This window comes from Paucibacter sp. KCTC 42545, from assembly GCF_001477625.1.
In the GTDB taxonomy this organism is placed as follows: Bacteria; Pseudomonadota; Gammaproteobacteria; order Burkholderiales; family Burkholderiaceae_C; genus Paucibacter_A.
In genome coordinates this window covers 2,569,232-2,625,169 of the sequence record NZ_CP013692.1, presented here as the reverse complement: position 1 = coordinate 2,625,169, position 55,938 = coordinate 2,569,232, and the positions used below count along the sequence as shown (strand labels likewise).

The 55,938-nt window shown below is 62.4% G+C and carries 49 protein-coding genes and 1 tRNA gene (2 of these 50 only partly in view); 38 read left to right on the top strand and 12 right to left on the bottom strand.

Annotated features, from left to right (window positions below):
* The 9 genes in view from AT984_RS11400 to AT984_RS11360 are tightly spaced (at most 51 nt apart) and all read left to right on the top strand, a layout consistent with a single transcriptional unit that may run on beyond the window.
* Positions 1–2,067, top strand: partial view of a heavy metal translocating P-type ATPase gene (locus AT984_RS11400; protein ID WP_082679969.1) — the 3' portion only. Its footprint begins 261 nt before the window's first position; only the last 2,067 of its 2,328 coding nucleotides appear in the window; the start codon falls outside the window, past its left edge; the stop codon is at positions 2,065–2,067.
* A gap of 2 nt (positions 2,068–2,069) precedes the next feature.
* Positions 2,070–2,270 carry a cbb3-type cytochrome oxidase assembly protein CcoS gene (gene ccoS, locus AT984_RS11395; protein WP_058720196.1) on the top strand — a complete coding sequence of 67 codons (201 nt, stop codon included), beginning with the start codon at positions 2,070–2,072 and terminating at the stop codon, positions 2,268–2,270.
* A 38-nt stretch (positions 2,271–2,308) separates the two neighbouring features.
* Entirely contained in the window at positions 2,309–3,757 is a 1,449-nt protein-coding gene (ccoN, locus tag AT984_RS11390; protein WP_058720195.1) for a cytochrome-c oxidase, cbb3-type subunit I, read from the top strand.
* Positions 3,758–3,777: 20 nt separating this feature from the next.
* The gene (gene ccoO, locus AT984_RS11385; protein WP_058720194.1) at positions 3,778–4,401 is read left to right on the top strand and encodes a cytochrome-c oxidase, cbb3-type subunit II; all 624 of its coding nucleotides are present in this window, start codon (positions 3,778–3,780) and stop codon (positions 4,399–4,401) included.
* A 17-nt stretch (positions 4,402–4,418) separates the two neighbouring features.
* Positions 4,419–4,574 (top strand): cbb3-type cytochrome oxidase subunit 3, encoded by a 156-nt coding sequence (locus AT984_RS11380; protein WP_058722263.1) that lies wholly within the window; start codon positions 4,419–4,421, stop codon positions 4,572–4,574.
* The gene (ccoP, locus tag AT984_RS11375; protein WP_058720193.1) at positions 4,571–5,485 is read left to right on the top strand and encodes a cytochrome-c oxidase, cbb3-type subunit III; all 915 of its coding nucleotides are present in this window, start codon (positions 4,571–4,573) and stop codon (positions 5,483–5,485) included. The genes AT984_RS11380 and ccoP overlap by 4 nt, the downstream gene beginning before the upstream one ends.
* 26 nt (positions 5,486–5,511) lie before the next feature.
* A complete protein-coding gene (ccoG, locus tag AT984_RS11370; RefSeq protein ID WP_058720192.1) occupies positions 5,512–6,984 on the top strand; it encodes a cytochrome c oxidase accessory protein CcoG in 1,473 nt (490 codons plus the stop codon).
* A gap of 51 nt (positions 6,985–7,035) precedes the next feature.
* A complete protein-coding gene (locus tag AT984_RS11365) occupies positions 7,036–7,299 on the top strand; it encodes a hypothetical protein (protein WP_058720191.1) in 264 nt (87 codons plus the stop codon).
* A 1-nt stretch (position 7,300) separates the two neighbouring features.
* Positions 7,301–7,648: a hypothetical protein gene (locus AT984_RS11360; protein ID WP_231741403.1), complete on the top strand. Its 348-nt coding sequence runs from the start codon at positions 7,301–7,303 to the stop codon at positions 7,646–7,648.
* 131 nt (positions 7,649–7,779) lie between these two features.
* On the opposite strand, the gene fnr is transcribed toward AT984_RS11360, so the two are convergent.
* Complete coding sequence (gene fnr, locus AT984_RS11355; RefSeq protein ID WP_058720190.1) at positions 7,780–8,514, bottom strand: fumarate/nitrate reduction transcriptional regulator Fnr; 735 nt, start codon at positions 8,512–8,514, stop codon at positions 7,780–7,782.
* Between the two features lie 223 nt (positions 8,515–8,737).
* Here fnr and hemN point away from each other — a divergent pair, with 223 nt between their 5' ends.
* The 5 genes from hemN (at position 8,738) to AT984_RS11330 (ending at position 15,218) form a co-directional block, all read left to right on the top strand.
* Positions 8,738–10,171 (top strand): oxygen-independent coproporphyrinogen III oxidase, encoded by a 1,434-nt coding sequence (gene hemN / locus AT984_RS11350; protein WP_231741402.1) that lies wholly within the window; start codon positions 8,738–8,740, stop codon positions 10,169–10,171.
* Entirely contained in the window at positions 10,171–10,890 is a 720-nt protein-coding gene (locus tag AT984_RS11345; RefSeq protein ID WP_058720189.1) for an urease accessory protein UreH domain-containing protein, read from the top strand. Before hemN ends, AT984_RS11345 begins: the two co-directional genes overlap by 1 nt.
* A 127-nt stretch (positions 10,891–11,017) precedes the next feature.
* A complete protein-coding gene (locus tag AT984_RS11340; RefSeq protein WP_058720188.1) occupies positions 11,018–13,255 on the top strand; it encodes an NADP-dependent isocitrate dehydrogenase in 2,238 nt (745 codons plus the stop codon).
* A gap of 163 nt (positions 13,256–13,418) precedes the next feature.
* Positions 13,419–14,672, top strand: coding sequence for an NADP-dependent isocitrate dehydrogenase (icd, locus tag AT984_RS11335; RefSeq protein WP_058720187.1), 1,254 nt, complete (start codon positions 13,419–13,421; stop codon positions 14,670–14,672).
* A 186-nt stretch (positions 14,673–14,858) separates the two neighbouring features.
* The gene (locus AT984_RS11330; protein WP_058720186.1) at positions 14,859–15,218 is read left to right on the top strand and encodes an HPF/RaiA family ribosome-associated protein; all 360 of its coding nucleotides are present in this window, start codon (positions 14,859–14,861) and stop codon (positions 15,216–15,218) included.
* 103 nt (positions 15,219–15,321) lie between these two features.
* Here AT984_RS11330 and AT984_RS11325 read toward each other — a convergent pair whose 3' ends face one another.
* Positions 15,322–15,570, bottom strand: coding sequence for a cold-shock protein (locus tag AT984_RS11325; RefSeq protein ID WP_058720185.1), 249 nt, complete (start codon positions 15,568–15,570; stop codon positions 15,322–15,324).
* 233 nt (positions 15,571–15,803) lie between these two features.
* Here AT984_RS11325 and clpS point away from each other — a divergent pair, with 233 nt between their 5' ends.
* Entirely contained in the window at positions 15,804–16,172 is a 369-nt protein-coding gene (gene clpS, locus AT984_RS11320) for an ATP-dependent Clp protease adapter ClpS (protein ID WP_082679968.1), read from the top strand.
* On the top strand, positions 16,169–18,490 hold the full coding sequence (clpA, locus tag AT984_RS11315; protein WP_058720183.1) for an ATP-dependent Clp protease ATP-binding subunit ClpA: 2,322 nt from the start codon (positions 16,169–16,171) through the stop codon (positions 18,488–18,490). The genes clpS and clpA overlap by 4 nt, the downstream gene beginning before the upstream one ends.
* Before the next feature lie 78 nt (positions 18,491–18,568).
* Here clpA and AT984_RS11310 read toward each other — a convergent pair whose 3' ends face one another.
* The 5 genes from AT984_RS11310 to AT984_RS11290 form a co-directional block, all read right to left on the bottom strand.
* Positions 18,569–19,363: a zinc-dependent peptidase gene (locus tag AT984_RS11310; RefSeq protein ID WP_058720182.1), complete on the bottom strand. Its 795-nt coding sequence runs from the start codon at positions 19,361–19,363 to the stop codon at positions 18,569–18,571.
* A complete protein-coding gene (locus AT984_RS11305; protein WP_082679967.1) occupies positions 19,363–20,184 on the bottom strand; it encodes a UDP-2,3-diacylglucosamine diphosphatase in 822 nt (273 codons plus the stop codon). Before AT984_RS11305 ends, AT984_RS11310 begins: the two co-directional genes overlap by 1 nt.
* Positions 20,135–20,650 (bottom strand): peptidylprolyl isomerase, encoded by a 516-nt coding sequence (locus tag AT984_RS11300; protein ID WP_058720181.1) that lies wholly within the window; start codon positions 20,648–20,650, stop codon positions 20,135–20,137. The genes AT984_RS11305 and AT984_RS11300 overlap by 50 nt, the downstream gene beginning before the upstream one ends.
* Positions 20,647–21,237, bottom strand: a complete 591-nt coding sequence (locus AT984_RS11295) for a peptidylprolyl isomerase (protein WP_058720180.1) — start codon at positions 21,235–21,237, stop codon at positions 20,647–20,649. Before AT984_RS11295 ends, AT984_RS11300 begins: the two co-directional genes overlap by 4 nt.
* A gap of 78 nt (positions 21,238–21,315) precedes the next feature.
* Positions 21,316–21,876 (bottom strand): tetratricopeptide repeat protein, encoded by a 561-nt coding sequence (locus AT984_RS11290; protein WP_082679966.1) that lies wholly within the window; start codon positions 21,874–21,876, stop codon positions 21,316–21,318.
* Positions 21,877–22,150: 274 nt separating this feature from the next.
* On the opposite strand from AT984_RS11290, the gene cysS reads away from it, so the two are divergent.
* The 6 genes from cysS (at position 22,151) to AT984_RS11260 (ending at position 28,265) form a co-directional block, all read left to right on the top strand.
* Complete coding sequence (cysS, locus tag AT984_RS11285) at positions 22,151–23,536, top strand: cysteine--tRNA ligase (protein WP_058720179.1); 1,386 nt, start codon at positions 22,151–22,153, stop codon at positions 23,534–23,536.
* A gap of 2 nt (positions 23,537–23,538) precedes the next feature.
* On the top strand, positions 23,539–24,189 hold the full coding sequence (locus AT984_RS11280) for a DNA-3-methyladenine glycosylase family protein (protein WP_058720178.1): 651 nt from the start codon (positions 23,539–23,541) through the stop codon (positions 24,187–24,189).
* Positions 24,190–24,277: 88 nt separating this feature from the next.
* Positions 24,278–25,249, top strand: a complete 972-nt coding sequence (locus AT984_RS11275; protein WP_058720177.1) for an acetyl-CoA carboxylase carboxyltransferase subunit alpha — start codon at positions 24,278–24,280, stop codon at positions 25,247–25,249.
* Positions 25,218–26,606, top strand: a complete 1,389-nt coding sequence (gene tilS / locus AT984_RS11270) for a tRNA lysidine(34) synthetase TilS (RefSeq protein ID WP_058720176.1) — start codon at positions 25,218–25,220, stop codon at positions 26,604–26,606. The genes AT984_RS11275 and tilS overlap by 32 nt, the downstream gene beginning before the upstream one ends.
* A 204-nt stretch (positions 26,607–26,810) precedes the next feature.
* Entirely contained in the window at positions 26,811–28,079 is a 1,269-nt protein-coding gene (locus tag AT984_RS11265) for an aspartate kinase (protein WP_058720175.1), read from the top strand.
* A gap of 94 nt (positions 28,080–28,173) precedes the next feature.
* A tRNA-Ser gene (locus AT984_RS11260) sits at positions 28,174–28,265 on the top strand.
* Between the two features lie 198 nt (positions 28,266–28,463).
* On the opposite strand, the gene AT984_RS11255 is transcribed toward AT984_RS11260, so the two are convergent.
* Positions 28,464–30,713, bottom strand: coding sequence for a putative bifunctional diguanylate cyclase/phosphodiesterase (locus tag AT984_RS11255; protein WP_058720174.1), 2,250 nt, complete (start codon positions 30,711–30,713; stop codon positions 28,464–28,466).
* A gap of 537 nt (positions 30,714–31,250) precedes the next feature.
* Between AT984_RS11255 and AT984_RS11250 the strand changes: the two genes are divergently transcribed.
* On the top strand, positions 31,251–31,904 hold the full coding sequence (locus AT984_RS11250) for a GNAT family N-acetyltransferase (protein WP_231741400.1): 654 nt from the start codon (positions 31,251–31,253) through the stop codon (positions 31,902–31,904).
* 166 nt (positions 31,905–32,070) lie between these two features.
* On the opposite strand, the gene AT984_RS11245 is transcribed toward AT984_RS11250, so the two are convergent.
* Positions 32,071–33,756: an electron transfer flavoprotein-ubiquinone oxidoreductase gene (locus tag AT984_RS11245; RefSeq protein ID WP_058720173.1), complete on the bottom strand. Its 1,686-nt coding sequence runs from the start codon at positions 33,754–33,756 to the stop codon at positions 32,071–32,073.
* A 272-nt stretch (positions 33,757–34,028) separates the two neighbouring features.
* On the opposite strand from AT984_RS11245, the gene AT984_RS11240 reads away from it, so the two are divergent.
* The 4 genes from AT984_RS11240 to AT984_RS11225 all read left to right on the top strand — a co-directional run bounded on the left by AT984_RS11240 (position 34,029) and on the right by AT984_RS11225 (position 36,712).
* Positions 34,029–34,691: a hypothetical protein gene (locus AT984_RS11240; protein WP_058720172.1), complete on the top strand. Its 663-nt coding sequence runs from the start codon at positions 34,029–34,031 to the stop codon at positions 34,689–34,691.
* 180 nt (positions 34,692–34,871) lie between these two features.
* Positions 34,872–35,654: an SDR family oxidoreductase gene (locus AT984_RS11235; RefSeq protein WP_058720171.1), complete on the top strand. Its 783-nt coding sequence runs from the start codon at positions 34,872–34,874 to the stop codon at positions 35,652–35,654.
* Between the two features lie 13 nt (positions 35,655–35,667).
* A complete protein-coding gene (locus tag AT984_RS11230) occupies positions 35,668–36,321 on the top strand; it encodes a YceH family protein (RefSeq protein ID WP_058722257.1) in 654 nt (217 codons plus the stop codon).
* A gap of 130 nt (positions 36,322–36,451) precedes the next feature.
* Positions 36,452–36,712 (top strand): hypothetical protein, encoded by a 261-nt coding sequence (locus AT984_RS11225; RefSeq protein WP_156421993.1) that lies wholly within the window; start codon positions 36,452–36,454, stop codon positions 36,710–36,712.
* 96 nt (positions 36,713–36,808) lie between these two features.
* Here AT984_RS11225 and AT984_RS11220 read toward each other — a convergent pair whose 3' ends face one another.
* Positions 36,809–39,598: a TonB-dependent receptor gene (locus tag AT984_RS11220; protein WP_058720169.1), complete on the bottom strand. Its 2,790-nt coding sequence runs from the start codon at positions 39,596–39,598 to the stop codon at positions 36,809–36,811.
* A 272-nt stretch (positions 39,599–39,870) separates the two neighbouring features.
* Here AT984_RS11220 and AT984_RS11215 point away from each other — a divergent pair, with 272 nt between their 5' ends.
* Complete coding sequence (locus AT984_RS11215; protein WP_058720168.1) at positions 39,871–41,409, top strand: cyanophycinase; 1,539 nt, start codon at positions 39,871–39,873, stop codon at positions 41,407–41,409.
* A 72-nt stretch (positions 41,410–41,481) separates the two neighbouring features.
* On the opposite strand, the gene AT984_RS11210 is transcribed toward AT984_RS11215, so the two are convergent.
* The gene (locus tag AT984_RS11210; protein ID WP_197418306.1) at positions 41,482–44,244 is read right to left on the bottom strand and encodes a TonB-dependent receptor; all 2,763 of its coding nucleotides are present in this window, start codon (positions 44,242–44,244) and stop codon (positions 41,482–41,484) included.
* A 467-nt stretch (positions 44,245–44,711) separates the two neighbouring features.
* On the opposite strand from AT984_RS11210, the gene AT984_RS11205 reads away from it, so the two are divergent.
* The 6 genes from AT984_RS11205 to AT984_RS11180 all read left to right on the top strand — a co-directional run bounded on the left by AT984_RS11205 (position 44,712) and on the right by AT984_RS11180 (position 51,667).
* A complete protein-coding gene (locus tag AT984_RS11205; protein ID WP_197418305.1) occupies positions 44,712–45,971 on the top strand; it encodes a cyanophycinase in 1,260 nt (419 codons plus the stop codon).
* A gap of 134 nt (positions 45,972–46,105) precedes the next feature.
* Positions 46,106–47,242, top strand: a complete 1,137-nt coding sequence (locus AT984_RS11200; protein ID WP_058720165.1) for a succinylglutamate desuccinylase/aspartoacylase family protein — start codon at positions 46,106–46,108, stop codon at positions 47,240–47,242.
* A gap of 46 nt (positions 47,243–47,288) precedes the next feature.
* A complete protein-coding gene (locus AT984_RS11195; RefSeq protein ID WP_058720164.1) occupies positions 47,289–48,677 on the top strand; it encodes a YfcC family protein in 1,389 nt (462 codons plus the stop codon).
* 154 nt (positions 48,678–48,831) lie between these two features.
* On the top strand, positions 48,832–49,800 hold the full coding sequence (locus AT984_RS11190; RefSeq protein WP_058720163.1) for a GlxA family transcriptional regulator: 969 nt from the start codon (positions 48,832–48,834) through the stop codon (positions 49,798–49,800).
* Positions 49,797–50,879 carry an arginine N-succinyltransferase gene (locus AT984_RS11185; RefSeq protein WP_082679964.1) on the top strand — a complete coding sequence of 361 codons (1,083 nt, stop codon included), beginning with the start codon at positions 49,797–49,799 and terminating at the stop codon, positions 50,877–50,879. The genes AT984_RS11190 and AT984_RS11185 overlap by 4 nt, the downstream gene beginning before the upstream one ends.
* Positions 50,876–51,667 carry an arginine N-succinyltransferase gene (locus AT984_RS11180; RefSeq protein ID WP_058720161.1) on the top strand — a complete coding sequence of 264 codons (792 nt, stop codon included), beginning with the start codon at positions 50,876–50,878 and terminating at the stop codon, positions 51,665–51,667. The genes AT984_RS11185 and AT984_RS11180 overlap by 4 nt, the downstream gene beginning before the upstream one ends.
* 81 nt (positions 51,668–51,748) lie before the next feature.
* Here AT984_RS11180 and AT984_RS11175 read toward each other — a convergent pair whose 3' ends face one another.
* A complete protein-coding gene (locus AT984_RS11175; RefSeq protein WP_058720160.1) occupies positions 51,749–52,636 on the bottom strand; it encodes a hypothetical protein in 888 nt (295 codons plus the stop codon).
* 64 nt (positions 52,637–52,700) lie between these two features.
* Here AT984_RS11175 and AT984_RS11170 point away from each other — a divergent pair, with 64 nt between their 5' ends.
* From AT984_RS11170 to AT984_RS11155, 4 genes are all read left to right on the top strand, one after another.
* Entirely contained in the window at positions 52,701–53,216 is a 516-nt protein-coding gene (locus AT984_RS11170) for a YbaK/EbsC family protein (RefSeq protein ID WP_058720159.1), read from the top strand.
* Complete coding sequence (locus AT984_RS11165; protein WP_058720158.1) at positions 53,213–53,446, top strand: DUF1289 domain-containing protein; 234 nt, start codon at positions 53,213–53,215, stop codon at positions 53,444–53,446. The genes AT984_RS11170 and AT984_RS11165 overlap by 4 nt, the downstream gene beginning before the upstream one ends.
* Before the next feature lie 29 nt (positions 53,447–53,475).
* Entirely contained in the window at positions 53,476–54,126 is a 651-nt protein-coding gene (locus AT984_RS11160; protein WP_058720157.1) for a 2-hydroxychromene-2-carboxylate isomerase, read from the top strand.
* Between the two features lie 251 nt (positions 54,127–54,377).
* A protein-coding gene (locus AT984_RS11155; protein WP_058720156.1) for an MFS transporter crosses the window boundary here: on the top strand, positions 54,378–55,938 show its 5' portion. The gene runs 122 nt beyond the window's last position; the window shows 1,561 of its 1,683 coding nt (coding positions 1–1,561); it begins with the start codon at positions 54,378–54,380; its stop codon lies off the right edge, out of view.

Here is a 55,938-nt window from a genome sequence, read left to right as displayed (position 1 = left end):
CTGCGCTGGTCACCCCAGCGCAATAGCTTGGCCGAGGTGCTGGCTTGCATTGAGCGCGCCGGTTATGGCGCAGCGCCTGATGCCGCAGCGCCGGCGCGCGCCTTGCGCGAGAAAGAGCAGCGCCAGGCGCTGTGGCGGCTTTTCGTCGCGGCTTTCTTGATGATGCAGGTGATGATGATGGCCGCGCCGGCCTACTTTGCCGAGCCGGGCGACCTGAGCCCTGACCTGGCCCGCTTGCTGCAATGGGCCAGCTGGGTGATGAGCTTGCCGGTATTGCTGTTTTCGGCCGGCCCCTTCTTCACTGGCGCCTGGCAGCAATTGCGCCAACGCCGCCTGGGCATGGATGTGCCTGTGGCTTTGGGCATGGCGGTGACTTTTGTGGCCAGCAGCGGCGCTCTGTTTGATCCGCAAGGGCATTTCGGCGCCGAGGTCTATTTCGACTCGCTGACCATGTTCGTGACCTTCCTCTTGGCCGGGCGCTTTCTGGAATTGCGCGCCCGTCACCGCGCGGCCGACACGCTGGAAAAGGCCAGCGTGGCCTTGCCCGAGATGGTGGAACGCCTGGAGCCCGATGGCCGCAGCAGCCAAGTAGCACCTGCGCGATTGCGCGTGGGAGACCGGGTGCGTGTCTTCGCTGGTCAGGCCTTTCCGGCTGATGGCGTGGTGGAAAGCGGCAGCAGCGCGGCCAATGAGGCTTTGCTGAGTGGCGAGTCCGAGCCCGTGCTCAAGGCGGCCGGCGACGAGGTGGTGGCCGCCAGCATGAATTTGCAGGCGCCGCTGGTGATGCGGGTGCTGCGAGTGGGGGTGGATACCCGGCATGAGGCCATCGTGCGCCTGATGCGCGACGCGGCAACGCAGCGCCCGGCCTCGACGCTATTGGCCGATCGCTTTGCCGGTTTTTTCTTGTGGGCCGTGCTCTTGCTGGCGGCGTCTGGCGCTGCTGTTTGGAGCTTCATCGACCCCTCGCGCGCCGTCTGGGTGGCCGTGTCGGTGCTGATCGTGACCTGCCCCTGTGCTTTGTCCTTGGCCACGCCATCCTCTTGGCTGGCGGCCACCTCGGCCCTGGCGCGTCGCGGCTTGTTGCTGGTGCGCTTGGATGTGCTCGATACCTTGTGCCGGGTGGATACCGTGGTGCTGGACAAAACCGGCACCTTGACCGAAGACCGCATGGAACTGTTGCAGCACTGGGTGCCGGGTGAACTGGGCGGCAGTGCTGTCTCGGGCCAAGCTACAGCGGATGAATTGCTGGCGATGGCGCGTAGCTTGGCGGCGCACTCCCAGCATCCCTTTTCGCGCGCCTTGGCGCCGGCCGCAGGAGAGGCGACTGAGCTGCCTGGCGTAAATGCTGCCTGGACCGAGGTGCAGGAGTTTGCTGGCCTGGGTTTGCAGGCCCGTGATGCGCAGGGTCAGGTCTTGCGCCTCGGGCGGCCAGACTGGGTGGCTCAAGACGGCTTGCTTGAGCCATCGCTCGGCGCCCAGCTCAGTTTTGGCGCTCCTGGGCGCTTGCTTCATCTACGCTTTGGCGAGGTCTTGCGTAGCGATGCGCGCATGGCCTTGCAGCGCTTGCATGCCTTGGGCTTGCGTACCTTGCTGCTGTCGGGGGATGCCAGCGACCGGGTGGAGCGCCTGGCGCAGGAGGCGGGCGTGCAGTCCAGCCAAGGCAATGCCAATCCGGATGCCAAGCTCGCCACCGTGGCGGCCCTGCAGGCCCAGGGGCATTGCGTGTTGATGGTGGGTGACGGCATCAACGATGCGCCGGTCTTGGCGCGGGCCGACGCCAGCTTTGTGATGGGGCAGGGCGCCATGCTGGCGCGGGCATCGGCCGATGCCTTGCTGCTGTCGGGCCGGCTGACTGATTTGGCGGATGCCTGCGAGATGGCGCAGCGCACCCGCCGCGTGATCCGCCAGAACCTCGCCTGGTCGGCGCTCTACAACCTGGCCTGCATCCCTATGGCCTTGGTGGGCTGGTTGCCGCCCTGGGCCGCGGGCTTAGGCATGGCGGCCAGTTCCGTTTTCGTGGTGTTGAATGCGCAAAGGTTAGCCCTGCCGTCTAAGGCGGGGGCTTGAGTATGGATATCTTGTATTTGCTGATCCCTATCTCGGTACTGCTCGTGCTCTTGATCGTTGGTGTCTTTGGTTGGGCAATAAACAACGGTCAGCTGGACGATTTGGAGCGTGAAGGGGGGCGAATTTTTGAAGAAGTGCAGGGGGTTGATGAAGGTCAATCTCCTACGCCGGGCGTCGTCCAAGAATCGCCCACGTCTAGATAGTCGTTTAGAACTTTTATAAGCCGCAAGGAGCCAAACAAATGGCAAAGTCTGCTGCACCGGGTCTACCAACCGGAAGCGTGTACGAGGATGGAGTGGTGCGGGCCTTTGCGCTCGCCGCCGTTCTTTGGGGAGTTGTGGGCATGTTGGTGGGGGTGATCATCGCCGCCCAGCTGACATGGCCAGAACTTAATCTGGGTATCCCATGGTTGAGCTACGGTCGCTTGCGACCCCTGCATACCAATGCGGTGATCTTCGCCTTTGGCGGCTGCTCGCTGTTTGCGACGGCTTACCACGTGGTGCAGCGCACCGGCCAGACGCGTTTGTTCGCGCCCGGCCTGGCTTGGTTCACCTTCTGGGGCTGGCAGCTGGTCATCCTGTCCGCAGCGATCACCCTGCCACTGGGCATCACCAGCGGCAAGGAATACGCTGAGCTGGAATGGCCCATCGACATCCTGATCACGCTGGTGTGGGTTTCCTACGCTGTGGTGTTCTTCGGTACCGTCGGCACCCGCAAGGTCAAGCACATCTATGTGGCCAACTGGTTCTTCGGCGCCTTCATCATCGCCGTGGCACTGCTGCACTTGGTCAATAGCGCGGCGATCCCCGTCTCGCTGTTCAAGAGCTACTCGGCCTACGCCGGCGTGCAAGACGCGATGGTGCAATGGTGGTACGGCCACAATGCCGTGGGCTTCTTCCTGACTGCCGGCTTCCTGGGCATGATGTACTACTACATCCCCAAGCAAGCGGGTCGCCCGGTCTACAGCTACCGCCTGTCCATCGTTCACTTCTGGGCGCTGATCTTCACTTATATGTGGGCGGGCCCACACCATCTGCACTACACCGCGCTGCCTGACTGGGCGCAATCGGTGGGCATGGTGTTCTCGCTGGTGCTGCTGGCACCGAGCTGGGGCGGCATGATCAACGGCATCATGACCCTGTCGGGTGCATGGCACAAACTGCGTGACGACCCGATCCTGAAGTTCCTGATCGTGTCCCTGTCTTTCTACGGCATGTCGACCTTCGAAGGTCCGATGATGTCCATCAAGACCGTCAATGCGCTGAGCCACTACACCGACTGGACCATTGGCCACGTGCACTCGGGTGCCTTGGGCTGGGTGGGTCTGATCTCGATGGGTTCGCTCTATCACCTGATCCCGCGCATGTTTGGTCGCACCGAGATGTACTCGAAGAAGGCGATTGAGCTGCACTTCTGGGTCGCTACGCTGGGCATCGTGCTCTACATCGCCGCGATGTGGATTGCCGGTGTGATGCAGGGCCTGATGTGGCGCGCGGTCAACCCTGACGGCAGCCTGGTCTACACCTTCGTGGAAAGCGTCAAGGCAACCTTCCCCTTCTACGTTGTGCGTCTGTTGGGTGGCCTGTTGTATCTGGGCGGCATGTTGATCATGGCCTGGAACGTGGTGAAGACGGTGCAAGTTGGCCGTGCTGAGCCGGTGCGCATCCCTGCCGTGCTGGCACACGCTTGAACGTTTAGGAGAACAAGAAAATGGCAAGCACAGAACATAAGGTCAGTGGCCACGAGAAGATCGAGACCAGCAATTTCCTGATGATTGCGCTGGTGTTGGCAACCGTCATCGTTGGCGGTGCCATCGAGATCGTGCCCCTGTTCTTCCAACGCTCCACCACCGAAGCGACGCCGGGCCTCAAGCCCTACACGCCGCTGCAGCTGGCTGGGCGCGATGTCTACATCCGCGAGGGTTGCTACAACTGCCACTCGCAGATGGTTCGCCCCTTCCGCTCGGAGACCCTGCGTTACGGCCACTACTCGATGGCTGGTGAGTTCGTTTATGACCACCCCTTCCAGTGGGGTAGCAAGCGCACCGGTCCCGACTTGCACCGCGTTGGCGGCAAGTACAGCGATGAGTGGCATCGCATCCACATGACCAATCCGCGCGATTTGGTGCCCGAGTCGAATATGCCCGCCTACCCCTGGTTGGCCAAGGCCATGCTTGACCCGGCTGAGCTGGCACCCAAGATGCGCGCCCTGCGTGTCGTCGGTGTGCCTTACCAGGACGCCGAGATCGCTGGCGCAGCGGAAGCTGTCAAGGGTTCCAGCGAGCTGGACGCCGTGATTGCTTATCTGCAAGTGCTGGGCACCACGGTGAAGTGATGGAAGGGCATCAAGTCATGGACATCAATATCTTGCGCAGCATCGTGACCTTGGTCTCGATGGTTGTGTTTCTCTTGATCGTCGGCTGGGCCTATTCCAGCCGCAACAAGGATCGTTTCGACGAGTTGGCCCAGCTGCCGCTCGACGATGAAGTTAGCGGGAGGTCTCAATGAGTGACTTTTTCTCGAATGGTTGGTCGCTTTTCGTTGCCATCGGCACCATTGCCGGTCTGGTTTTCTGCCTGGTCTTGTTGGGTGTTGCGGCTCGTCACCGAGTCATGGCGAACGACAACAGCACGGGTCATGTGTGGGACGAAGATCTGCGTGAAATGAACAATCCCCTGCCGCGCTGGTGGGCGATTCTGTTCGTGCTGACGGTGATCTTCGCCGGCATCTACCTGGCCATGTACCCCGGCCTGGGCACCCACAAGGGCAGCCTGGGTTGGAGCAGCGCCGGTGCCTATGACAAAGAGCAGGCCGAGGCACGCGAAGCCATGGGTGCCGTCTACGCCAAGTTCAACGGCAAGCCGGCAGATCAATTGGCGCAGAACCCGGAGGCCATGGCCATCGGTGAGCGTTTGTTTGCCAATAACTGCGCAGGCTGTCACGGCTCCGACGGCAAGGGCAGCAAGGGCTTCCCGAACCTGACCGACAACGACTGGCTCTACGGCGGTAACCACGACACCATCGTGCAAACCATCACCAACGGTCGTAACGGCATCATGCCGCCGATGGCCGCTGCTGTGGGTTCCGCTGCCGATGTGCGCAATGTGGCTAACTATGTGCTGAGCCTGTCGGGCAGCGCGCACAATGCCATTGCTGCACAGCTGGGCAAGGAGAAGTTCGGTGCCTGCGCGGCCTGTCACGGTGCAGACGGCAAGGGTAACCAGGCTCTGGGCGCGCCCAACCTGACCGACAAGATCTGGCTGCATGGCTGGGGTGAAGATGCTGTGATCGCCATGATCAACAACGGCAAAAACAACCTGATGCCGGCACAAGCCAGCCGCTTGAGCCCCGAGCAGATCAATGTGCTGGGTGCTTATGTCTGGAGTCTGTCGAACAGCTCGGCCGTTGCGGCCAAGTGATGTAGGGCTGAAAAAAGTAGGTTGAGATGAGTGCAGAGGTGGGCCAGACGGCCACGGGTAAATCTTCGGCAGGCAAGGAGACGGTCATTGAGATCGTCAACCTCTACGAAGCACAAAAGAAGATCTACCCGCGTTCGGTGACGGGCGTGTTCGCTCGTTGGCGCTGGGGTTTGGTCTGGTTCACCCAGTTGCTCTTCTACGGCCTGCCCTGGCTGCAGTGGAATGACCGGCAGGCGGTTCTGTTTGAGCTTGCCAGCCGGCGTTTCTATATCTTTGGCCTGGTGCTTTACCCGCAGGACTTTATCTACCTGACGGGTCTGCTTCTGATCTCGGCCTATGCCCTGTTCCTGTTCACTGCGGTGGCCGGGCGTTTGTGGTGCGGTTATGCCTGCCCGCAAACGGTGTACACCGAGATCTTCATGTGGATCGAGAAGCAGTTCGAGGGTGATCGCCAAGCGCGCATGAAACTCGACGCTTCGCCCTGGAACTTCAACAAGCTGTGGCGCAAGAGTGGCAAGCAACTGACCTGGATCGTGGTCGGCTTGTGGACCGGCTTCAGCTTTGTTGGCTACTTCACCCCCATCAAAGAACTGTGGGCTTCGGCCTTCACCTTGGGCTTTGGCCCATGGGAATGGTTCTGGGTGCTGTTTTACGGTTTTGCCACCTACGGCAACGCAGGCTATATGCGCGAGCAGGTCTGCAAATACATGTGTCCTTATGCGCGCTTTCAAAGCGCCATGTTCGACAAAGACACCCTGATCATCAGCTACGACCAAGAGCGTGGCGAGCCGCGCGGTTCGCGTGGCAAGAAGGTCGATGCCAAGGCCGCCGGCCTGGGTTCGTGCATCGACTGCACCTTGTGTGTACAGGTCTGCCCCACCGGCATTGATATCCGCAAGGGCCTGCAATACGAGTGCATTGGCTGCGCCGCCTGCGTGGACGTCTGCGATCAGGTGATGGACAAGATGAACTACCCGCGCGGGCTGGTTCGTTACGACACCCAGAACGGCCTGGCCCAGCATCTCAGCCCGGCGCAGAAGCTGCGCCGCATGTTCCGCCCTCGCGTCATCATTTACAGCGTGGTGCTGGTGACCTTGAGTACGGCTTTGTTGGCCAGCCTCTTGTTCTTGCGCAGCCCCGTCAAACTGGATGTGGTGCGTGACCGCGGCGTGCTGTCCCGCCTGGTGGAAGACGGCTATATCGAGAACCTCTATCGCCTGCAGATCATGAATGCGACCGAGGGCGCGCAGCAGTTCAGCGTCAGCGTCAAGGGCATGGAAGGCATCGCCTTGGGTAAGCCAGTGAGCTTGGTCTTGGCGCCGGCCGAAGCGCGTTGGGTGTCGGTGGCGGTGCGTATTCCGCCGGAGTCGGCGGCGCAGGCCGGTGTCGGCGCGCATGCCATCTCGTTTGCCTTGATGGGACAGGCGGTTGACAAAGCAGGTGTGGCCAGCGGCAAGATCGAGATCAAGGAAAAATCGACCTTTGTCGTGCCGCGCTAAGCGCGAACGAATTTTTGAATAAGAAGTCCTTGCAAAGCAGGAGTTGACGCAATGAGTCAAGAAAACAAGAGCAAGACCGAGTCTTCTAGCCCCTGGTGGCGTGAGAAGTTCATGTGGCTGGTGTGGGGTGGACCGGGTCTGGTGGTGCTTGCCAGCTTTGTGACCCTGTACCTGGCCCTGCATTTCCCCGAGACGGTGCTGGACGAGTCCAAGGTGCAGACCACGTATGTGGGCAAGGCTTCCAAGGAAGCCGCTCCGGCCTCCTTGGCACCGGCCATGAAGGGCCGCAATCACGCTGCCACTGGTACGCAATAAGATGAATACCGAGCCCCGCAATCGTGTTGAGTCGGATGACGCCACCTTTGCGGTGGATCTGCCGCCACCTACGTCCAGGTTGGCACGCTGGGCGATGGCCATTGCCTGGCCGGCCTTTGTGATGGCAGGGGTGACCGAGGGTTTGGTGTTTTCGGTGGTTGACCCCAGCGATCTGACCTGGTTCGGCGGCGAGCGTATGGAACTCTCCCGCCAGGCCGTTTACACGCTCAGCTTTCTGATTTTTTGGAGCGTCATCAGCTTGGCATCCAGCATCAGCCTGATGCTGGCCACCTTGCCGGAGACGCCTGATGCACCTCAAGCCATTCACCCGCGGCGATGGCCGCAGTAGGTCGAAGTAGGCCGCTCGCTCGGGCGGCGCTCAATGCTGAATGCCTGAATGAAAGAAAGAAGGGCTGAGTACCACTCAGCCCTTCTTTTATTGTGCCGCTGGCGCGGCTCAGCAGCCGCTAAGCCTAGGGCTTAGCAGGCGCCGTTGTTCACCAGCTTTTGCAGGCCCGCTTGGTCAAGGATGCGCAAGTGGCGTTGCTTCACTTCCAGCAGGCCCTCTTCCTGGAATTTTGAGAAGGTGCGGCTGACCGTCTCCAACTTCAGGCCCAAATAGCTGCCGATTTCTTCGCGCGTCATGCGCAGCACCAAGGCAGCGGCGGAGAAGCCGCGCGCCTGCAGGCGCTGGGTCAGGTTTAGCAAGAAGGCTGCCAGGCGTTCCTCCGCCCGCATGCTGCCCAGCAAGAGCATCACGCCGTGGTCGCGCACGATTTCCCGGCTCATGATCTTGTGGAACTGGCGCTGCAAATCGGTGAACTCGCGCGACAGCTCTTCCAGTTGCTCAAAGGGAATTACGCAGACCTGGGAATCTTCGAGCGCCACGGCGTCGCAGCTGTGGCGGTCGGTGCTGATGCCGTCCAGGCCCAGCAATTCGCCCGCCATTTGAAAGCCAGTGACTTGGTCGCGGCCATCTTCCGACGAGACACAGGTTTTGAAAAAGCCGGTGCGCACCGCGTAAAGCGACTGGAACGGATCGCCGCTACGGAACAAGGTGTCGCCGCGCGACACTTGGCGGCGGGTGGCAACCAGCTCGTCCAGCTGCTCGAGGTCACCCGACGACAAGCCCACGGGTAGGCAAAGCTCGCGCAAATTGCAGCTGGAGCAGGCGACCTTGAGCGGTTCAATCTTGATAGGTACGGTGACGTTCATAGAGTGCATTATGGATGACGCATATCGCAGTGGGCAGGCGCCGTTGTCGGCATCTGTTCGGGGCAAGGCGGCGATTCGAACGTCTGATCGCCGCTTATCGGCTTCGCCAAACATGATTTAGCTCAAGCCCAATGCGCAATACATGCGATTGTTAGGGCAAAGAATGAGGCCAAACTTGATCTCGGTCAATCGCTTGTGTGGCGGGCTTGGCAATATGCGAGCCATGGTTTCTATCACCCAGCCCCAAGCCCTGTCAGGCAAAGACTCCGCCGTGAGCATCATCAACGAAGACCTGTTGCGTCGTTTCGATGTGTCCGGGCCACGCTACACCTCGTACCCGACCGCGGATCGCTTTGTTGAGGCCTTCACCGCCGAGAACTACGCGCAGGCTTTGGTGCAAAGGGCCACCGGCTCGCAGATTGGCGGCGCTGCGCCCTTGTCGATCTATGTGCACATCCCCTTCTGTGAATCGGTGTGCTACTACTGCGCCTGCAACAAGGTCATTACCAAGCATCACGACAAAGCCGCGGAGTACTTGCAAGCTTTGATCACCGAGATGGACTTGACGCTGGTCCATCTGGGTCGCGGCGCCGGGGTGTCTCAGCTGCATCTGGGTGGCGGTTCGCCGACCTTCTTCAGCGATGAAGAGTTGACGGGCTTGGTGCAGGCCTTGCGTGAGCGCTTCCGCATCGTTGCCGGAGCCGAGATGGCCATCGAGGTGGATCCGCGCACGGTCAATGTGGACCGCCTCAAGCATCTGCGCAGCCTGGGCTTCAACCGCCTGAGTTTCGGCGTGCAGGATTTTGATCCGCATGTTCAAAAGGCGGTGCATCGCCAGCAGAGCTTTGCTAGCGTCGAGGCCTTGATGACGGCGGCGCGCGAGCTGGGTTTTGAGTCCACCAATGTGGATCTGATCTACGGTCTGCCGCTGCAAACCCCCGAGTCCTTTGCTCGCACCATCGAGCAAGTGGGTGCCTTGAAGCCGGATCGCATCGCGCTTTACGGCTACGCTCATTTGCCGCAGCGCTTCAAACCGCAACGCCGTATCGACGAAGCCCAACTGCCGCCGGGTGCCGCCAAGGTGGCGATGTTGCACGGCGCGATTGAAGGCTTCATGACGCATGGCTATAGCTATATCGGCATGGACCATTTCGCCTTGGCCAATGACTCCTTGGCCGTAGCCAAGCGCCAGGGCCGCCTGCATCGCAATTTCCAGGGCTACAGCACCCAGCCGGACTGTGACCTGATTGCTTTGGGTGTGTCGGCGATCGGCCGCGTTGGCGCCAACTACAGCCAGAACGTCAAGACGCTGGAGGCCTATTACGACACCTTGCGTCAAGGCCAGCTGCCCATCGAGCGTGGCTTGGCCCTGACCCGCGACGACATCGTTCGCCGCGCCGTCATCATGGCTTTGATGTGCCAGGGGCGGCTGGAGTTTGAGTCCATCGCCTTGGCGCACCTCGTGGATGTGGCCGAGTATTTCAAGCCCGAGCTGGAGCGCATGCGTGAGCTGGCGGAGCAGGGCTTGGTGACGGTGGACGCCGACGCCATTCAAGTGACGCCGCTGGGTTGGTTCTTTGTGCGCGCTGTGGCCATGGTGTTTGATCGTTACCTGCAAGCCGATCGCAGCCGCGCGAAGTTCTCTAAAATCATCTGATGCTTGATGTCGCCCTTGCCGGCTCGGCCCTGTTGATGGGCTTGGCCGGCGTTCCCCATTGTCTGGCCATGTGTGGCGCGACCTGCGCTGCGGCCGGGGGGCGTGCACCCGTGAGCTTTCAGCTCGGGCGCTTGGTGGGGTACGCGGCCGCGGGAGCGGTGGCGGCGGCCAGCGTGCAATTGCTGGCCCAGATGGGCCAGGCTTCGGCGCTGCTGCGCCCGCTGTGGGTGATGCTGCATGTGGCGGCCTTGATGCTGGGCTTGGCCTTGCTCTGGCGCGGTCAGCCGCCGGCATGGCTGGCGCGTCTGGGGCAGGATGTTGGGCATCAGCTTGAAGTGCCGCTTGATGGCTTGCGCCAAGGGCGTGTGGCCTTCGCCGGCCCGGCGCAAATGAAAGTTCGGGCCCGCGCAGGTCTGGCTGGTTTGGCTTGGGTGGCCTGGCCTTGCGGCTTGCTGCAATCGGCTTTGCTGCTGGCGGCGCTGGCTTCTGGGCCGGTGCAGGGCGGGGCGATCATGGCCTGCTTTGCCATCAGCTCCGGGGCCGGATTGGCGCTGGGGCCTTGGTTGCTGAGCCGTTTGCGTACGGCTCAAGATGGTGGCGCGGGTGCGCTGCGCCTGTCGGTGCGCTTGGGCGGGCTGGGGCTGGTGGCTGCTTCGGGCTGGGCCTTGGGGCATGGCCTGTGGGCGCAGGTGGCGGCTTTTTGTAGCTCGGTGGTTTGACGCCATGCTGACGCCCGCATAACTCTTATAGAAGACTGGGCAGCACAGCGTGGCGCGACTGACTTAGAATTCACCCTCTAATCGATCTACCCCCTTGGGCCTGCACATGGGCCGATCTGGATACCAAATGACCGCTTCGAAATCGACCATCATCTACACCTTGACCGACGAAGCGCCACTGCTGGCGACGGCGTCGTTCTTGCCCATCGTCCGCGCGTTCACCGCGCCTGCGGGCGTTCATATTGAAACCAGCGACATCTCGGTCGCTGGCCGCATCCTGGCGCAATTCCCGGAACTGTTGAGCGAAGACCAACGCGAGCCCGATCAGTTGGCCGCACTGGGCAAGCTGACCCTGAAGGCTGAAGCCAACATCATCAAGCTGCCCAATATCAGCGCCTCGGTGTCGCAGCTGAAGTCGGCGATCAAGGAGTTGCAAGGCAAGGGCTACCCAATTCCCGACTATCCGGAAAGCCCCAAGACCGACGAAGAAAAAGACATCCGCGCGCGCTACGGCAAGTGCATCGGCAGCGCGGTGAACCCGGTGCTGCGTGAAGGTAACTCGGACCGCCGCGCGCCCAAGGCCGTCAAGGAATACGCACGCAAGAACCCACACAGCATGGCCGACTGGAGCCAAGCCTCGCGTTCGCATGTCTCGCACATGCACAGCGGTGACTTCTATCACGGCGAAAAGTCCATGACGCTGGACCGCGCTCGTAACGTCAAGATGGAACTGATCACCAAGAGCGGCAAGGCCATCGTGCTCAAGCCCAAGGTGGCGCTGCTGGACCGCGAAGTGGTCGACAGCATGTTCATGAGCAAGAAGGCGCTGCTGGACTTCTACACCCGTGAGATCGAAGACGCGCACAAGACTGGCGTGATGTTCTCCCTGCACGTCAAGGCGACGATGATGAAGGTGTCGCACCCCATCGTCTTCGGCCATTGCGTCAAGATTTTCTACGCCGAGGCTTTCGAGAAGCACAGCAAGCTGTTCGAAGAGTTGGGCATCAACGTCAACAACGGCATGGTCGATCTGTACAACAAGATCGCCACCCTGCCGCAGAGCAAGCAAGACGAGATCAAGCGCGATCTGCACGCCTGCCACGAGCATCGCCCCGAGTTGGCCATGGTGGACTCGGCCAAGGGCATCACCAATTTCCACTCGCCCAACGACATCATCGTTGACGCCTCCATGCCGGCCATGATCCGCAACGGCGGCAAGATGTGGGGCGCCGACGGCCGCCTGAAGGACGTGAAGGCCGTGATGCCGGAGTCGACCTTTGCCCGCATCTATCAGGAGATGATTAACTTCTGCAAATGGCACGGTGCCTTCGATCCCAAGACCATGGGCACGGTGCCCAACGTCGGCCTGATGGCCCAACAAGCCGAAGAGTACGGCTCGCACGACAAGACCTTCGAGATCCCTGAAGACGGCGTGGCCAACATCACCGACCTAGACACCGGCGAAGTGCTGATGAGCCAAGATGTGGAGCAGGGCGACATCTGGCGCATGTGCCAGTGCAAGGATGCCGCCATCCGCGACTGGGTCAAGCTGGCCGTCAACCGCGCGCGCAACTCGGGCATGCCCGTGGTGTTCTGGCTGGACCAGTACCGTCCGCACGAGGCGCAGCTGATCACCAAGGTCAAGATGTACCTGCATGAGCACAACACGGCCGGTCTGGATATTCAGATCATGAGCCAGGTGCGCGCCATGCGTTACACCCTGGAGCGTGTGGTTCGTGGCCTGGACACCATCAGCGCCACCGGCAACATCCTGCGCGACTACCTGACCGACCTGTTCCCCATCATGGAACTGGGTACCTCGGCCAAGATGCTGTCCATCGTGCCTTTGATGGCCGGCGGCGGCATGTACGAAACCGGTGCTGGCGGCTCGGCGCCCAAGCACGTGCAGCAGTTGGTGGAAGAAAACCATCTGCGTTGGGACTCCTTGGGCGAATTCCTGGCGCTGGCCGTGAGCCTGGAGGACATGGGCCTCAAGACCGGCAATGCACGCGCCAACTTGTTGGCCAAGACCTTGGATGCGGCGACCGGCACCTTGTTGGACAAGAACAAGAACCCCAGCCCCAAGACCGGTCAGCTCGACAACCGCGGCAGCCAGTTCTATCTGTCGCTGTTCTGGGCGCAGGCCTTGGCGGCGCAGACCGAGGACGCAGAATTGGCGGCCAAGTTTGCCCCGCTGGCCAAGGTGCTGGCCGAGCAGGAGAGCACCATCGTGGCTGAGTTGGCGGCGGTGCAGGGCAAGCCGGTTGATGTCGGTGGCTACTACAAGCCCGATATGGCCAAGCTGGCCGAAGTGATGCGCCCGAGCGCCACCTTCAACGCTGCCCTGGCTTCCCTGGCCGGCTGAGCGGCCAGCGCTTGCGCACAGGCGCCGCTAGGTTTTCGGGTCTAGCGGCGCGACAGATACAGCCGGTGCCCGCACTGGCTTTTTTACATTCAGGCGCCGTCATTTTCCGCCCTTAGAATTTTTCACCTGATTGCCCCCGAGTTCCATCTGGAGACCTGCCTACATGTACCAGCACATCAAGATCCCTGATCAGGGTGCCAAGATCACCGTCAATGCCGACATGTCACTCAATGTGCCGGACGAGCCCATCATTCCCTATATCGAGGGTGACGGCACGGGCCTGGACATCACGCCCGTGATGATCAAAGTGGTCGATGCCGCCGTGGCCAAAGCCTATGGTGGTAAGAAGAAGATCCACTGGATGGAGATCTACGCTGGCGAGAAGGCGACCCAGGTTTACGGTCCGGATGTTTGGCTGCCGGCCGAGACCCTGGACGTCCTGAAGGAGTATGTGGTGTCCATCAAGGGCCCGCTCACCACGCCGGTGGGTGGCGGCATTCGTTCCTTGAATGTGGCCTTGCGCCAGGAGCTGGACCTGTATGTGTGCCTGCGTCCGGTGCGCTACTTCGCGGGCGTGCCTTCGCCGGTGAAAGAGCCGCATAAGACCGATATGGTGATCTTCCGTGAGAACTCGGAAGACATTTATGCCGGTATTGAGTACGAGGCCGAGAGCGAGAAGGCCAAGAAGCTGATCAAGTTCTTGCAAGAGGAGATGGGTGCGACCAAGATCCGCTTCCCCAATACCTCGGGCATTGGCATCAAGCCGGTGTCGCGCGAAGGCACCGAGCGCCTGGTGCGCAAGGCCATTCAATACGCGATCGACAATGAAAAGCCCAGTGTCACCATCGTGCACAAGGGCAACATCATGAAGTACACGGAAGGCGGCTTCCGTGATTGGGCCTATGCCTTGGCGCAGAAGGAGTTCGGCGCCGAGTTGATCGACGGCGGCCCCTGGTGCAAGCTGGTGAGCCCCAAGACCGGCAAGAGCATCACCATCAAGGATTCGATCGCTGACGCCTTCTTGCAGCAGATCCTGCTGCGTCCCGCCGAATACTCGGTGGTGGCCACGCTGAACCTGAACGGCGACTACATCTCCGACGCCCTGGCCGCGCAGGTTGGCGGCATCGGCATTGCTCCCGGCGCCAATTTGTCGGACTCGGTGGCTTGCTTTGAAGCCACCCACGGTACGGCACCCAAGTACGCTGGCAAGGACTACGTCAACCCCGGCAGCGAGATTCTCTCGGCCGAGATGATGTTGCGCCACATGGGCTGGCTGGAAGCGGCGGACATCATCATCAGCTCGCTGGAAAAGTCCATCGTTAGCAAGAAGGTCACTTATGACTTCGCGCGCCTGATGGACGGCGCCACGCAAGTGTCTTGCTCTGGCTTCGGGCAAGTGATGATCGACAATATGTGACCTGCCTCTGCCATGCCCCTGGCTTGGCGCTGAATTTCAAGCCCCGACGCTGCTCTGGCCTCGGGGCTTTTTTCCGTTTGAGCACCAGTCTTGATGCTGGTCAAACGCGTGTGCCCTGTGCGCCCAGGGGCTGAGGAGAGCGTCCTATACTGGTTCGGCACCTTTGCAGTACACAGGAGGAATGGCATGCAATTTCAAATCAACACCGACGAGAACATCGAAGGCAATGAGTCCCTGTCGGCCTGGATCGAGACCGAGTTGAAGGCCAAGCTGGCTCGCTTCCGGGATCAGATCACCCGTATCGAAGTGCACCTCAGCGACGCCAGTGCTACCCGCGTCGGTGATCACGACAAGCGCTGCAAGCTGGAAGCCCGCTTGGCTGGCCGTCAGCCCGTGCTGGTGAGCCATGACGCCGCCAATGTGGCCGACTCCCTGCATGGCGCAGCCGAGAAGCTCTTGCGTGCGGTGGACTCGACCCTGGGCAAGCTGCGTGATGCCCATGGCCGCGAAACCATTCGCGGTGCCGACAGCGGCGGCGAGGCCTAAGCTGTTGTGACTGCGCGCTGAATTGCGCATGAAAAAGGGCCCGCTGTAGCGGGCCCTTATTTTTTCTTTTTCTTCGCGTTGCCTGACGCGCTTGGTTCAGGCTTCAGGCCGCTTGGACGAGCTCAGGCTGGTTTTGCGGGGCCACCTTGTTGAGTTGCATGATGTTCTGAGCCAATTGACCCTTGGGGCCTTGGACCAGCTCATAGCTGACCGCACTGCCTTGCTGCAAGGTTCTGAACCCATCCATTTGAATTGCTGAAAAGTGCGCGAAAACATCTTCGCCACCGGCCTCGGGTTCAATAAAGCCAAAACCCTTGGCGTCGTTGAACCATTTCACAGTTCCTAGTGCCATTTACAAACTCCTCCGTCCCAAAAATCATTGATGTCTGATGCATCACTTTCGATTTTTGTAGCCATGGCTTCGCCTGTCAATTTAGGGGCTCCCCGGGGGCGAACCCAAGGGTGTGCAGTTTTGCGCGGGAATACTGGCTTCGAAACCCTCAATTCGAGGCTTGCAATTGCCGGCTTAGACACAAGATGGCTTGGGTGTCGGCGGGGCTTTCCCGCTGTCGATAGAATCAGGACATGCCAGATTTCCCCAGTCAACCACCAGTGCCACCGGGCCAGACGCCGGGCCATCTACCAGGCCGCGAGGATGGTGACGGTACGACCACGGTCGAGCGTGTTCCGCAGAAAACCGAGCCACCACGGCTCTACCAAGTCCTGCTCTTGAATGACGATTTCACGCCGATGGAATTCGTCGTGATGGTTTTGCAGGAATATTTCCGTCATGACCTGGATACTGCTACCCAGATCATGCTGAAAATCCACCATGATGGGCGCGGGGTTTGCGGTGTCTTCACCAAAGACGTTGCGGCTACCAAGGTGGAGTTGGTGCTGGCCGCCGCAAGGCGCGCTGGCCATCCTTTGCAGTGCATTATGGAGGCCGCATGATTGCGCAAGAGCTTGAAGTCAGCCTGCACATGGCGTTTGTCGAAGCGCGCCAGCAGCGCCACGAGTTCATCACCGTCGAGCACTTGCTGATGGCCCTGTTGGACAACCCCTCCGCGGCCGAAGTGCTGCGCGCCTGTTCCGCTAATCTGGATGATTTGCGCAAGAGTCTGGCGCAGTTCATCAAGGAAAACACGCCCACCGTGGGCGGTGTGGAAGAGGTGGATACGCAGCCCACGCTGGGTTTCCAGCGTGTGATTCAGCGTGCCATCATGCATGTGCAAAGCACCGGCAGCGGCAAGAAGGAAGTCACCGGCGCCAATGTGCTGGTGGCGATCTTCGGCGAGAAGGATTCCCACGCGGTGTACTACCTGCACCAGCAGGGCGTGACGCGACTGGATGTGGTCAATTTCATCGCCCATGGCATCAAGAAGAGCGATCCGCCTGAGCCCGCCAAGGGCCAGGAGGGCGCAGGCAATGGCCAGGAATCCGAGCGTGAAGAGGCCGAAGGGCAGGGCAAGGGCTCGCCGCTGGAGCAGTTCACTCAGAACCTCAATCAACTCGCCAAAGACGGCAAGATCGATCCGCTGATCGGCCGTGAGTTGGAGGTCGAGCGTGTGGTGCAGGTGCTGTGCCGCCGCCGTAAGAACAACCCGCTTTTGGTGGGCGAGGCCGGTGTTGGCAAGACTGCCATCGCCGAGGGCCTGGCCTGGCGCATCACCGAAGGCGATGTGCCCGATGTGCTGAGCGAAGCCGTGGTCTATTCGCTCGATATGGGCTCGCTGTTGGCGGGCACCAAATATCGCGGTGACTTTGAGCAGCGCTTGAAAGCCGTGCTCAAGCAGCTGAAGGATCAGCCCAACGCGATTTTGTTCATCGACGAAATCCATACCCTGATCGGTGCCGGTGCGGCCTCCGGCGGCACGCTGGACGCCAGCAATTTGCTCAAGCCGGCGCTGAGCTCCGGGGCGATGAAGTGCATTGGTGCCACCACCTTCAACGAGTACCGCGGCATCTTCGAAAAAGACGCAGCGCTGAGCCGCCGCTTCCAGAAGGTGGATGTGGCCGAGCCTTCGGTGGAGCAGACAGTTGAGATCTTGAAGGGCTTGAAGTCGCGCTTTGAAGAGCATCACAGCGTCAAGTACGCCCTGGGTGCTTTGCAGGCTGCGGCGGAGTTGTCGGCCAAGTACATCAATGATCGTCACCTGCCGGACAAGGCCATTGATGTCATCGATGAGGCCGGTGCTGCGCAGCGCATCCTGCCCAAGAGCAAGCAGAAAAAGACGATCACCCGCGCCGAAGTCGAAGACATCGTCGCCAAGATCGCCCGCATTCCGCCGGCTTCCGTGTCCAGCGACGACCGCAGCAAGCTCAAGAGCCTGGACCGCGACCTCAATAGCGTGGTGTTTGGTCAAGAGCCGGCGATCGACGCCTTGGCCGCCGCCATCAAGATGGCGCGCTCAGGCCTGGGCAAGCCGGACAAGCCGATTGGTTCCTTCTTGTTCAGCGGACCCACCGGCGTCGGCAAGACCGAGGTGGCCAAGCAATTGGCCTACATCTTGGGCATTGAGCTGATTCGCTTTGATATGTCGGAGTACATGGAGCGTCACGCGGTCAGCCGCTTGATTGGCGCGCCTCCGGGTTATGTTGGCTTTGACCAAGGTGGCCTGCTGACCGAGGCGGTCACCAAGAAGCCGCATGCGGTGCTGCTGCTCGACGAGATCGAGAAGGCGCATCCGGATGTCTTCAACGTGCTGCTGCAGGTGATGGACCATGGCTCGCTGACCGACAACAACGGCCGCAAGGCGGACTTCCGCAACATCATCATCATCATGACGACCAATGCGGGCGCCGAGACGATGAACAAGTCCACCATCGGCTTCACCAACTCGCGCCAGCAGGGCGATGAGATGGCCGACATCAAGCGCCTGTTCACGCCCGAGTTCCGCAACCGCCTGGACGCCACCGTGTCCTTCCGGGCGCTGGATGAAGAAATCATTATGCGCGTGGTCGACAAGTTCCTGCTGCAACTGGAAAGCCAGTTGCAGGAGAAGAAGGTCGAGGTCACCTTCAGCGACGGCTTGCGCAAGCATTTGGCCAAGAAGGGCTTTGACCCCTTGATGGGTGCGCGCCCGATGCAGCGCCTGATTCAGGACACCATTCGCCGCGCTTTGGCCGACGAGTTGCTGTTCGGCCGCTTGGTCGACGGTGGCCGCCTGGGTGTGGATGTGGACGCCGAGGGTCAGGTCTTGCTGGACATCCAGCCCCTGGGCAAGGTGCGTGACAACAAGCCCAAGGCCGAGCCTGCGACCGCAGGTTGATGGCTGCAGCTTGATTGGAAACACAAAAGGCCCTGCGGGGCCTTTTTCTTTTTCCCGGTGTCTGGCCTTGCGCCGGACTTAGGCGGCGGGGTCTTGCAGAAAGAAGCCGCTCAGCAAAGCGTACAGCGCGGGCTCTTCTTGGCGCATCTCTCGCGGGGCGACGAAGAAGGCCTCGACGGCAACCGCAAAGAACTCTTCCGGGCTTTCGGCGCCGTAAGGGTCGATCAGCGTGTCTTCGCCCGCATCCACTCGCTGGCAAAAGTTTTGCCATTGGCCGTCCATCACGTCCAGCCAGCGTTCGCGGTCTGCGGCCTCGGCCATGGGCGGTGAGCCATCGGCAAAGCCGTCGCGCATATCGATCACATGGGCGAACTCATGGATCACCACATTGAAGATGCCTTCATCCAAGCTGGCGGCCAGGTCGGCTGGATCGTTGTGGTTCACGGCGGTCCAGGTCAGCATCAAGGGGCCGCCTTCCATGGCCTCGCCGGCCAGGGCTTCTTCGAATTGGTGGACGATGCCGTCCTCATCCATGTATTCACGCTGCGCCAGCACTTCGTCGGCATGCATGACGATGCCCACAAAGCTGTCGTACCAACTCAGGCCCAGCTTGAGCACCGGCAGGCAGGCTTGCGCAGCCACAGCCAGGGCAACCTCATCGCTGACGATGAAATCACCGACGCCGTGAAACTCCTTGCTGGCCAAGAACAGTGAGCTGAGCCGACGCAACTCGGCCAGATCGGCCGGGCTGCGCTGGGCTAAGAATGGGTAGCGCAGCAGGGTCAGCTGCCACAGCTCATCAGGGATAGCGTGGCGACGCAAGGCCTGCGCCTCGCGCCGCCGCGCCCAAGCGCTTTGCAGCCGCGACCACATCAGGCGAGTGAGATGCGCCGCAAACCGGCTTGGCGCAGGCGCAGCACATCGGCGCGCGGTGCCGGGTCTTCCAGATCCCAGTCGGACAGCACATGGCGGCGCAGGCCGCCGCCCAGGGCATGTTCGCCCGGCCGGTGGGTGTGGCCGTGGATCATGGTTTTGCTGTCCGCTGCCTGCAACCACGCGGCGCAGGCGGGCTCATCCAGGTCGGTGTAGCTGGCGTGCTCGCTTTTCTGCTGGGCCTTGCTGCCGTCGCGCATCTGGCGGGCCAGGGCGCGGCGCACGGCCAGTGGCTGGGCCAGGAACTGCGCCTGCCATGCGGGCTGACGCACCTGGGCGCGAAAGCCTTGATAGGCCTGGTCCGACAAGCACAGGGCGTCGCCATGGGTCAGCAAATAGCGGGTGCCGAAGGCCGTCAAAACGGTGGGGTCGGCGAGAGGCTGCATGCCGCTATCGGCCAACATCGCTTCACCGAGCAGGAAGTCGCGATTGCCCACCATGAAGTAGATGGGCAGCCTTTGGCTGGCCGCCCGCAGCAGTTGCAGGCAATGGGCCTCGAAGCCATCTTCCAGCCGTGCGTCGTCGCCAACCCAGACCTCGAAGATATCGCCCAGCAGCATCACCGCGTCGGCCGCCGTTTCCTGCAGATGCTGCTCCAGCGCGGCCAGGGTGGCCGGCGTTTCTGCGGACAGGTGCAGGTCGGACAGGAAATCAATGCGCCGCCACGCGGGCGGCGCTGTCAGTTCGGCAAAAGCCGGAACTGCTGTGGCATCAGGCAAGCTCAACGGCTCGCTCAATGATGACGTCTTCCACCGGCACATCGGCGTGGCCGCTGTTGTTGCCGGTGCGAACCTTCTCGATCGCGTCGACCACTTCCTTGCCGGCGACGACCTTGCCGAACACGGCATAGCCCCAGCCCGAAGGAGTCTCGGACTTGAAGTTCAGGAAGCCGTTATTGGTGGTGTTGATGAAGAACTGGCTGGAGGCCGAGTGCGGCGCATTGGTGCGCGCCATGGCGACCGTGTAATGCTCGTTGGTCAGGCCGTTATTGGCTTCGTTCTGGATCTCGCCATTGGTTGGCTTTTGCTTCATGCCGACAGCGAAGCCACCGCCTTGGATCATGAACTTCTTGATGACGCGGTGAAAGACGGTGCCGTCATAGTGGCCGCTCTTCACATAGGCCAGGAAGTTGGCGGCCGAGATCGGGGCCTTTTCAAAATCCAGCTCGATCACGATCAGGCCGTGATTGGTGTGCAGTTCGATTTGCTTATTGGTCGTTGCGCTCATTTTTTGGACTCCACAATGGCTTTGGTGATGAGGATGGGGGTGAGGGGGACGTTCTGTTGACTGCCCAAATTGCCGGTCGGTGTGGCGCGAATCTTGTCGACCACATCCATGCCTTCAATGACTTGGCCAAAGACGGCGTAGCCGCGGCCGTCGCGTGCGTTCGCGGCGTCGAGGAAAGCGTTGTCAACGGTGTTGATGAAAAACTGCGCGGTGGCCGAATTGGGGTCACCGGTGCGTGCCATGGCAACGCTGCCGCGCACATTGAGCAAGCCGTTGCCGGCTTCCAACGGGATTGGTGGCTTGGTTGGCTTTTGCGCCATCTTGTCGGTGAAGCCGCCACCTTGGATCATGAAGTTCTCGATCACGCGGTGGAAGATGGTGCCGTCGTAATGGCCGGCTTTCACATACTGCACAAAGTTGGCCACGCTTTTGGGGGCCTTCTCAGCGTTCAGTTCGATGCGGATCACGCCCTCGGTGGTCGTGAGTTTGACGGTTTGCGCCTGCGCGGCAACCGCCAGGCCGAAGCCAAGGGTCGCGGTGGCCAGGGCTTGGCGCACAAACGTGAAAGGAGTAGGGCTTGCTTGCATGGTTTCTTGTGGGTGAAGAAGTGGCTTGCGGGCGCTGATTGTCACTCAGCCCGGCTGGGCTTGAGTGTGTGTGGCTGTTCAGGGGGCTTTGGCGGCGTCCAGCTGGCGCAGCAGGGCTTGCGCCTGTTTGAGCTTGGCCTGGGTGCTGGCCTGAGGGGCAACCTGCGCCTTCAGGGCGCGTTGATAGGCCCGCTCGGCCTGGCGCAGCAGCACATCGCCTAAGTTTTCAAGGGCTTGCGCGTGCGCAGGCTGCAAGGCCAGCGCTTGTGTCAGCTCGGCCTGGGCCAGATCCAACTGGCCTTGGGCCGCGTGGATCACGGCCAGATTGTTCAAAGGGTCGGCCAAGTCGGGGAAATCCTGGCTGAGCTGGGTGAAGAGGGTGGCGGCAGCGCTCAACTCGCCCAGCTCCATGCGCATCACACCCAGCGCGAAGCGCAGTTCCAAATCATTGGGCGTTTTGCGCAGCGATTCTTCCAGCATGGCCACCGCCTCGGCGCGCTTGCCACCCATCCACAGCTTCTGGGCGGCGTCGGATTCGGCCGCCTGCGCGGGAGTCACGATCAGCAGCAGAGCGGCGAGGACACCGGTGCTGAACACTTGCAACAGGGCTTGGGGGCGTAGAAGGATGCGTAGTGGCATGAGGCTGGGTGGCACGGTTTTGGCTCAGCCCGGGAGGGGCTGTTGGCGCTTGGCGGGACGGTGGCGGGCTGGGGGCAGGGTCAGTGCCAAGCCGGCCAAGATGGGCCAGCCGGTATACTGAGGTTCATTCTACGGTGCCTGCCCGACCTCGGATCGCGACAAAGATCCTCCGCTAACCGCGGGTTCGAGCCGGCCGCCGCAGTCGCTCAGTGAACCGCAAGCCCCTGCGTTTGGCCTTCTTGGTCGGCGCTTTGGCCTTGGCCCAACAAGCTCCATGTCTCTTCGCATCTACAACACGCTGACCCGTGCGGTCCAGCCGCTCGTCCCCATTGAACCTGGCCATGTACGCATGTATGTGTGCGGCATCACGATCTACGATCTGTGTCATGTGGGGCATGCCCGGATGATGGTGGCGTTCGACCTGATCTACCGCTGGTTGCAGGCCTCCGGCTACCGAGTCACCTATGTGCGCAACATCACCGACATCGATGACAAGATCATCCGTCGCGCCCTGGAGCGCCAAATCCCGATCCGCCAGCTGACCGATGAGATGGTCGGCGCCATGCACGCCGATCTGGGTGCTTTGGGCGTGCTCTTGCCCACGCATGAGCCGCGCGCCACCGAATTTGTGCCGCAGATGACGGCCATGATCGGCAAGCTCGAAGCCAAGGGCCTGGCCTACCGCGCCAGCAATGGCGATGTGAACTACGCGGTGCGTGCCTTCCCCGGTTACGGCAAGCTGTCCGGCAAGTCGCTGGATGATTTGCGCGCCGGTGAGCGCGTGGCGGTGGACGACGGCAAGCAAGATCCGCTCGACTTTGTGCTCTGGAAGGCCGCCAAGCCGGAAGAGCCCGAAGACGCCAAATTTGCGTCTAGCTACGGCGCTGGCCGCCCGGGCTGGCATATCGAATGCTCGGCCATGGCTTGCGCCTTGCTGGGTGAGCAGTTTGATCTGCACGGCGGCGGCGCCGACCTGCAGTTCCCGCATCACGAGAACGAAATCGCCCAGAGCGAAGGTGCCAACGGCAAGCCGCCGGCCACCATCTGGGCGCATAACGGCCTCTTGAATGTGGACCATGTGAAGATGTCCAAGTCCTTGGGCAATTTCTTCACCATTCAGGACGTGCTCAAGCGTTACGACGCGGAGACGCTGCGCTATTTCATGCTGCGCACCCATTACCGCAGCCCCTTCAACTTCAGCGACGTCAATCTGGACGATGCCCGTACCGCGCTCAAGCGTCTGTACACGGCACTCGACGGCTTGGCCGTGCCCGCGCTGGAGATCGATTGGGCGCAGCCCCAGGCGGCCGCTTTCCGCGCCGCCATGGATGACGACTTCAACACGCCCGGCGCGATTGCCGTGCTTTTCGAGTTGGCCAGCGAGGTCAACCGCAGTGGATCACTCGCCGATGCCGCTTTGCTGAAGGCCTTGGCCGGCGTGCTGGGCTTCTTGCAGCAGACGCCGCGCGGCTATCTGCAAGCCGGTGGTGCCAGCGCTGGCGGTTTGGATGAAGCCGCCATCTTGGCCAAGATTGAGGCCCGCGCGGCCGCCAAAGCGGCGCGTGATTTCGCTGCGGCAGACCAAATCCGCAAGGATTTGCTGGCCGCCGGCATCGTTTTGCAAGACGCGCCCTCCGGCACGACCTGGACGCGGGCCTGACTGTGGTGCGAGTGAATGCGGCCGGGGTCACCCCGGAGTACTGGGACGAGGCTTGCCGCCACTTGGCCAAGCGCGACCGAGTGATGAAGAAGTTGATTCCCTTGTTTGGCGAGGCGCGCCTGCAAAGCCGTGCCGACGCCTTCACCACCTTGGCCCGCTCCATCATCGGGCAGCAGATTTCGGTCAAGTCGGCGCAGGGCGCCTGGGAAAAATTTGTCGCCTTGATTGGCGGCTCGGCCAGCAAGATTCAGCCGGCGGCCGTCTTGGCCTTGTCGGTGGAAGCTTTGCGCGGCGCCGGGCTGCCGGTGCGCAAGATCGACTATTTGCTCGACCTGGCTCGGCACTTCGAAGCCGGCCAAGTCCATGTGCGTCAATGGACGCAGATGGATGACGAGGCCATCATTGACGAGTTGGTCGCCATCCGCGGCATTGGCCGCTGGACCGCCGAGATGTTCTTGATTTTTCACCTGATGCGCCCCAATGTGCTGCCGCTGGATGACCCGCGTTTGCTCAAGGGCATCAGTGAAAACTACTTCTCCGGCGAGCCGGTTTCGCGCGCTGAGGCCCGCGAAGTTGGCGACGCCTGGGCACCTTACCGCTCGGTAGCCACATGGTACATTTGGCGCAGCCTCGACCCCTTGCCGGCGGCTTGACAGCCTCCCGTGCTCGGCTTTGGCGCATCGTCACAAATGGTGCCCGGAGCCGGTTCACCGACCTCAACACTGAAGAAAAGTCAGCAGGATGAGCAAAAAACATTTCCTCGAATTCGAACAGCCTATCGCTGAACTCGAAACCAAGATTGAAGAGCTGCGCTATGTGCAAAGCGAGTCGGCCGTTGACATCTCCGAAGAGATCGACCGCCTCTCCAAAAAGAGCCAGCAGCTGACCAAGGATGTCTACGCCAATGTGGCGCCTTGGCAGGTCTATCAGATCGCCCGCCATCCGCAGCGCCCGCAGACCCTGGACTATTGCGCCGAGGTCTTCACCGAGTTCCAAGAACTGCACGGTGATCGTCATTTCGCCGATGACGCAGCCATTGTCGGCGGCTTGGCCCGTTTCAACGGCCAAGCCTGCATGGTGATTGGTCACCAGCGCGGTGCTGATTCGAAAGAGCGTCAGCTGCGCAATTTCGGCATGCCGCGTCCGGAAGGCTATCGCAAGGCCCTGCGCCTGATGAAGCTGGCCGAGAAGTTCGGCCTGCCGGTGTTCACCATGATCGACACCATGGGTGCCTACCCCGGTATCGGCGCCGAGGAGCGTGGTCAGTCGGAAGCCATCGGCCGCAATATCTTCGAGATGGCGCAGCTGGAAGTGCCCATCATCGCCACCGTCATCGGTGAAGGTGGTTCGGGCGGCGCCCTGGCCATCGGCGTGGCCGATCAGGTCTTGATGTTGCAGTTCTCGGCCTATTCGGTGATCTCGCCGGAAGGTTGTGCGTCGATTCTGTGGAAGTCTTCCGAGCGTGCGCCCGAGGCCGCCACGGCGCTGGGCATCACCGCACACCGCCTCAAGGCCATGGGCTTGATCGACAAGATCGTCAATGAGCCGGTGGGTGGCGCGCATCGCGATAACAAGCAGATGGCGTCGAACCTGAAGCGCGCGCTGAGCGATGCGCTGCGCCAGGTCAGCGACCTGAAGCCCAAGGAGTTGCTGGACCGCCGCTACGAGCGCCTGCAAGCCTATGGCCGCTTCGGCGACACCAAGGCCAGCTGAAGTTCAGCCCGGCCGCCTGATTGCCGTCGCCTACAGCGGCGGCCGTGACTCCACCGCCTTGCTGCACGCCACCGCGCTTGCCGCGGCCGCGCTCAATGCGCAAGCTGATGCCGGCCTGCAGGTGCTGGCCTTGCATATTCATCATGGCCTGAGCCGCCAAGCTGACGCTTGGTTGCAGCATTGCGAGGCGCAATGTGCCGGCTGGGCCGCCGCCGGCCTGCCGGTGCAGCTGTACGTTCACCGTGTGACGACGCAAGCGCAGGCCGGCCAAAGCATCGAGGCCTGGGCGCGCGGCGAGCGCTACACCGCGCTCAATCAACTCTGCCGCGCCAGCGGCGCCCAGTTGCTGCTGCTGGCCCACCACCAGCGCGATCAGGCCGAAACCTTGCTGCTGCAGGCCCTGCGTGGCGCCGGTGTGGCGGGCATGGCGGCCATGCCCGCCCAGCAATGGCGCGATGACCTGTGCTGGGCCAGACCTTGGCTCGCTCAATCGCGCCAGCAGATTGAAGCCTATGTGCAGGCACACAGCCTGAGCTTTGTCGACGACGACAGCAATGCCGATCCGCGCTATGCCCGCAACCGCTTGCGCTTGCAGGTATGGCCGGGCTTGACGCAGGCCTTCCCGCAAGCCGAGGCTAGCTTGGCTGCCGCCAGTGTCTGGGCTCAGGAAGCCTTGGCCTTGCAAGATGAGGTGGCGCAAGCCGATCTGGCGGGTTTGCTCAGTCAAGATGGATTGAATCTTCCCGCTCTGCTCGAACGCTCACCGGCCCGAGCCAGCAATGCCTTGCGGGCCTGGCTAAGCGCGGTGTCGGGTCAGCCTGCCCGCGCCAGCCTAGTGCGACGCTTGTTGCGGGAGGCTGCCGGGCAGGAGTCTGGGCAGTGGCCTTGTGCTGATGGGGTGTTGAGGCTGTACCGGGGCCGCTTGGCCTGGAGGGCGGTGCTTGCGCGCGCCGATTCAGTTGGCTCTGCCGCGCCTCGCCATGAGGTGGATCTCAGCCTGCCGGGCGACTATCCCGAAGCGGCATGGGGCGGTGTTTGGCGCGTCCAACCGGTCTTGCAGGGCGGCGTGGCGCCGCATCGCTTGGCTAGGCTGCTGATGTGTGCCCGCGCCGGCGGCGAGCAGTTTCAGAAGGCGCCGGGATGCCCGCCGCGCAGTTTGAAGAAGTCCTACCAAGAGGCGGGCATTCCTGCGTGGCGGCGCCAGGGTCCTTTTTTGCTGAGCCAAGGCGCAGGTGAAACGGTGTTCGCGCCCGGGCTAGGCCTGGATGCGCGCCACTGGGCCGCGGCGGGCGAGGCTCAATTGAGTGTCTGCTGGGAACCTTTCGCGAGCGGCGAGGCGGACATCCGCCCCGACTAGCGTCAGCTGTAGAGGCCGTGACGTGCTGGAACACTGATTGAGCGCCTTCATATTGCTGCAACGCAGCAGCTAGAATCAGGGGCTGCAGCCCTGGCGTCACCCGCCAACGGTGCCGGCGCCTTGACCACCCCCGCAAGGCCCGTGAACGGACGAACGAACGTTTCCTTTTTTCACGCCTCAACTCTCGCTTCTCAGCGACTTACTATGGCCCTGATTGTTCATAAATACGGCGGCACGTCGATGGGCTCGACCGACCGCATCCGCAATGTCGCCAAGCGCGTTGCCAAATGGGCCCGCGCCGGCCATCAAATGGTGGTCGTGCCATCGGCGATGAGTGGCGAAACCAACCGTTTGCTGGGCCTGGCCAAGGAATTGGCGCCCAGCAGCGGCAGCGCTGAACTCAATCGCGAATTCGACATGATTGCCTCCACCGGCGAGCAGGTCTCGGTGGGCTTGCTGGCCATTGCCTTGCAGGCCGAAGGCATTGAGGCCGTCAGCTACACCGGCTGGCAAGTGCCGCTCAACACCGATTCGTCCTACACCAAGGCGCGCATCGAGAGCATCGAAGACAGCCGCGTGCGTGCCGACCTTGCCGCCGGCAAGGTGGTGGTGATCGCCGGCTTCCAGGGCGTGGATGATGAGATGAACATCACCACCCTGGGTCGTGGTGGTTCGGACACTTCAGCCGTGGCCATTGCCGCCGCGATGAAGGCGGCCGAATGCCTGATTTACACCGATGTGGACGGCGTTTACACGACCGACCCGCGCATCGTGCCCGAGGCACGCCGCCTGCACACCATCAGCTTCGAAGAGATGCTGGAAATGGCCTCGCTGGGCTCCAAGATCTTGCAGATCCGTTCGGTGGAGTTCGCCGGTAAATACCGCGTGCCGCTGCGCGTGCTTTCCAGCTTCACACCCTGGGACATCGACATCGAAGAAGAAGCCAAGTCTGGCACCCTGATCAGTTTTGAAGAGGACGAAAAAATGGAACAAGCCGTCGTTTCCGGCATTGCCTTCAACCGCGACGAAGCCAAGGTGACCCTGCTGGGTGTGCCGGACAAGCCCGGTATCGCCTATCAAATCCTGGGCCCGGTGGCCGAGGCGAATATCGACATCGACGTCATCATTCAAAACGTCTCGCAAGAAGGCAAGACCGACTTCAGCTTCACCGTGCACCGTAACGACTACGCGCGCACCATGGCCTTGCTGGAGGGCACCGTTGGCCCGGCCACGCAAGCCGCCAAGGTCCAAGGCGACCCGAAGATCTGCAAGGTGTCCATCGTCGGCATCGGCATGCGCTCGCATGTGGGCGTGGCGTCGAAGATGTTCCGCGCGCTGAGCGAAGAGGGCATCAACATCCAGATGATCTCCACCAGCGAAATCAAGACCAGCGTCGTGATCGACGAGAAGTACATGGAGTTGGCCGTGCGCGCCCTGCACAAAGCTTTCGAGCTGGAAAAGGATCCGGTCTAACTAAGGCTTCAGCTTGAAAATCTAGAAATATTAGAAATCTTCTGGGTTTTTCCAAAACGCCCCAAATTCTTCGTATAGAATGCAAGGCTAGGCCGGAGACGTGACCGAGTGGCCGAAGGTGCTCCCCTGCTAAGGGAGTATGCGCTTTAAACCGCATCGAGGGTTCGAATCCCTCCGTCTCCTCCAAGTAATACGCTCAACCCCTGATTTGCAAGTTCTGCTTGCGATTCAGGGGTTTTTGCGTTGTGGGCGCCCAATCTTGCGGCGCGCAATTTGATCGGCTGACTGGCGATGCCTGAGCTTGTGGATCCGCGCGATTGTTTCGTTATTCCGGATCGCTCTTTCGGTTGCAGCGTGGGGCTTAGGCTCAGACCGCGGTAGCGCTTAAGCCTTGGTGGCCCACCAGCGCTCAGCCAGCGCCGAGGCACTCACGGGTCGCGCGAAAAAGTAGCCTTGGGCATATTCGCAGCCATAGTCGCGCAGCAGGGCGGCGGCGGCGGCGTCTTCAACGCCTTCGGCCACCACATCGAGATTGAACTCGTGGGCGAGCTGGATAGAGCTCTTGACGATGCGCCGGTTGGCGTCGTCGCCGTCCAGGTTGTCTATGAAGGCGCGGTCGATCTTCAAGCAGTGAACAGGTAGCTGCTTCAGATAGGCCAGCGAGGCATAGCCGGTGCCGAAGTCGTCAATGGAGAGGCGCAGGCCCATGTGCCGAATAGCGTGCAGGGTTTTGAGCGTGAGCTCAGGGTGGCGCATCACGGCGCTCTCGGTGACCTCAATCTCTAGCAAGCTGGGTGATAAGTCGATGCGCTTGAGCAGCGCATCCAGGCGCTCAACAAAACGATGGTCGAGCAAGTTGTTGACACTCAAATTGACCGCCACCGGCAGCGGATGGCCGGCCTGTTCCCAGGCCTTGGCCTGGAGCAGGGCGGCTTCCAAAACGAAATGAGTGAAGTCGTGAATCAGCTCTGAGTTTTCGGCCAGCGGGATGAAGGTCAGCGGCGGTATGTTGCCCTTGCTTGGGTGGACCCAGCGTGCCAGTGCCTCGACGCCAATCAAAGCGCCATCGCTGAGCCTGACTTTGGCCTGGTAGTCCAGACTCAGTCCCTCACTGCGCAAGGCCTTGATGAAGTCGGCCCGCAGCTCCAGCATATCGGGCGAGAAGCTGTCGAAGGCGGCCAGGTAGGGGCTCATGGGCTTGAGGTTGAGCTTGGCGTGATTCATCGCCACATCGGCGCAGCGCAGCAGCTCATCGGTGCTGGCCGCATCTTGGGGCCAATTCGCATAGCCAATGCTGGCTGAGAACTCCAACTCGCTGCGATGTACTTGCAAGCGTCTGGACACCTGGGCGTAGCCCGAGTGAGGGGCTTGCGATAGCCAATTGCTGGCTGTTGACTCCGCCATATAGACCGCGAACTCGTCGCCTCCCAAGCGCGCGATCAAGGCCTGGTGGCCGGCCAAGGAGTCGGTCAAGCGGCGGCCCACTTCAACCAAGAGGCTGTCACCTGCCTCGTGGCCCAAGGTGTCATTGATGTCCTTGAAGCGATTCAGGTTCAGCAGCATCACCGTGGCGGGCTCGGCGGGCGCCTCGTCCTGCGCAGCGGCCGCGGCCATCTGTTGGTTGACGTCGTGGATGAAGGCCTCGCGGCTGAGCAGGCCGGTTAGCTTGTCGTGCCTGGCGGCATATGCCTGCTCTGTGGTGGTGGCTTGCAGTTGCCGGAAGGCTGCTTTCAGGCGCGAGCCCAGCCAGGCAATCAAGCTGACAGAAACCAATAGCACGATCAAGGGCGCCAGCGACTGCGTGGCCCAGCGCGCATACAGCAGCTTCACGGGCACGCCGATGGCGACTTGGAAGGGGAGGCTGTCAGAGACTGAGTAGCCAAAGATCGAGCGCACACCGTCAAGGGCACTGACGCGTTCAAAATTGCCTTGCTTGTGCTTTTTGATCAAGTCGACGATGTCTTGAGCCACCGGTGGGCCATTGATGTCCTGGGGCTCATCCAGTTTCTTGAGTCTTAGCAGGCGCCGGCCATTGGTGTTGATGATCACCAGAAAGCTGCCGGGCATGGTTTTCAGGTGTGAGGTGCCGGCCACCAGGCGGTTGACCGAAACCAGCGCAAAGGTCAGGTCTGACTCGACCTCTCGCCCCTGAATCTTCAGTAACAAAGGCATGTACCAGGTCGAGTCACCCGGCATTTGCACCAGCGGCAGGATCTCGACCTGGTCGGAGTTCGGGCTGGTCCATTGCGTGGCCAGATAGCGGCCCGCGGCCGTGTTGACCAGATGCCCATCTCGGTCCATCACGAAGTAGCGGCCGCTGATCCGGTCCCTGAATCCCAGGTAGGTGGAGAGCGGGTCAAACCGCATCGCACTGCGGGTGATGCGAATGGCCTCGTTGCCGGACGTGTTTTCTTCGTCTTGCAGATGGTGTTGAATGCCTTCGATGCTGGCAACCGATTGGGCCAGCAGGCTGCTCATGGATGTCTGCAGGCTGATTGCGGCATCACGACTGTTCTGCGTGGCGCTGCTCCAAATCTGCGCCTGCTCACGCAGCAGGAAGAAGGCGGTGGTGCATACCATCAAGACGATGCAAACCACCAAATAGGCGCCCCAGCTGGGTTTGTTGAACCTCATGGTGCAGCGCGGTTGAGCGCTGATGGTGCGGCGGCCGACGCAGGGCTGCCGGGCCTGCGAAAGGCCCCATCCTGGCGGTCAACGCCTGGCTGCCTGATGAGCCTGTTCATGCGGTAGTGATCGACCATGAAACCGCTGCCTCTGCTTGTGCCGTCCATTCGGGACGGAGGCGGTTCGCCCGCAAGCAAGCCTGTTGCTGGGGGACCGGTTGAGCATTGAGCATAGCGTGGACTATGGGCGTTAGATCACCGCATTTGCCCGGGTGTTCATGAAATTTGGGGGCGCTTCAAGGAATCCGTATGTTCGGCGCCTTATGCTTGGCGGCTCCAATACCCTCAAGATGTTCCGGCCATGTATACCCCCGCGCATTTCGATTGGAGCGATGCCTCGCAGATTCGGCAGCTGATTGCCGAGCAACCATTGGGCCTGGGTGCAGAAGCAGGCTTCGGCGGTGGCCGACTGGATGCAGCGTCTGTCCCTGTGATCAGGCCCTTTGACCTGTTGCTTTGATCAACCTAACGAGATGATGAGTATTTGATGATGAGCGCCACCGAGCAAACCCAAGCCGCCACCGCCGTTGCGGCCCTGACCATGACCCATGTGCGGCACTTGCAGTTGCAGGCCTGCATCCTGGAGGGGTGCCATGTGCGCTTGCTGCCGATGAGCCTGGAGCATGTGGATGCCCTGGCCGAAGTCGGCCTGGTGCCGGCGCTATGGACCTGGGTGCCGACCTTGATGCGTGACCGCGCTGATATGCAGCAGTATGTGGAGCTGGCCTTGCAAGAGCAGGCCAAAGGCACGGCCTTGCCTTTTGTGATTCAGGATGTGCAGAGCCAGGCCATCATCGGCAGCACCCGCTTTGGCAGCATTTCGGCCAAGGACCGGCGCTTGGAAATCGGCTGGACCTGGGTGGCCCCCTCACATCAGCGCAGCGGCGCCAACACCGAGGCCAAGACCTTGCTGCTGACCCATGCCTTCGAGGTCTTGGATGCCTTGCGGGTGGAGCTGAAGACGGACTTCCTCAACGCCAAGTCACGCGCCGCGATCGCGCGCATTGGTGCCACGCAAGAGGGCGTGTTCCGCAGCCATGTGATCTGCCCGGACGGGCGCGTGCGCGACACGGTCTACTTTTCCATCATCCGCAGCGAATGGCCGCAGGTGAAGGCGCGGCTGGCTGGGATGCTGCGTTAAGCGCGGGGCTGTACAGCCGGCCGCAGTGCGGCGGCCCCTTCCACCGGCCAGCCTTGGCGAACAAGGCTTGGCTTGGAGGTGGCCGCGCAGACTACGAATCAAGTGGTGGCGCCGTGGCGCCACGAAGCGCAGCGCGCTTTGAATCGGCGCGCCACGCGCAGGCTTTTTACATGCCCGCGTAGTTCGGCCCGCCGCCGCCTTCGGGTGTGACCCAAACGATGTTCTGCGTCGGGTCCTTGATGTCGCAAGTCTTGCAATGCACGCAGTTCTGCGCATTGATTTGCAGGCGGTCTTCACCGGCTTCAGATTTCACGAACTCGTACACACCGGCGGGGCAGTAGCGGCTCTCGGGGCCGGCGTACTTGGCCAGATTGATCGCCACCGGAACCGAGGCGTCTTTCAGCGTCAGGTGGGCAGGCTGGTTCTCTTCGTGGTTGGTGTTCGAGACGAAGACCGAAGAGAGGCGATCGAACGTCAGCTTGCCATCCGGCTTGGGATAGTCGATTTTGGGCATCTCGGCTGCGGGGCGCAGGTAGAGATGATCGGCTTGCGGGCGGTGGATGGTCCACGGTGGGCTCTTGATGCCCAGCTTGGGCAGCAGCCACTGCTCGATGCCGGTCATCAAAGTGCCGACCCGGTTGCCCTTCTTGAACCATTGCTTGAAGTTGCGCGCCTGATCCAGCTCGGTGTGCAACCAGCTCTGCTCAAACGCGGCCGGGTAGGCGCTGAGTTCGTCGTATTGACGGCCCGCCGTCACCGCCTCGAACGCGGCTTCAGCGGCCAGCATGCCGCTCTTGATCGCGGCGTGGCTGCCCTTGATGCGCGAGGCGTTCAGATAGCCGGCGTCGCAGCCCACGAGTGCACCACCCGGGAACACGGTCTTGGGCAGGCTCAGCAAGCCGCCGGCCGTGATGGCGCGTGCGCCGTAGCTGATGCGCTTGCCGCCTTCGATGTGCTTGCGGATGCTGGGGTGAGTCTTCCAGCGCTGCATTTCCTCGAAAGGCGAGAGCCAGGGGTTTTTGTAGTCGAGGCCGACCACATAGCCCAGCGTGACCTTATTGCCTTCCAGGTGGTAGAGGAAGCCGCCGCCGTAGGTGTCGGCATTCATTGGCCAGCCGGCGGTGTGCACGACTAGGCCAGGCTGGGCTTGGTCGGCGGGCACTTCCCACAGCTCCTTGATACCCAGGGCATAACTCTGCGGATCCTTGCCGGCGTCGAGCGCGTACTTGGCGATCAGCTGCTTGCCCAGATGGCCGCGCGCGCCTTCGGCGAAGATGGTGTATTTGCCCAGCAGCTCCATGCCCAGTTGGAAGTTCTCGGTCGGCTCGCCGTCCTTGCCCACGCCCAGATTGCCGGTGGCCACGCCGCGCACGGCGCCGTCTTCACCGTAAACCACTTCGGCGGCGGTGAAACCAGGGAAGATTTCCACGCCCAGGCTCTCGGCTTGCTCGCCCAGCCACTTGGTCACGGCGCCCAGCGAAATGACGAAATTGCCGTGATTGTGGAAGCAGCCGGGAATCAGCCACTGCGGGGTTTGCTGGGCGCCGGTTTCGCTGAGGAACAGCACTTCGTCTTCAGTGACGGGCTGGTTCAGTGGCGCGCCCAGCTCTTGCCAATTGGGCAGCAGCTCGGTCAGCGCGCGCGGATCCATCACCGCGCCAGAGAGGATGTGGGCGCCAGGCTCGGAGCCTTTTTCCAGCACCACGACGGACAGCTCGCTGCCCTTGGCAGCCGCCAGTTGTTTGAGCCGGATGGCGGTGGCCAGGCCGCCGGGGCCGCCGCCCACCACGACCACGTCATAGTCCATAGATTCACGCGGGCCGTATTGGGCGAGGATGTCCTGTGGGGTCATTGCTGAAGGTCCTGAAAAAGTAAGCGTCGAATTGGCAGCGATTCTAGCCAGCCTCTGGCATAAAAAGCACGGTCGTTCGATTTTGTAGGCAGTCTGACCTAAGCCAGCGTTGTGGCGGGGCAATGGGGTGCGAGATTGAGCCGCTGGACGGGCGGTTTGATCGAGCGTCGGTTTTTGGAAGCGCAACTCTAGAATCGCCGCCAAGGTGGTCCGCTAGGCGCACATGCTGCTAGCCTGCGCGCACCCCACCGCTCAGGACTTATGCGCTTGCCATGACCCAACTCTTGCTGCCTCGCCGTCAATTCCTTCGCCTGGCCGGCGCCACTCCCTTGGCTTTGAGCGGTTTGGCCACACTGGGCGGCTGTGCCGAGAGCTCCAGCTTGAAAGCACCCATCAAGCCCTATACCGAGACGGTCAAGGCCTTGCTGATCTCGCGTGATGGCAAGCACATCGTTTTCATTGGCCGCAGCTACCACTATGTGTTGGATGCGCCGGCGCAATTGGTGGCGAGCCTGGCTTCGCCTTTGCATCAAAGCATGGACGGGGAGATTTCCCAGCTTCATGTGGATGCGGAAAACGGCATCAGCGGCCGCTACCAACTCAGCCTGGTCAAGCCCCTGGACGAGCAGCAAGCGCAGGCGGCGCGGGGGCTTGGTTTCACCGCCTCGGCGGACGGCGGGCCATGGCGGTTGGACGGCGAGTTGAAGGGCCAACGCTTTTTGCAAGGCGCTTTCCGCGAAGGGCGCCAGCTGGAGCCGCTCAACAAGAGCTACACGGTGGAGATCAGCGTCGACCAAAGCCGTGGCAGCGCCATGGCCGACAGCTTGGCCACGCCGCTGACCGTCGGCAGCGACGGCATCTTGCTGGTCTACTTTGCGGTGCTGGCGCCCATCCTGATCCCGCTGGCCATCATCACGCGCGAACCGCGCCCCTGATTCGGCTGCGCTGCGGCGGCTGCCCGGATGCGGCCGGCAAAGGTACTAAATTTCCGTTCGGGCGCTCGCATTTGGGGCGCTTGAGGCATGGGCGTGTGAGCCTGGTTTTTGACCAGAATGTGGGGGCTGACGAAGGCGGGCATGCTATCGTCAAGGCAGAACTTTTCTGAGGTTTCCCCCATGAGCTACAGCATTGACTTGTCAGGCCGGGTGGCTTTGATCACCGGCGCCTCCAGCGGCTTGGGCGCGCAGTTCGCCAAGACCTTGGCGCAGGCCGGTGCCTGTGTGGTGTTGGCTGGCCGCCGCACCGAGCGGCTTAAAACCCTGCGCAGTGAGATCGAAGGCGCGGGCGGGGATGCCCATGTGGTGCATCTGGATGTGACCGATCTGGACAGCATCAAGTCGGCGGTGGCGCATGCCGAGACCGAGGTGGGTACGCTCGACATCCTGATCAATAACTCCGGCGTCAGCCGCACCCAGCCGCTGCTGGATGTGGGGCCGGACGATTACGATTTTGTGATGGACACCAATGTGCGCGGCGCCTTCTTCGTTGCGCAAGAGGTGGGCAAGCGCATGTTGGGCCGGGCGCGTGGCTCGGCGCCGGGCACCTTTATTGGTGGGCGCATCGTCAATATCGCCTCGATGGCGGGGCTGCGGGTGTTGAGCCAGATTGGCGTGTATTCGATGAGCAAGGCCGCCGTCATTCACATGACCCGCGCCATGGCCTTGGAGTGGGGTAAGTACGGCATCAACGTCAATGCCATCTGCCCAGGCTATATCGATACCGAGATCAATCACCACCATTGGGGCACCGAGCAAGGCAAGAAGCTGATGGAGCTGCTGCCCCGCAAGCGAGTGGGGCAGCCGCGTGATCTGGACACCAGCTTGTTGATGTTGTGCGCCAATGAGAGCCACTTCATCAACGGCGCTGTGATTCAGGCCGATGACGGATTTGGTGTTTGAGAAGAAAGAAAGCATGACGCTTCGTACTTTGAGCGCGCTGGAGGCGCGCGTCCTGGCCGTGTTGGTGGAAAAGGAATCCACCGTACCTGACAGCTACCCGCTGTCCCTCAATGCCCTGACCTTGGGTTGCAACCAGAAAACCGCGCGCGATCCGGTGATGGCCGCCAGCGAGGCCGATGTGCTGGAGGCGCTGGAAGAACTCAAGTCCATGCACTTGGTCAGTTCCGTAAGCGGCAACCGCGTGGTGCGCTTCGAGCACAACGGCGCGCGCGGCCTGGCGGTGCCCGGCGCGGCCCTGGCCTTGCTGACCTTGCTGATGTTGCGCGGCCCGCAAACCGCGGCCGAGTTGCGCCAGAACACCGAACGCCTGCATCGCTTTGCCGATGTGTCTTCGGTGGAAGGTTTTCTGGACGAGTTGGCCGAGCGCACGCCGCCTCTGGCCATCAAGCTGGCGCGCGCGCCGGGTGCCCGAGAGCCCCGCTGGGCGCATTTGCTCTGCGGCGAGGTCAGCCAGCCTGAGCCTAGCCAAGCCGGGTCAGCGCATGTCGCGCGTGACGAAGAAATGGCGTTCTTGCGCGCCGAGCAGCAGCGCATGAATGCGGAGTTAGTTCAACTCAAGGCGCTGGTGCACCGCATGGCTGGGGAGTTAGGGCTGAGCCCGGATTGAGTGGCCCGCGCCGATTCATCGGCGCCACGGCGGAGCCGGGGTTTGGGGACACGCGCCGGGTAATTCAGCCTTGCAAGCCGCAGGGGCGGCGCCTAGCATGGCCGGCTTCCACTACCCCGGAGAACCTTTCATGACCTTGCGCGTTTCCACGGCCGCTGGCCCTCGTGTTTTGCAACGCTCCGCCCTTGGCCTGTTGGTGCTGGCACTGGCGGCGTGCGCCGAGCTGCCGCCGGCCGACACGGCCGAGCCCAGCTATGCTGCAGGCCCGCAAACCGGCTCCAATCTGCCCAAGCGTGATGGCAAGGCCATGAACGTCAAGGTGCTGGACAAGGATGCCGCGCAAGACCTGCTCAACAAGAGCGCCGGCCCGGGCACACCGAGCAGCAAATAAACCCTTCGTCCTGAAGGTATCAAACCTGGCGCAGCGGCGTCGCTGCCGCGCCAGGCTTGCAAAGCGGCTTCGCCGCTCAGCTCAGACGCCGAATACTCAGAAGCTGTACTTCGCGCTCAAGTAACCAAAGCGCCCACGCGGGTCGGTGTAGCTGGGGTCGTAGCCGGAGATGAAGAAGTAGGCCTGGTTGGAATAGGGCGGGGCCGTGTCGAACAGGTTTTTCACACCGGCGCGCAGGGTGATGGCCTTGCTGACATCCCAGGCCGCCGACAGATCCCACAAAGAGTAAGCCTTGACCTTGTTGGCGCCGACCACCGTGCCCGAGTTGGTGTCGATGGCGGAGTTCTGGTCGGTGTAGCCGCTGGAGTAGTTATTGCTCAGCGTCATGCTCCACGGGCCATGGGCCCAGTCCACGCTCAGGCGGTGCTTCCAGCGCTGCACCACACCGTCGGTGACGAACTGGCCCAGATTGCTGATGAAGCCATCGCCAACGCCGGTTTGCCGCTCAGACTTGAGCGTCAAAGAGCCCACCAGCTTGGCGCCGAACTTGCCCAAAGACGTGGCGTGCGAGCGCACATCCACCGTGAAGTCCAGGCCGGAGGCGCGCTGTTTGCCGCGGTTTTCTTTGCGCAATTCGATGAAGCAAATGGTCGAATCGCTGGCGTCATAGTCGCAGCCCTTGAGGCCTTCGTCCATATTGAGGCGGTGCACCAGGCTGCCGTATTTATCGAGATTGGCCAGGATGACATCGTCACCGATGGTGCTGATCAAATCGCTTTTCTCGATGTTCCAGTAATCCAGACCCAGGCCGATCAGCGGATGCGGCTCGACCACCACGCCGAAGGAGAACTGCTTGGACTTCTCGGGCTTCAGCTTCGGGTTGGAATAGGTACGGGTCGTCCAGTTGTCAGCGCAAAAAGCCAGGTCATTGGCGTTCTCGGCCATGCAGACCGGGTCGGGCAGTACCGAGGTTTCGCTCACCTTGGTGGGGCGGTACATATCGTTCAACGAGGGGGCGCGGAAGCCCGTGCCGGCCGAGGCGCGCAGCACCACTTCCTTCATCGGCGTGTAGCGCAGGCTCAGCTTGGGGTTGGTGGTGCCGCCCACCACGTCGTAGTGGTCGTGGCGCACGGCGGCTTGCAACTCAAGCTGCTTGCTCAGGGGCACGATCAGCTCGGCATACACCGCCCAGACCTTGCGCGAGTGATCGGTGAATTGCGAATCCCCTGGCGAAGGGTCGCCGACGATGTTGTCGGAAATCAGCAGATCGGACGCGGCCGACTTGCTGGCCTCGCGCCGGAACTCCGCGCCCACGGCCATGGCGATGTCGCCTCCGGCCGTCTTGCCCACCACGCCGCTGCCCTTGATATCAAAGGCATCCATGGTGCCGCTGGCATTGCGAACTTCCTGGTTCAGCTGATTGTTCTGCAGAAATTTGAGGCCAGCGGCGGATTGGGCGCCGAAGGGGTTGATGGTGCCGTCGGCAAAAGCGGCCATGGTCTTGTCGTACAGCAGGTAGCCGGCCACATCGCGCTCCGCCACCTTGTTGACGCTGTGGTTGTAGGCCATGTCGTAGTCCCAACCGGCCACATTGCCGGTCAGGCCCAGCACAAAGCGCTTGCCGGTGCTGGTGACCTCGCTGGTGCGGCGGCCGGCATCGAGCAAACGGGTTCGCACGGTGATGCTGCGGTCATCCGGCAGGGCGTCGCCGAGGCCGGTGGCGGCCAGGGCGGGAATCATTGCGACATCCAATTCAGCGGCAATGCGGTTGGAGGTGCCGGTGTAGAAGCTCTTGGCTTGGGTCAGCGAGACTTCGGCAAATAGCTGGTGCTTGTCGCCTAGCTGCAGCACGGCGCGGCCAAGGAAATCGGCCTTGTCGGTCTTGGGGTAAAGCTCCACATCGCGCATGTAGTCGAAAGTGCAGCCATCGGTGCCACCGACGCCGTCGGGCAGGTAAAGCGTGTGCGGTGGCTGGCACTTGGGCGCGCTCAGGTTGATGGTGCGGCTGCTGATCGGCGTGCCGTTGATCTGGAAGTTCTGACTTTCCAGGTAGTCTCGCTGGTCTCTGCTGATACGGATATTGCCGGGGAAGCCGTACGAGGACAGCAAATGGGGTAGCCGCTCCGGGATCTTCAAATCGTTGATGAATTTGCGCTGCGAGGTGGAGAGCGCGTCGGTGTGCTGCACATCCAGCACGCCAAAGACATTGAAACGGTCACGCGCAATGTCGCCAAAGCCACCGGACAGCGAAACGGTGCGCTTGCCCGCGCCGCCTTCTTGGCTGGTGCCGGCATAGACCTCGGCTTCAAAGCCTTGGTAGTCTTTGCGGGTGATGAAGTTGACGACGCCGCCAATCGCGTCGGCACCGTAGATGGCCGAGGCGCCGTCCAGCAGCACTTCCACACGCTGGATGGCCGCGGCCGGGATGCTGTTGAGGTCCACGCCGGAGTCGTCACCCGGCGAGGCGAAATTGGCCATGCGCCGGCCATTGAGCAGCACCAGGGTGGAGGAGGTACCCAGGCCGCGCAGATTGGCCGAATTGAGGCCTTGCTGATCTTTGTAGCCACCGAAAGCCATGCTAACGCCGTCAGTCAGCGCATTGCTGCCGGCGCTGAGTGTGGCCACCAGTTCGGCGGCGGTGGTGATGCCGGCCTTGACCATGTCGGCGCGGGTGATCACCTGCACCGGCAAAGAGCCTTCGGAATCGATGCGTTTGATGGCCGAGCCGGTGATCTCCACCCGCTCCAGCTTCTTGGCGTCCGCGCTTTCTTGGGCGGCGGCCGGCAGGCTGATGATGGCGAGCAGGGCGGCTTGTAGCGTGCTGCGCAAAAGAGGGCGCTTGCGGCAAGCACCGGTCTCAAGTTCTTGGCGGCGTTTGTTTTTCATGGCTTCCCTTGGCTGCTAGAGGTGTTTGGCCCAGTCTAGGAAGCCCGCGCGCTTGCGGCCAGTGGGGTCAACCACACACAGTCGCGTGCACACAACTTTGCGGCTCAGTTCTCGACTTGGAACTAGGGGGAGCAGACCAGCGCCTGCCTCTCGGGCCTGGGCTACCATGCAGCGTCCCTGTTGATCAGCGCTTGCTGTCCGATAGGGTCAGCCTAGTGCGGCATCAGCCCCATCCCATTTTTCGAAGCAAGTTGCCACAGCGTCTGCGTCCCATGAAGATCGTTTCTCCATTCGCATCCACCGGCTCCCGCTGGCTGGGTGCCGGCCTTGTTTTGTTGTCCTTGTGCGGTGCCGGCGCCCTGCAGGCTGCCGACACGGTGCTGGGCACGGGCCCCAGTGCGTCCGGCGGCCCGGTGCAGACGCCTACCAATCCCAAGACCGGCGTCTGGACGGTGATTCGCGGCGCGGGCTCTTCTGCCACCAAGCCCGCGCCGGCCACAGCCACGCCCTCGAGCAGCGCCACGACGCCCGCGCCCTTGGGGGCTTTGCCACCGGGCTCGTCCGCAGCGGCGGGGGATTTGTTGATCAAGGGCTATGCCATCGCCATCGGCGGCGCGCTGAAGTCCGACAACGAAGAGGTCTGGGGCCGCATCGTCAGCCTGGCCGGCGGCAAGGGCGCACGCTTTGTGGTGTTCAGCACCGCGTCTGAGGACCCCGAGGCCAGCGCCAAGCAAGCCATTGAATTGCTGCAGCGGCGTGGTGCAGTGGCCGAGGCTTTGCCGGTGGCGCCCAAATTCAGCTGGGTGGACCTCAACAAGGTGGTGCGCGACCCGGCGCTGATTGCCAAGATCAAGAACTCGCGCGGCGTGTTCTTCACCGGCGGCGCGCAAGAGCGCATCGTTGATGTGCTGGCCCCCGGCGGCAACGCCACGCCCATGCTGGAAGCGATCTGGGATGTCTATCGACGTGGCGGCGTGGTGGCCGGCACCTCGGCGGGTGCCGCCATCATGAGCGCGGTGATGTTCCGCGACGCGCCCAGCGTCATCAACATCATGAAAGGCAAGTGGGTCGAAGGTAAGCAGATCGACCGCGGCCTGGGCTTTGTCGGGCCCGATCTGTTTGTGGACCAGCACTTTTTGAAGCGCGGCCGCTTCGGCCGCATGATTCCGCTGATGATGGCCAAGGGCTACAAGCTGGGCCTGGGCGTGGATGAGAACACCGCCGCCGTGGTTCACGGCGACGAGGTCGAGGTGATTGGCGGCAAGGGGGCATTGCTGGTGGACCTCAGCGAGGTCAAGACCGACCCGACCCTGGGCGCCTTCAACGTCACCAATGCGCGCCTGAGCTATCTCGACCACGGCGACAAGTTCAATTTGAAGACCCGCGTGACCATGCCCTCGGCGCTCAAATTGCGCGGCGACAAACTCGACCCGCTGGCCGCCGACTTCAAGCCCTACTACACCGAGGAGTTGTTCCACATCGATATGTTGGGCGACTCCACCATCTCCAATGCGATGAGCTATCTGATCGACAGCAACCGCAACGAGGTGCGTGGCCTGAGCTTTGATGCCTTGCCCAAGCCGGGCGATCAGGTGGCCGATCTGGGCTTTTTGTTCCGCCTCTACAAAGGCCGCGGCAGCTATGGCTGGAGCACCGATGAGATGGGCGGCGAGGAGTACACCGTCGTCAACCTTTATCTGGACGTGACGCCGGTGCGCATGCCGCAGCCGATTTACGCGCCCTGGCAGGGCTCGGGCGCGCGCACCGTGGTGCCGGCGGCCAGCGCGGTGGAGCGCGGCGACGGTTCCTGATTCAGCTTCGACAAAAAATTCGGGGAGTTGGCGCTGCGGCGCCAACTCCCCGTTTTGCTTAAACCCTCTCGATCAGCGGAACGAGTAGTTCAAGCTGGCGTAGAAGGTACGGCCGCGCGGGTCGGTATAGGTCGGGTCGTAGGTGGCCAGGAAGTAGTAGCCCTGGTTGGAGAAGGGCGGCTGGGTATTGAGAAGGTTCTGCACGCCGGCGCGCAGCTTCATGTCCTTGGTCACGCGCCATGAGCCCGACATATCCCACAAGGAGTAGCTGCTGACGCTGCGCGCTTCCAGCAATTGGTCGGTGTAGGGGTTGAAGGCGGTGTTGTGGTCGCGGTAGCCCGACAGATAGGTATTGCCCACGGTCAGGCCCCAGTTGCCAATGTCCCAATCCAGCGCCAGACGGTGGCGCCATTTCTGAATCACCTGGTCGCTGAGGAACTGACCGGCGTTGTTCTGGAAGGGCTCACCCGCGCCGAACTGGCGTTCGTAGTTCAAGACATAAGTGCCCGTCAGGCTGGCGGTGAAGCGGCCCTTCGATTGAGTCTTGATGCGGTAGAGCAGATCCAGATCAATACCCGAAGTGCGCAGCTCACCCTGGTTCTCCTTCTTCAGCAGAATGGTGTCGATCAACTCGCCGAACTGGTCGCGTTTGACATAGTCTTTCTCGTAGCGACCGAGATTGCCGAGGATGACTTGCTCAGACAAGTCGCTGATCACATCGGTCTTGCGGATGTTCCAGTAGTCGACGCTGGCGCTGAGCTCGTTGATCGGCTCAAACGCCAGGCCGAAGGAGAACTGCTTGGACTTCTCGGGCTTCAGATTGGCATTGCTGCGGCGCTCGACGCGCCATTGATCGGTACAGTCCGCCACCGCGAAGCCCTGGGCCACGCAGCCGGGGTCGGTCAGGAAGGCGGAGCTGGAGCCAAACGAGGTCGGGCGGGTCAGCTCGTTGATCGAAGGCGCGCGGAAGCCCGTGCCCGCAGAGCCGCGCAGCATCACTGCCTTGCTGGGCTGCCAGCGCACGCCCAGCTTGGGGTTGAAGGTGTCGCCGACGCCGCTGTACTTGTCGTAGCGGGCGGCCAGTTGCAGCTCCAGCTCCTTGCTCAACGGGGCATTCAATTCGCCGAACACGGCCGCGACCTTGCGGCTATTGCTGCTGGCCGGCGGGGCGTCGCCGCGTGAACTGCGGTCGCCTTGGATATTGTTGGTGAGCAGCAGTGCGGAGGGCGTGAACTCGGTCTCTTCGCGACGGAACTCTGCGCCGAAGGCGGCACCCAGGTCGCCACCGGCCAGCTGGGCCAACACACCGCTGAACTTGGCGTCGATGGTGGTGGTGCTGCCCTTGGATTTGCGGGCTTCGTCTTGCACGGCAATGCTGGCCAACAAGTCCTTGCCGGCTTGAGGCGAGGCGCCGAAGGGATTGATCTTGCCGGTGCGCACGCCGTCCACGAACTTGTCGTAGAGGAAGTAGCCGTCGCGCAGCGAATCCGCCGTGCGGTTGACCGCATGGTTGACGGCCACGTCATAGTCCCAGCCGCCCAGCGTGCCGCTGACGCCAGCGACGAGTCGGTCGGCGTCGCTGCTGACCTCGTTGGTTCGATTGCCGCCTTCGGTGACGCGCTGGCGCACATCAACCGTGCCGCCAAAAGGCAGGGGCTTGGGCAGGAAGGGGTTGATGGCCGCTGTGGGCACGGCGGTGATTTCGATCGGGTTCGGGCTCGCCACATAGCGAGTCTGGGTCTGGCTCTTCACAATTTCAGCGAAGAGCTGGGTGTCCTTGTTGAGCTGAAACACGCCGCGGCCGAGGAAGGACTTCTTGTCCGACTCGGGGTAGAGCTCGGTGTCCTGCATATAGTCAAAGCTGCAGGCCTGGGAGAGGTTGTCTTTGGCGTAAACGGTGGCTGGTGGGTTGCAGGCCGGCGCGTATAGATTGATGGTGCGCTGGTTATAGGGCGTGCCGTTGAAGTTCATGCCGGCGGCGGCCAGTGCATCGAGTTGCACCTTGCGCGCCGCTGCCTTCGAGGCCAGGCGGATATTGCCTGGGAAGGTGCGGCTGGACATATAGAAGGGCAGGGTGGTGGCCAGCGGGCGGTCTTTCAGAAAGTCGCGTTCGCTGGAACGCAGGCTGCCGAGCTTTTGAATGTCCAGCACGCCAAAGATATTGAAGCGGTCCTGCTCCAGATCGCCGAAGCCGCCGCCCACCGAGGCTGCGGTCTTCTCGGCGCCGCCTTCTTGGGTGCGGGCGGCGTAGACGTTGACGTCGGCGCCGCGGTAGTCCTTGCGGGTGATGAAGTTGATCACGCCGCCGATGGCGTCGGTGCCGTAAATGGCCGAGGCGCCGTCCTTCAAGACCTCGACCCGCTCGATGGCGCCGGCCGGGATATTGTTCAGGTCAACGCCCGCGTTGTCGCCAGGCGAAGCGAAGTTGGCCATGCGCCGGCCATTGAGCAAGACCAAGGTGCTGGACACGCCCAGGCCGCGCAAATTGGCGCCGTTCATGCCGCGCTGGCCGCCGGTGTTGTCGGTGATCGAGGCACCATCGGTCAGTGCCGCGGCGTTGGCGCTGATGCTCTTCATGATCTCGGCGGCCGTGGTGGCACCGGTCTTGTCGATATCGCTGCGCTTGATGGTTTGCACCGGCAAGGCGCTCTCACCTTCCAGGCGCTTGATGCTGGAGCCTGTGACCTCGACGCGTTCGAGCTTGGCTTCTTGCGTCTGGGCTTGCGCTTGCAGTGCCTGCGCACCGATCAGCAAGAGCGTGGCCGCCTGGGCCAGACTTTTCATCTTGAATAGGCGGGCCGAACTGGTGTGGCGCGGCGTGCTTTTGGGTGTCATGGTTGGGCCTTCTTGGGCTGAGGAGGTGGGACGAGTGGGTAGAACGTGATGCAGCTGGGGCTGCCTCTTGGCATTCATTGAGCAAAGGCTTGGCGCGTGCTTGCTGATCGAAATCAGGGCCAGGCGCTTGGGCCTTGCAGTCACTCTAGAAGCGCCGCTGATGACTTGCCTATGGGGTTTTGGTGGCTCGGTCGCTTGCGTGCAATTGCGCGTCGCTTGCATGTAAACCAGCGATGAACAGGCGCAACAGGGCTTGCAGCGATGCGACATGCATTTACGCCGCGGGTCCATTTCGCACCGTTTTGAGGCGATACCCGCTAGCGAGCGCGCCGCGACGCTGACAGACTGCGTCATCCCAAAAGTTTCAAGACGCCTTCGCCATGCCAGACCTTGTTCGCTCAAAAAACTTCCTGCCAAAACGCCCTGGGCGGCGCGCTGCGTTGGCGCTTGCCCTGCTTGCTTCCACCATGCTGGCGCTGCCTTCTCTTGCTGCCGCGCCTGCAGCTGCTGCTGCAGCAACACCAAGTCCTGAAAGGCCAGCGGGCACCGGAGCCCTGGTCATCATTGGCGGCGCACTCAAATTTGATAACGCCGAGGTCTGGAAGCGCATCGTCGACGAGGCCGGTGGCCCGGGCGCACGCATCGCGGTCTTTGCCACCGCTGCCGCCAACCCCGAGCGCAGCGCCGGCCAGATCATTGAGGCCTTGAACGCCCAGGGCGCGCGTGCCGAACACATCCCGGTGGCGCCCCGCCTGGCCGGCACTGACCTGCAAGCGCGGCTCAATGACCCGGCCTTGATCGCCAAAGTGGGCGCGGCGCAGGGTGTGTTCTTCTCAGGTGGTGCGCAAGAGTTGATCGTCGATACCTTTCAGCCCGGCGGCCAAGTGACGCCCATGCTGCAGACGATCTGGTCGGTGTATCAGCGCGGTGGTTTGATCGCCGGCACCAGCGCGGGTGCTGCCATCATGAGCACGACGATGTTTCGCGATGCCCAGGACGCGTTGCAGGTGCTCAAAGGCCAGATGCGTCGTGGCAAGGAGATCGATCGCGGCCTGGGCTTTGTCGGCCCCAAGCTCTTCATCGATCAGCACTTCCTCAAGCGTGGCCGTATTGGCCGCTTGCTGCCCCTGATGCAGGCCGAGGGCTATCAGCTCGGCCTGGGCGTGGAAGAAAACAGCGCCGCACTGCTGCGCGGTGATGACTTGGAAGTGCTGGGCGGCAAGGGGGTGCTGCTGGTTGACCTCAGCCAGGCCAGCCAGGACAAGACGCTGGCCGCCTTCAATATCCGCAATGCCCAGCTCAGCTATTTGGATCGTGGCGACCGACATAACGTCAAAACCGGCCAGACCACACCTTCGGCCAAGAAGCTGGCCGGCCACGCCATTGACCCAGCCGCCAAAGACTTCAAACCTTTTTTCAACAAGCAAGCCTTCTACCTCGACATCCTGGGCGACAGCACCATCGTCAATGCCATGGGGCAGTTGCTGGACAGCCCTTTCCCTGAAGTGCTGGGCGTGGCATTCGATGGGCGCAGCACCAGCACCGAGCCGCAGCCCGATCTGGGCTTCGAGTTCCGGCTCTACAAAGGCGAGGGCAGCCGGGGTTGGTTCAGCGCCGCGATGGGCGGCGAGGACTACACCGTGCTGCGCCTGCGACTGGATGTGCAGCCGGTCGTGATCAGCCGGCCGTTTTACAAACCCCTGGGTGCCGCCGGCTTGCCGCGTTAGCACCGAGCGTGGGCAGCTTGCTTGCCTGACTCCCTGACTACCTTCCGCCACTGAACGCCCCTGGCAGCGCGGCGCGCCTGCGCTTGTCCGCCTGCCTGCCAAAGGCGTTATTCAAGACTGGACTCTCCCCCATCATGCGAACACTGCTGCATGCTTTGCCCCCCGCCAGCGCGGGAACTACGCGCCAACTGCGCAGCCTGCACTTTGGCCGCGCCGAAAGCGGCCGCAAGACTTATATCCAAGCCAGCTTGCATGCCGACGAAGTGCCGGCCATGTTGGTGGCCCAGCACCTGCGCGAGCAACTGCTAGCGCTGGAGCAAGCCGGCCGCATCGCCGGTGAAGTCGTGCTGGTGCCCATGGCCAATCCGATTGGCTTGGCGCAGGAAATGCAGGGAAGTTTGTGCGGGCGTTTCGATATGAGCACCGGCATCAACTTCAATCGCCAGTATCGCCACCTCACCGCAGCGCTGATTCCTGTGCTGGAACCGCTGCTGGGTGCGGACCCGGTCGAGAACACCCGCTTGATTCGCCACGCCAGCCTTCAATTGCTGGGCGCTGTTGCTCCCGCCAGTGCCACCGATGGCCTGAAGCAGCTGCTGCAGACCCTGGCCATGGACGCCGACATCGTGCTGGACCTGCATTGCGACAACCAGGCCGTCTTGCACCTCTATGCGGGTGAGCCGCTGAGTGAGCAGGCCAAGCCGCTCGCGCAGGCCTTGCAGGCGCAGGCCTTGCTGGTGGCGCGGGTGTCGGGGGATGACCCTTTCGACGAAACGGTGTCGCGCATCTGGTGGGAGCTGGCTGAACACTTTGGCCCCACGCGGCCGGTGCCTCTGGCCTGCTTCGCCGCCACGGTGGAATTGCGCGGGGAGGTCGAGGTGGATCACGGCCTGGCAGCGCAGGATGCGCAAGCGTTGCTGCAGTTCTTGCAGCACAGCGGGCATATCGATCCCCCTTCCGATGCCGCCGCCCCGTCGATGACTTGGCCCGCGCCACTGTGTCAGGCCACGCCGCTGGAGGGCGTAGAGCCCATCACTGCGCCGCACAACGGCATCCTGGTTTTTTGCAAGGCGCCCGGCGAAGTGGTGGCGGCCGGCGAGGTGGTGGCCGAGGTGATTGATCCGCTGACGGATCAGCGCACGCCCCTGCGGGCCAGCGTGGCCGGCCTGCTGTTTGCCAGGGTGGCCCGGCGTTATGCCAGCGCCGGCATGCGGGTCTGCAAGGTGGCCGGCAGCACGGCTTTTCGCAGCGGCAACTTGCTGTCGCTCTAGTCACGGCGCGTGCGTTCAGCCCCATTGAAATTCAGCGAAACGAGCTATGAAACTCAAGTTCCCCAATACCTTTGTGCTGCTGTTCGGCCTCTTGGCGCTGATCGCCCTGGCCACCTGGCTGGTGCCCGGCGGCAAGTACGAGACCGAAATGGTAGCCGGCAAGAAGGTCATCATTGCCGACTCCTTCCACACCGTTGCCAGCAATCCGCAGGGCTTCGCGGCGCTGATGACGGCGCCTATCAAGGGCTTCGTCGAAGCCTCCTTGATCATCGGCTTTGTCTTGATTGTGGGCGGCGCGTTCTCGGTGCTGCAAAGCACCGAGGCGATTGACTCCGCCATCAAGTCGGTGGCCAAGGCGCACACGCGCTCGGCCTGGGTTCGGGTGGCCATCATCCCGGTCTTTGTGAGCTTGTTTTCCCTGGGCGGCGCCACTTTCGGCATGGCCGAGGAGGCAATCCCTTTTGTGCTGATCTTCATTCCGCTGGCGCTGGCGCTGAAGTACGACAGCATTGTTGGCGTCTCCATCCCTTTTGTCGGTTCTCAGGTGGGCTTCGCCACAGCATTTCTGAATCCCTTCAATGTGGGCGTGGCGCAAGGCATTGCCGGGGTGCCGATGTTCTCGGGCCTGGGCTATCGGCTGATCTGCTGGGCGATTGCCACCGCGCTGACCATCGCCTTTTTGATGTGGTACACCGCGCGCATCAAGCGCAACCCCGAGTTGAGCCCCTGCTTCGAGATGGACCAGGAAAAGCGCAAACACCTGAACCTGGCCGAGTTCGAGGCCTTTGCCGGCATGCGCCCGCGCCACAAGCTGGTCTTGGCCCTATTTGCTTCGACCCTGGGCGTCATGATCTTCGGCGTGATCCGCTTCGGCTGGTACATCGAAGAGATCGCCGCGCTGTTCCTGGTGATGGCGCTGCTGGTGGGCGCGGTCGGGCGGCTCAATGCCGATCAGTTCATCGCCAGCTTTTTGGCCGGCGCCAAAGACCTGGTGAGCACCGCGCTGGTGATCGCGCTGGCCAAGGCCACTGTCGTGCTGATGCGCGATGGCCACATCATCGACACCTTGTTGCACGCCTTGGTGCCCTTCATCGAATCGAGCAGCCCGATTTTCTCGGCGCAGAAGATGTTTTTGATCCAGTCGGTCATCAACTTCTTTATCCACTCCGGCACGGGTCAAGCCGCGCTGACCATGCCCATCATGGCGCCGCTGGCTGATCTGGTGGGCGTGAGCCGGCAGACCGCCATTCTGGCCTTTCAGTTCGGTGAGTTGACGACGCCCATGATCCCCACCTCGGGCATCACCGTCGGTGTGCTGGCTCTTGCTGGCATCCCTTGGACCCGCTGGGCGCGTTGGATGATCCCGCTGCAACTGATGTATCTGGTGATGGCCATAGTCTTGCTGGCGGTGCCTACCTTGATCAACTGGCAATGAGTGCCGCGCCTGCTGCTGCCTGCTTTACAGTGCGGCCGTGACTCCGATGCCCACTCACGCCAGCTCAGCCGAGACCGCCAGCCTTGCGGCTGGGGGGGCTGTGCCTGGGCATGCATCTGGCTCTGGCTCGCTCCGGCCTTGCGGCGTCCTGCTCTTGCCGGGCGCCTCGCTCTTGGCCTTGGCCGGGATCTTGTCTGCGCTGCGCGAGGTCAATGACTTGCAGCAGGAGGCGCGCTATGCGGCTGAGCTGTTGAGCCAGGATGGGCGCAGCGTCGATTGCGGCGGCTTGATGCTGCCGACCACCGCTCTGGCTCAGGCGTTGCAGTCGGCGGGGCCCGCAGGTCCGGCCTGGCATGCGCTGTTTTTGCTTAGCGCAGAAGGCGAGGGCACCGACCCCGCCTTGCTGCACTGGCTGCGCGGCGATGCCGCCGCAGCCCTGGCCCTGGCCGGGGTGGACGGCGGCGCGGCGGTCTTGGCCGAGGCCGGGCTGCTGCGTGGCGAGCGCGCCACCGTCAACGGCGATCTGGTCGAGGCGCTGCAGGAAGACTATCCGGACGTCATCTGGACCGGCAATGTCTGGGAGATCAATGCCAAGGCCAACCGGCTGAGCTGCGCCAGCGGCGGCGCCAGCCTGGACTTGATGATTGCCTGGCTGGGCGGCTTGCATGGCGAACGCCTGGCGCAAGACCTGACCCTGCGCTTAGGGCTGGAGCGAGCACGCGGCCCGGGCGAGCGCCAGCGCCGCCCGGTGGCGGAGCAGCGGGGTGGCAGCCCCAAGCTGGCGGAGGCGCTGAGCCTGATGGAAGCCAATCTGAGCGAGCCGCTGCCCACCGAAGAGGTGGCGCGTTTGGTAGGGGTGTCGCGCCGTCAGTTGGAACGGCTGTTCAAGCAGCACCTCGACGCCTTGCCCTCCCGCTACTATCTGGCGCTGCGCCTGAACCGGGCGCGCCGCCTTTTGCAGCAGAGCAGCCAGTCGATTCTGCAAATCGGCCTGAGCTGTGGCTTTTCCTCCGGGCCGCATTTTTCCAATGCCTACAAGACCCATTTTGACAAGACGCCGCGCGACGAGCGCAGCCAGCGTGCAGCGGCGCTGCGCCGACCTGCCTCAGGAGACCCCGCATGATGAGTAATGCCGCCACGGATCCGCGCAGCCTGATGCTCAGGCCGGTGGCGCTGGCCGACTTGCCGGCGCTGGAGCGCATCGCCGCGGCCAGCGAGCATGGCATCAGTTCGCTGCCCAATGACAGCGCCAAGCTGCGCCTGCGCATCGAACGCTCCTTGGAGGCCTTCGCCAGCATGGACGACGCCAGTGGCGAGGAGACTTATCTCTTCGTGCTGGAGGATCGCGCCTGTGGCGAGGTGGTGGGCACCAGCGGCATCGCCGCCAGCGCGGGCTTTCATGACCGCTTTTACAGCTACCGCAATGAGTTTGTGGTGCATGCGAGTGCACAGTTAGGCGTCAGCCGGCGCCTGCACACCTTGCATCTGTGCCATGACCTGACCGGCTACACCCTGCTGACTTCTTTCTACATCGCACCCGACTACAGCAGCGGCTTGGCGCCACAGTTGTTGTCGCGGGCGCGGCTGCTGTTCATCTTGCTTTTCGCTGAGCGTTTCAATGACCGCATTGCGGCGGAGAGCCCAGGTCTAGCCGACGCGGCAGGCCAGAGTCCCTTCTGGGATGCGGTGGGCCGGCGCTTTTTTGCGATGGACTATCCACAGGCCGAGGCCGTGACCGGCGGGCGCAGCAAGGCTTTCATTGCCGACCTGATGCCGCATTCGCCGATTTATGTGCCCCTGCTGCCCGAGGCCGCGCAATGGGCGATTGGCCAGCTGCATCCGGTCGGCGAGCTGCCGTTCTCGATTCTGCAAGACGAAGGCTTTGATGCCGACACCTACATCGACATCTTCGATGGCGGCCCCACCGTGGAGGCCAGCCTGGGCCTGCTGCGCACCGTCAAGCACGCTCGCCAGCTCAGCCTGCAAGCCGACGGCGTCGCGCCTGGTTTGCCGGACTGGCATTTGGTGGTGACGGGCGAGCGCGCCAGCTTCCGGGCGGTGTTGGCTGAGATTGCGCAGACGGCGCATGGGCTGCCGCCCGGTCATGAGTTGCTTGGGCGTTTGGGCTTAAGTGAGGATGCCGGTGCCAGATTGCTGGTGAGCCCGCTGCAGCCTTCGGCTCTTGAATTGGAGCGCGTATGAGTGAAGCATTGATGGGCTTGCCCGGCCAACGCCTGCGCGCCAAGCAAGCGGGCGATGAGGCGCAGCTGATGCACTGGGTCAACCAGACCGGCTTTGGCCTCAGCTTGGCCGAAACGCCCGAGTCGGATCAGGCGGAGTGGCTGGTCTTAGCCGATGCGCACAGCGACAGCCCGCTGGCTTGCCTGCGCTTGGTGCCGCAATTAGGCCTGCGCTTGCCGCGCTATAGCTATCACGTCGGCCGTGTGGTGCATGCGGCTGCGGAGCTGGGGCTGTTCCGTACCCAGCGGACCCTGTTGCTGGGCAATGACCACACGGGTGAGAGCGAGCTGGCCGATCTGGCTTGCGTGCCAGGCTTGCCCGCCGAGCTGCAGGTGGCTTATCTGCGTGCGCTGGTGCAAGCAGCCTTGGCGCGCATGGCTGCGGCACCAGGCACTTACGGCGAAACCTTGATCGTCGAATTGGCAGGGCTGCGCGATCATCCAGGCGAAGGTGCTGAGGCGGACTCGAACTCACCCTTCTGGCGTGGCCTGGGCGCGCATTTCTACGCTGGCCAACCCAGCCAGGCGCAGGCTCGCTTTGGTGACGCCTGGCGCAGCCATCTGGCCGCGCTCTTGCCGCGCCAGACTCTTTACCTGTCCTTCCTCAGCGAGGCGGCTCAGGCGTCCGTGGGGCAGGTGGGTGAGGCCGGTCAGGCTGCCGCTGCCGCCTTGGCGGCCAGCGGCTTTGGCGATGCCCAGCATGTGCGGATCGACGATGGCGGGCCGCTTTGGCAGTTGCGGCTGCGCTGAGCGTGGCGGCCTAGGCGGAGTTGACTCTGGCGCCTGAGTCGGCACCAGCGTTGGCCCTGCAATCAGGGCTTTCGCCCTTCCTCAGGCCGCTGCGCCACCCGCTTGCTGCTTCGCTTGCTCCAGCTCATCCTGCAAGCGTGCCACCTGATCCTTCAAGGCTTTGTTCTCGGCCGTCAGTTCGGCCACCGTGCTTTGCAGCAGGGCCACTTGGGCTTCGCGGTTGCGCTGATCACGCTCTTCGGCGGTCAACTCCGCTGCTGCATGCGCTTCGGCGCCGGCTTCGCCTTCCGCCGTGGGTTCAGAGCGGCGGCCGGTCTTGCCTTCACGCACGCGCTTGGCAGCTTGTTGCAGCTCTTTCTTGCCACCGGCCACGGCGGCGACTTGCTCTTCCTGCGGCAAGCTGGCCACGGTGGCGCCGGCGTTGATGGAGATGGTGCCGGCCTTGATGGCCTCCACCAACTCAGGCGCGGCACTCTTCTGAATCTTCTCGATCTGCACCACGGTGTTGGCGCTGATGCGGGCCGCCTTGGCGATGGCTTCGCGGGTATTGAGCTTTTCAGGCGGCGGCAGCTCGGCGCCGGCGGCCGAGGCGAACTCATCGTTGCCTTCGAAGGGGTTGGGCGTGTCGGCGCTGGGAATAACCCGCGCGGCGACGATTTCCTTCTTGCGCAGGGCGAGCACGCCGCGCTGGAAGTCCGACACGCTGCGGCGGCCCAGATGCTGGTCAATCATCCACAGGTGAACATCGTCCATGGACTTGAAGCGGGTGTTCTGCACCGTCTGGAAGGGGATGCCGTGCTTTTGGCAGATGCCGTAGCGGTTGTGGCCGTCCACCAGCACATCGCCCCACAGCACCAGTGCGTCGCGGCAGCCTTCTGCCAGGATGCTGCGCTCCAGGGCTTGGTGTTCATCGGGCGTCAGCGGGTCGATGTAGATGCGCAGTTCTTCGAGGACGGTGATGTTGCTCATGGCGGACTCAGCTTCAATTCGGCGGGGGGAGGGGCGGCATTATGCGCTCTGAGACAATGCGGGCATGATTTCTGACACCCAATCCACCAGTGCTCGCCCAGAGGGCTTCTTGCGCGTGCAGGCTGCTTTGCAAGCCTGCCAACACCCCCATCTTCCTCTGTGGCTGGAGGTTTCCGCCCGCAGCGCGCAAGAGGCCGCCGAGGCCTTGGGCGTGAGCCTGGGCCAGATCGCCAAATCGGTGGTGTTTCGGCGCAAGTCCGATGCGGCTGCGGTGCTGGTGATCGCCTCGGGCGATAAGCGGGTGGATGAGCACAAGCTCGCCGCCCACACCGGGCCGCTGGGCCGCGCCGATGCCGATTTTGTGAAAGCCAACACCGGCTTTTCGATTGGCGGGGTCTCGCCTCTGGGCTTTGCGCCGGAGGCCGGCCTAGCCAAGCCGCTGCTGTTTGTTGACCGTGAGTTGTTCCGCTTTGACACGATTTGGGCGGCCTCCGGCCATCCCAACGGTGTGTTTCAGCTCAGCCCGGCTCAGTTGGAGGCGCTGACCGGCGCGCCGGTGATCGAGGTGGTGCAAGCATGAGCGGCAATATTCCAGTGTCGACGGTGCCCAGCCCCTGCAGCAATGTCTGCAAGATGCACGAAGCCACGGGCTGGTGCCAGGGCTGCGCCCGCACCATTCCTGAGATCACGGTCTGGTCCAAGGCGGACGATGCGACGCGCCTGGCCATCCTGGCGCTCTTGCCCGAGCGTCGCGAGATCTTGGTTGCGCAAGGCATCTTCACCGCCGCGCTTGAGACCTCCGGCCCCTGAATTCATCCCAACAAGAAGAACACCCCATCATGAAGCACCTGCGTTTTTACTTTGACCCCATCTCGCCCTACGCCGCCCTGGCGTTTGAGCGCCTGCCCGAAGCCCTGAAGGGCTGCAGCTACAGCGTCGAGTACCGGCCCATTTTGTTTGCGGCCTTGCTGCACGCGATTGGCCAAAAGGGCCCGGCGGAGATCGAGTCCAAGCGCCAGTGGACCTTCCGCCAGGTCGCCTGGGCGGCGCGCCAGCACGGCATCCCGGTTCAGGTGCCGGCCCAGCATCCCTTCAACCCGCTCCCTTTGCTGCGCATGGCCTGGGCCTGCGCACCGGCGGGCGGCACGCCCAACCGCTTGACGGTGGAAAAAATCATGCGCCATGTCTGGCAAGGCGCGGGCGCCGATGCCAATGCCGCGCCCCGCCTGGCGGCGCTGACGCAAGAGCTGAACCCCCAGCGTGACCCGGCCAGCGAAGAGGTGAAAGAGAACCTGCGCACCGCCACCGAGGAAGCGCTCAATGCCGGCGTGTTCGGCGTGCCCACCATTGAAGTGGACGGCAAGCTGTTCTGGGGCCAGGACTCGCTGGATATGTTGGCTGCTTATCTGCGCGGCGACCCTTGGTTCGAGCAAGGGGATTGGGAAGCGGCAGCCTTGTCGCGGCCCGGCGTGAAGCGCGTGCAGCACTGAAGGGTTGCTGCGCGTGAAGGCGCGAGCGAGCTTGACGCAAGCAAGGCTGACAAAGGCAGGGCGCAAAGCGCTCAAGACTTACCCTTAATCGCCCTGATTTTTCATATTGAGAAATACAGGCTGCGGGTTGCAGCCTATTTTGTCAGCCTGGGTTCAGCCCCGCGTCAGAGTTCGGTCAGAGCGGAGTTCCATAGTCGCGCTCAAGGGTTTCCGGTCGGCAGCCCTCAAGCAAAATATGGAGACTTCTCAACATGGCAACTGCTACCGCAGTGTCCACCAACACGCCGATGACCGCCGAAGAGAAGAAGGTCATCTTCGCCTCTTCGCTGGGCACCGTGTTCGAGTGGTACGACTTCTATCTCTACGGCTCGCTGGCACCCATCATTGCCAAGCAGTTCTTCGGCCAGCTTGACCCCCAGGCGGCGTTCATCGCCTCCTTGCTTGCCTTCGCTGCCGGCTTCATCGTGCGCCCCTTCGGCGCGCTGGTGTTCGGGCGTTTGGGCGACATGATCGGTCGCAAGTACACCTTCTTGGTGACCATCCTGATCATGGGCTTGTCGACCTTCATCGTCGGTATCTTGCCCGGCTCGGCCACCATCGGAGCGGCCGCGCCAGTCATCCTGATCGGCTTGCGCATGCTGCAGGGCTTGGCTCTGGGTGGCGAGTACGGCGGTGCCGCCACTTATGTGGCTGAGCACGCACCGGCTGGCAAGCGCGGCGCCTACACCTCCTGGATTCAAACCACCGCGACACTGGGCTTGTTCCTGTCGCTGATGGTGATTCTGGGCACCCGCAGCGTCATTGGCGAAACCGCCTTTGCCGACTGGGGCTGGCGCGTGCCTTTCCTCGTCTCGATCTTGCTGCTGGGCATCAGCGTGTGGATTCGTCTGTCGATGAACGAATCGCCCGCCTTCCAGAAGATGAAGAGCGAGGGCAAGACCTCCAAGGCGCCGCTGTCCGAGTCTTTCGGCCAATGGAAGAACCTCAAGATCGTGCTGCTGGCACTGTTCGGCCTGGTCGCCGGCCAGGGCGTGGTGTGGTACACGGGCCAGTTCTATGCCTTGTTCTTCCTGACCAGCGTCTTGAAGGTGGACTCGGCCACGGCTAACTTGATGATCGCGGCCTCGCTGCTGATCGGCACGCCGTTCTTCGTGATCTTCGGTACCCTGTCGGACAAGATCGGCCGCAAGCCCATCATCATGGCGGGTCTGCTGCTGGCCATCGTGACCTACTTCCCGCTGTTCAAGGCCCTGACCGCTGCCGCCAACCCTGATCTGGCTCAAGCGCAAGCCACGGCTCAGATCACGCTGACGGTGGACACCAGCACCTGCTCCTTCCAGGGCAGCCCGGTGGCCAAGGAAGTGGACTTCACCAGCTCTTGCGACATCGCCAAGCGCGCTCTGGCACAAAGCTCGGCCAGCTACGAAACGCTGTCCGGCCCGGCCGGCTCGGTGGCGGTGATCAAGATTGGCGACAAGGTGGTCAATGGCCTGAACGCGACCAAGCTCAACGACTACAAGTTCGATGAAGCCACGGTCAAGGGCATTGCCGCCTTCAAGAAGGAACTCGCCGAAGGCCTCAAGTCTGCAGGCTATCCCGCCAAGGCCGACCCTGCCAAGATCAACAAGCCTTTGGTGGTGGCGATCCTGAGCATCTTGGTGCTGTACGTGACCATGGTTTACGGTCCTATCGCCGCCATGCTGGTGGAGATGTTCCCGACCCGTATCCGTTACACCTCGATGAGCTTGCCTTATCACATCGGTAACGGCTGGTTCGGTGGTCTGCTGCCTTCCATCACCTTCGCGATGGTGG

Bases quoted from the DNA above. Each gene is read 5' to 3' on its own strand.
- ccoS (WP_058720196.1), top strand. From the start codon at position 2,070: ATGGATATCTTGTATTTGCTGATCCCTATCTCGGTACTGCTCGTGCTC.
- ccoN (WP_058720195.1), top strand. From the start codon at position 2,309: ATGGCAAAGTCTGCTGCACCGGGTCTACCAACCGGAAGCGTGTACGAG.
- ccoO (WP_058720194.1), top strand. From the start codon at position 3,778: ATGGCAAGCACAGAACATAAGGTCAGTGGCCACGAGAAGATCGAGACC.
- AT984_RS11380 (WP_058722263.1), top strand. From the start codon at position 4,419: ATGGACATCAATATCTTGCGCAGCATCGTGACCTTGGTCTCGATGGTT.
- ccoP (WP_058720193.1), top strand. From the start codon at position 4,571: ATGAGTGACTTTTTCTCGAATGGTTGGTCGCTTTTCGTTGCCATCGGC.
- ccoG (WP_058720192.1), top strand. From the start codon at position 5,512: ATGAGTGCAGAGGTGGGCCAGACGGCCACGGGTAAATCTTCGGCAGGC.
- AT984_RS11365 (WP_058720191.1), top strand. From the start codon at position 7,036: ATGAGTCAAGAAAACAAGAGCAAGACCGAGTCTTCTAGCCCCTGGTGG.
- AT984_RS11360 (WP_231741403.1), top strand. From the start codon at position 7,301: ATGAATACCGAGCCCCGCAATCGTGTTGAGTCGGATGACGCCACCTTT.
- fnr (WP_058720190.1), bottom strand. From the start codon at position 8,514: ATGAACGTCACCGTACCTATCAAGATTGAACCGCTCAAGGTCGCCTGC.
- hemN (WP_231741402.1), top strand. From the start codon at position 8,738: ATGGTTTCTATCACCCAGCCCCAAGCCCTGTCAGGCAAAGACTCCGCC.
- AT984_RS11345 (WP_058720189.1), top strand. From the start codon at position 10,171: ATGCTTGATGTCGCCCTTGCCGGCTCGGCCCTGTTGATGGGCTTGGCC.
- AT984_RS11340 (WP_058720188.1), top strand. From the start codon at position 11,018: ATGACCGCTTCGAAATCGACCATCATCTACACCTTGACCGACGAAGCG.
- icd (WP_058720187.1), top strand. From the start codon at position 13,419: ATGTACCAGCACATCAAGATCCCTGATCAGGGTGCCAAGATCACCGTC.
- AT984_RS11330 (WP_058720186.1), top strand. From the start codon at position 14,859: ATGCAATTTCAAATCAACACCGACGAGAACATCGAAGGCAATGAGTCC.
- AT984_RS11325 (WP_058720185.1), bottom strand. From the start codon at position 15,570: ATGGCACTAGGAACTGTGAAATGGTTCAACGACGCCAAGGGTTTTGGC.
- clpS (WP_082679968.1), top strand. From the start codon at position 15,804: ATGCCAGATTTCCCCAGTCAACCACCAGTGCCACCGGGCCAGACGCCG.
- clpA (WP_058720183.1), top strand. From the start codon at position 16,169: ATGATTGCGCAAGAGCTTGAAGTCAGCCTGCACATGGCGTTTGTCGAA.
- AT984_RS11310 (WP_058720182.1), bottom strand. From the start codon at position 19,363: ATGTGGTCGCGGCTGCAAAGCGCTTGGGCGCGGCGGCGCGAGGCGCAG.
- AT984_RS11305 (WP_082679967.1), bottom strand. From the start codon at position 20,184: ATGTGCCGGTGGAAGACGTCATCATTGAGCGAGCCGTTGAGCTTGCCT.
- AT984_RS11300 (WP_058720181.1), bottom strand. From the start codon at position 20,650: ATGAGCGCAACGACCAATAAGCAAATCGAACTGCACACCAATCACGGC.
- AT984_RS11295 (WP_058720180.1), bottom strand. From the start codon at position 21,237: ATGCAAGCAAGCCCTACTCCTTTCACGTTTGTGCGCCAAGCCCTGGCC.
- AT984_RS11290 (WP_082679966.1), bottom strand. From the start codon at position 21,876: ATGCCACTACGCATCCTTCTACGCCCCCAAGCCCTGTTGCAAGTGTTC.
- cysS (WP_058720179.1), top strand. From the start codon at position 22,151: ATGTCTCTTCGCATCTACAACACGCTGACCCGTGCGGTCCAGCCGCTC.
- AT984_RS11275 (WP_058720177.1), top strand. From the start codon at position 24,278: ATGAGCAAAAAACATTTCCTCGAATTCGAACAGCCTATCGCTGAACTC.
- tilS (WP_058720176.1), top strand. From the start codon at position 25,218: ATGGCCGCTTCGGCGACACCAAGGCCAGCTGAAGTTCAGCCCGGCCGC.
- AT984_RS11265 (WP_058720175.1), top strand. From the start codon at position 26,811: ATGGCCCTGATTGTTCATAAATACGGCGGCACGTCGATGGGCTCGACC.
- AT984_RS11255 (WP_058720174.1), bottom strand. From the start codon at position 30,713: ATGAGGTTCAACAAACCCAGCTGGGGCGCCTATTTGGTGGTTTGCATC.
- AT984_RS11250 (WP_231741400.1), top strand. From the start codon at position 31,251: ATGATGAGCGCCACCGAGCAAACCCAAGCCGCCACCGCCGTTGCGGCC.
- AT984_RS11245 (WP_058720173.1), bottom strand. From the start codon at position 33,756: ATGACCCCACAGGACATCCTCGCCCAATACGGCCCGCGTGAATCTATG.
- AT984_RS11240 (WP_058720172.1), top strand. From the start codon at position 34,029: ATGACCCAACTCTTGCTGCCTCGCCGTCAATTCCTTCGCCTGGCCGGC.
- AT984_RS11235 (WP_058720171.1), top strand. From the start codon at position 34,872: ATGAGCTACAGCATTGACTTGTCAGGCCGGGTGGCTTTGATCACCGGC.
- AT984_RS11230 (WP_058722257.1), top strand. From the start codon at position 35,668: ATGACGCTTCGTACTTTGAGCGCGCTGGAGGCGCGCGTCCTGGCCGTG.
- AT984_RS11225 (WP_156421993.1), top strand. From the start codon at position 36,452: ATGACCTTGCGCGTTTCCACGGCCGCTGGCCCTCGTGTTTTGCAACGC.
- AT984_RS11220 (WP_058720169.1), bottom strand. From the start codon at position 39,598: ATGAAAAACAAACGCCGCCAAGAACTTGAGACCGGTGCTTGCCGCAAG.
- AT984_RS11215 (WP_058720168.1), top strand. From the start codon at position 39,871: ATGAAGATCGTTTCTCCATTCGCATCCACCGGCTCCCGCTGGCTGGGT.
- AT984_RS11210 (WP_197418306.1), bottom strand. From the start codon at position 44,244: ATGACACCCAAAAGCACGCCGCGCCACACCAGTTCGGCCCGCCTATTC.
- AT984_RS11205 (WP_197418305.1), top strand. From the start codon at position 44,712: ATGCTGGCGCTGCCTTCTCTTGCTGCCGCGCCTGCAGCTGCTGCTGCA.
- AT984_RS11200 (WP_058720165.1), top strand. From the start codon at position 46,106: ATGCGAACACTGCTGCATGCTTTGCCCCCCGCCAGCGCGGGAACTACG.
- AT984_RS11195 (WP_058720164.1), top strand. From the start codon at position 47,289: ATGAAACTCAAGTTCCCCAATACCTTTGTGCTGCTGTTCGGCCTCTTG.
- AT984_RS11185 (WP_082679964.1), top strand. From the start codon at position 49,797: ATGATGAGTAATGCCGCCACGGATCCGCGCAGCCTGATGCTCAGGCCG.
- AT984_RS11180 (WP_058720161.1), top strand. From the start codon at position 50,876: ATGAGTGAAGCATTGATGGGCTTGCCCGGCCAACGCCTGCGCGCCAAG.
- AT984_RS11175 (WP_058720160.1), bottom strand. From the start codon at position 52,636: ATGAGCAACATCACCGTCCTCGAAGAACTGCGCATCTACATCGACCCG.
- AT984_RS11170 (WP_058720159.1), top strand. From the start codon at position 52,701: ATGATTTCTGACACCCAATCCACCAGTGCTCGCCCAGAGGGCTTCTTG.
- AT984_RS11165 (WP_058720158.1), top strand. From the start codon at position 53,213: ATGAGCGGCAATATTCCAGTGTCGACGGTGCCCAGCCCCTGCAGCAAT.
- AT984_RS11160 (WP_058720157.1), top strand. From the start codon at position 53,476: ATGAAGCACCTGCGTTTTTACTTTGACCCCATCTCGCCCTACGCCGCC.